Source organism: Seinonella peptonophila, assembly GCF_900129355.1.
GTDB classification, from domain to species: domain Bacteria; phylum Bacillota; class Bacilli; order Thermoactinomycetales; family Thermoactinomycetaceae; genus Seinonella; species Seinonella peptonophila.
Genome location: NZ_FQVL01000008.1, coordinates 1 through 57,671 on the forward strand (window position 1 = coordinate 1; position 57,671 = coordinate 57,671).

The 57,671-nt window shown below is 41.7% G+C and carries 52 protein-coding genes, 1 pseudogene and 1 riboswitch (1 of these 54 running past the window's edge); of the genes and pseudogenes, 17 read left to right on the top strand and 36 right to left on the bottom strand.

Features of this window, described 5'->3' with window-relative positions; genetic code table 11:
- The coding region (locus BUB71_RS19625; protein ID WP_175552363.1) for a hypothetical protein at window positions 1-264 on the top strand (264 nt) is incomplete at its 5' end.
- Window positions 265-619: 355 nt separating this feature from the next.
- Here BUB71_RS19625 and BUB71_RS12815 read toward each other — a convergent pair.
- The 9 genes from BUB71_RS12815 to pruA form a co-directional block, all read right to left on the bottom strand.
- On the bottom strand, window positions 620-1,519 hold the full coding sequence (locus BUB71_RS12815; protein WP_073155239.1) for a YegS/Rv2252/BmrU family lipid kinase: 900 nt from the start codon (window positions 1,517-1,519) through the stop codon (window positions 620-622).
- 13 nt (window positions 1,520-1,532) lie between these two features.
- Window positions 1,533-2,273 carry a sirohydrochlorin chelatase gene (locus tag BUB71_RS12820; RefSeq protein ID WP_073155240.1) on the bottom strand — a complete coding sequence of 247 codons (741 nt, stop codon included), beginning with the start codon at window positions 2,271-2,273 and terminating at the stop codon, window positions 1,533-1,535.
- Between the two features lie 46 nt (window positions 2,274-2,319).
- On the bottom strand, window positions 2,320-3,753 hold the full coding sequence (gatB, locus tag BUB71_RS12825) for an Asp-tRNA(Asn)/Glu-tRNA(Gln) amidotransferase subunit GatB (RefSeq protein ID WP_073155241.1): 1,434 nt from the start codon (window positions 3,751-3,753) through the stop codon (window positions 2,320-2,322).
- Window positions 3,750-5,216 (bottom strand): Asp-tRNA(Asn)/Glu-tRNA(Gln) amidotransferase subunit GatA, encoded by a 1,467-nt coding sequence (gene gatA / locus BUB71_RS12830; RefSeq protein ID WP_073155242.1) that lies wholly within the window; start codon window positions 5,214-5,216, stop codon window positions 3,750-3,752. The genes gatB and gatA overlap by 4 nt, the downstream gene beginning before the upstream one ends.
- An 11-nt stretch (window positions 5,217-5,227) precedes the next feature.
- On the bottom strand, window positions 5,228-5,518 hold the full coding sequence (gene gatC, locus BUB71_RS12835) for an Asp-tRNA(Asn)/Glu-tRNA(Gln) amidotransferase subunit GatC (protein WP_073155243.1): 291 nt from the start codon (window positions 5,516-5,518) through the stop codon (window positions 5,228-5,230).
- Between the two features lie 109 nt (window positions 5,519-5,627).
- Window positions 5,628-5,816, bottom strand: a complete 189-nt coding sequence (locus BUB71_RS12840; protein ID WP_175552364.1) for a twin-arginine translocase TatA/TatE family subunit — start codon at window positions 5,814-5,816, stop codon at window positions 5,628-5,630.
- Window positions 5,817-5,896: 80 nt separating this feature from the next.
- The gene (gene uptA, locus BUB71_RS12845) at window positions 5,897-6,499 is read right to left on the bottom strand and encodes an undecaprenyl phosphate transporter UptA (RefSeq protein ID WP_073155244.1); all 603 of its coding nucleotides are present in this window, start codon (window positions 6,497-6,499) and stop codon (window positions 5,897-5,899) included.
- Between the two features lie 95 nt (window positions 6,500-6,594).
- Window positions 6,595-7,344 carry an IucA/IucC family C-terminal-domain containing protein gene (locus BUB71_RS12850; RefSeq protein WP_073155245.1) on the bottom strand — a complete coding sequence of 250 codons (750 nt, stop codon included), beginning with the start codon at window positions 7,342-7,344 and terminating at the stop codon, window positions 6,595-6,597.
- A 521-nt stretch (window positions 7,345-7,865) separates the two neighbouring features.
- Window positions 7,866-9,410, bottom strand: coding sequence for an L-glutamate gamma-semialdehyde dehydrogenase (gene pruA, locus BUB71_RS12855; RefSeq protein WP_073155246.1), 1,545 nt, complete (start codon window positions 9,408-9,410; stop codon window positions 7,866-7,868).
- A 196-nt stretch (window positions 9,411-9,606) separates the two neighbouring features.
- On the opposite strand from pruA, the gene BUB71_RS12860 reads away from it, so the two are divergent.
- Window positions 9,607-10,104, top strand: a complete 498-nt coding sequence (locus BUB71_RS12860; protein ID WP_073155247.1) for an Lrp/AsnC family transcriptional regulator — start codon at window positions 9,607-9,609, stop codon at window positions 10,102-10,104.
- Window positions 10,101-11,303, top strand: a complete 1,203-nt coding sequence (locus BUB71_RS12865; RefSeq protein WP_073155248.1) for an aminotransferase class I/II-fold pyridoxal phosphate-dependent enzyme — start codon at window positions 10,101-10,103, stop codon at window positions 11,301-11,303. Before BUB71_RS12860 ends, BUB71_RS12865 begins: the two co-directional genes overlap by 4 nt.
- A gap of 42 nt (window positions 11,304-11,345) precedes the next feature.
- Here the strand turns inward: BUB71_RS12865 and BUB71_RS12870 are convergent, their stop codons facing one another.
- The 6 genes from BUB71_RS12870 to BUB71_RS12890 form a co-directional block, all read right to left on the bottom strand.
- Window positions 11,346-12,440, bottom strand: coding sequence for an MrcB family domain-containing protein (locus BUB71_RS12870; protein WP_073155249.1), 1,095 nt, complete (start codon window positions 12,438-12,440; stop codon window positions 11,346-11,348).
- Window positions 12,441-12,865: 425 nt separating this feature from the next.
- Complete coding sequence (locus BUB71_RS12875; RefSeq protein ID WP_073155250.1) at window positions 12,866-14,854, bottom strand: ATP-binding cassette domain-containing protein; 1,989 nt, start codon at window positions 14,852-14,854, stop codon at window positions 12,866-12,868.
- Window positions 14,855-14,899: 45 nt separating this feature from the next.
- A complete protein-coding gene (locus tag BUB71_RS19630; protein ID WP_175552365.1) occupies window positions 14,900-15,058 on the bottom strand; it encodes a hypothetical protein in 159 nt (52 codons plus the stop codon).
- A 220-nt stretch (window positions 15,059-15,278) separates the two neighbouring features.
- The gene (locus tag BUB71_RS12880; protein ID WP_073155251.1) at window positions 15,279-17,054 is read right to left on the bottom strand and encodes an acyl-CoA dehydrogenase family protein; all 1,776 of its coding nucleotides are present in this window, start codon (window positions 17,052-17,054) and stop codon (window positions 15,279-15,281) included.
- Between the two features lie 16 nt (window positions 17,055-17,070).
- A complete protein-coding gene (locus tag BUB71_RS12885) occupies window positions 17,071-18,252 on the bottom strand; it encodes an acetyl-CoA C-acyltransferase (RefSeq protein ID WP_073155252.1) in 1,182 nt (393 codons plus the stop codon).
- Between the two features lie 110 nt (window positions 18,253-18,362).
- Window positions 18,363-20,732 carry a 3-hydroxyacyl-CoA dehydrogenase/enoyl-CoA hydratase family protein gene (locus tag BUB71_RS12890; protein WP_073155253.1) on the bottom strand — a complete coding sequence of 790 codons (2,370 nt, stop codon included), beginning with the start codon at window positions 20,730-20,732 and terminating at the stop codon, window positions 18,363-18,365.
- A 479-nt stretch (window positions 20,733-21,211) separates the two neighbouring features.
- A riboswitch (FMN riboswitch) is annotated at window positions 21,212-21,352 on the top strand.
- A gap of 156 nt (window positions 21,353-21,508) precedes the next feature.
- Between BUB71_RS12890 and ribD the strand changes: the two genes are divergently transcribed.
- From ribD to BUB71_RS12920, 6 genes are all read left to right on the top strand, one after another.
- The gene (gene ribD / locus BUB71_RS12895; protein ID WP_073155470.1) at window positions 21,509-22,621 is read left to right on the top strand and encodes a bifunctional diaminohydroxyphosphoribosylaminopyrimidine deaminase/5-amino-6-(5-phosphoribosylamino)uracil reductase RibD; all 1,113 of its coding nucleotides are present in this window, start codon (window positions 21,509-21,511) and stop codon (window positions 22,619-22,621) included.
- 42 nt (window positions 22,622-22,663) lie between these two features.
- Window positions 22,664-23,293, top strand: a complete 630-nt coding sequence (ribE, locus tag BUB71_RS12900; protein ID WP_073155254.1) for a riboflavin synthase — start codon at window positions 22,664-22,666, stop codon at window positions 23,291-23,293.
- A gap of 30 nt (window positions 23,294-23,323) precedes the next feature.
- On the top strand, window positions 23,324-24,517 hold the full coding sequence (locus tag BUB71_RS12905) for a bifunctional 3,4-dihydroxy-2-butanone-4-phosphate synthase/GTP cyclohydrolase II (RefSeq protein WP_073155255.1): 1,194 nt from the start codon (window positions 23,324-23,326) through the stop codon (window positions 24,515-24,517).
- A 35-nt stretch (window positions 24,518-24,552) separates the two neighbouring features.
- Window positions 24,553-25,023 carry a 6,7-dimethyl-8-ribityllumazine synthase gene (gene ribH, locus BUB71_RS12910; protein WP_073155256.1) on the top strand — a complete coding sequence of 157 codons (471 nt, stop codon included), beginning with the start codon at window positions 24,553-24,555 and terminating at the stop codon, window positions 25,021-25,023.
- Between the two features lie 57 nt (window positions 25,024-25,080).
- Window positions 25,081-25,980: a DMT family transporter gene (locus BUB71_RS12915; RefSeq protein WP_073155257.1), complete on the top strand. Its 900-nt coding sequence runs from the start codon at window positions 25,081-25,083 to the stop codon at window positions 25,978-25,980.
- Window positions 25,981-26,391: 411 nt separating this feature from the next.
- On the top strand, window positions 26,392-26,973 hold the full coding sequence (locus tag BUB71_RS12920) for a phospholipase A2 family protein (protein WP_073155258.1): 582 nt from the start codon (window positions 26,392-26,394) through the stop codon (window positions 26,971-26,973).
- Window positions 26,974-27,019: 46 nt separating this feature from the next.
- Here BUB71_RS12920 and BUB71_RS12925 read toward each other — a convergent pair whose 3' ends face one another.
- From BUB71_RS12925 to BUB71_RS12945, 5 genes are all read right to left on the bottom strand, one after another.
- Window positions 27,020-28,045: a hypothetical protein gene (locus BUB71_RS12925; RefSeq protein WP_073155259.1), complete on the bottom strand. Its 1,026-nt coding sequence runs from the start codon at window positions 28,043-28,045 to the stop codon at window positions 27,020-27,022.
- 85 nt (window positions 28,046-28,130) lie between these two features.
- Window positions 28,131-28,901, bottom strand: a complete 771-nt coding sequence (locus BUB71_RS12930) for a sporulation protein (RefSeq protein ID WP_175552366.1) — start codon at window positions 28,899-28,901, stop codon at window positions 28,131-28,133.
- A gap of 223 nt (window positions 28,902-29,124) precedes the next feature.
- On the bottom strand, window positions 29,125-29,955 hold the full coding sequence (locus BUB71_RS12935; RefSeq protein WP_073155261.1) for a methyltransferase domain-containing protein: 831 nt from the start codon (window positions 29,953-29,955) through the stop codon (window positions 29,125-29,127).
- Between the two features lie 74 nt (window positions 29,956-30,029).
- Complete coding sequence (locus BUB71_RS12940) at window positions 30,030-30,908, bottom strand: hypothetical protein (RefSeq protein ID WP_139279095.1); 879 nt, start codon at window positions 30,906-30,908, stop codon at window positions 30,030-30,032.
- A 94-nt stretch (window positions 30,909-31,002) separates the two neighbouring features.
- Window positions 31,003-32,493, bottom strand: a complete 1,491-nt coding sequence (locus BUB71_RS12945; protein WP_073155263.1) for a carboxypeptidase M32 — start codon at window positions 32,491-32,493, stop codon at window positions 31,003-31,005.
- A 292-nt stretch (window positions 32,494-32,785) separates the two neighbouring features.
- Here BUB71_RS12945 and BUB71_RS12950 point away from each other — a divergent pair, with 292 nt between their 5' ends.
- Together BUB71_RS12950 and ptsP are read left to right on the top strand one after the other, a co-directional pair.
- Window positions 32,786-33,046, top strand: coding sequence for an HPr family phosphocarrier protein (locus tag BUB71_RS12950; RefSeq protein ID WP_073155264.1), 261 nt, complete (start codon window positions 32,786-32,788; stop codon window positions 33,044-33,046).
- Window positions 33,047-33,056: 10 nt separating this feature from the next.
- Window positions 33,057-34,763: a phosphoenolpyruvate--protein phosphotransferase gene (gene ptsP, locus BUB71_RS12955; protein WP_073155265.1), complete on the top strand. Its 1,707-nt coding sequence runs from the start codon at window positions 33,057-33,059 to the stop codon at window positions 34,761-34,763.
- Between the two features lie 135 nt (window positions 34,764-34,898).
- Here the strand turns inward: ptsP and BUB71_RS12960 are convergent, their stop codons facing one another.
- From BUB71_RS12960 to speD, 3 genes are all read right to left on the bottom strand, one after another.
- A complete protein-coding gene (locus BUB71_RS12960; RefSeq protein ID WP_073155266.1) occupies window positions 34,899-36,446 on the bottom strand; it encodes a solute symporter family protein in 1,548 nt (515 codons plus the stop codon).
- On the bottom strand, window positions 36,443-36,781 hold the full coding sequence (locus tag BUB71_RS12965; RefSeq protein WP_073155267.1) for a DUF485 domain-containing protein: 339 nt from the start codon (window positions 36,779-36,781) through the stop codon (window positions 36,443-36,445). Before BUB71_RS12965 ends, BUB71_RS12960 begins: the two co-directional genes overlap by 4 nt.
- A gap of 195 nt (window positions 36,782-36,976) precedes the next feature.
- Window positions 36,977-37,372, bottom strand: coding sequence for an adenosylmethionine decarboxylase (gene speD, locus BUB71_RS12970; RefSeq protein WP_073155474.1), 396 nt, complete (start codon window positions 37,370-37,372; stop codon window positions 36,977-36,979).
- Between the two features lie 310 nt (window positions 37,373-37,682).
- On the opposite strand from speD, the gene BUB71_RS12975 reads away from it, so the two are divergent.
- Window positions 37,683-37,871 (top strand): hypothetical protein, encoded by a 189-nt coding sequence (locus BUB71_RS12975; RefSeq protein ID WP_139279096.1) that lies wholly within the window; start codon window positions 37,683-37,685, stop codon window positions 37,869-37,871.
- A gap of 118 nt (window positions 37,872-37,989) precedes the next feature.
- Here the strand turns inward: BUB71_RS12975 and BUB71_RS12980 are convergent, their stop codons facing one another.
- The 3 genes from BUB71_RS12980 to BUB71_RS12990 form a co-directional block, all read right to left on the bottom strand.
- Complete coding sequence (locus tag BUB71_RS12980; protein WP_073155269.1) at window positions 37,990-38,922, bottom strand: diacylglycerol kinase catalytic domain-containing protein; 933 nt, start codon at window positions 38,920-38,922, stop codon at window positions 37,990-37,992.
- A complete protein-coding gene (locus BUB71_RS12985) occupies window positions 38,922-39,944 on the bottom strand; it encodes an SPFH domain-containing protein (RefSeq protein ID WP_073155270.1) in 1,023 nt (340 codons plus the stop codon). Before BUB71_RS12985 ends, BUB71_RS12980 begins: the two co-directional genes overlap by 1 nt.
- A 157-nt stretch (window positions 39,945-40,101) precedes the next feature.
- Entirely contained in the window at window positions 40,102-40,515 is a 414-nt protein-coding gene (locus tag BUB71_RS12990) for a hypothetical protein (protein WP_175552367.1), read from the bottom strand.
- 278 nt (window positions 40,516-40,793) lie between these two features.
- Here BUB71_RS12990 and BUB71_RS12995 point away from each other — a divergent pair, with 278 nt between their 5' ends.
- Entirely contained in the window at window positions 40,794-42,008 is a 1,215-nt protein-coding gene (locus BUB71_RS12995; RefSeq protein WP_073155272.1) for a class I adenylate-forming enzyme family protein, read from the top strand.
- Window positions 42,009-42,193: 185 nt separating this feature from the next.
- Window positions 42,194-42,490: a DUF1811 family protein gene (locus tag BUB71_RS13000; RefSeq protein WP_073155273.1), complete on the top strand. Its 297-nt coding sequence runs from the start codon at window positions 42,194-42,196 to the stop codon at window positions 42,488-42,490.
- Window positions 42,491-42,915: 425 nt separating this feature from the next.
- Here the strand turns inward: BUB71_RS13000 and BUB71_RS13005 are convergent, their stop codons facing one another.
- Complete coding sequence (locus BUB71_RS13005) at window positions 42,916-43,863, bottom strand: 4-hydroxy-3-methylbut-2-enyl diphosphate reductase (RefSeq protein WP_073155274.1); 948 nt, start codon at window positions 43,861-43,863, stop codon at window positions 42,916-42,918.
- A gap of 610 nt (window positions 43,864-44,473) precedes the next feature.
- Here BUB71_RS13005 and BUB71_RS20010 point away from each other — a divergent pair.
- Both BUB71_RS20010 and BUB71_RS13020 read left to right on the top strand, forming a co-directional pair.
- Window positions 44,474-45,892 carry a 3D domain-containing protein gene (locus tag BUB71_RS20010; protein WP_073155276.1) on the top strand — a complete coding sequence of 473 codons (1,419 nt, stop codon included), beginning with the start codon at window positions 44,474-44,476 and terminating at the stop codon, window positions 45,890-45,892.
- Window positions 45,893-46,076: 184 nt separating this feature from the next.
- The gene (locus BUB71_RS13020) at window positions 46,077-47,153 is read left to right on the top strand and encodes a winged helix DNA-binding domain-containing protein (protein WP_073155277.1); all 1,077 of its coding nucleotides are present in this window, start codon (window positions 46,077-46,079) and stop codon (window positions 47,151-47,153) included.
- A gap of 164 nt (window positions 47,154-47,317) precedes the next feature.
- On the opposite strand, the gene BUB71_RS13025 is transcribed toward BUB71_RS13020, so the two are convergent.
- The 3 genes from BUB71_RS13025 to BUB71_RS13035 all read right to left on the bottom strand — a co-directional run bounded on the left by BUB71_RS13025 (window position 47,318) and on the right by BUB71_RS13035 (window position 50,940).
- Window positions 47,318-48,604, bottom strand: coding sequence for a cation:dicarboxylate symporter family transporter (locus BUB71_RS13025; RefSeq protein WP_073155278.1), 1,287 nt, complete (start codon window positions 48,602-48,604; stop codon window positions 47,318-47,320).
- Between the two features lie 134 nt (window positions 48,605-48,738).
- Entirely contained in the window at window positions 48,739-49,659 is a 921-nt protein-coding gene (locus tag BUB71_RS13030) for a response regulator (RefSeq protein ID WP_073155279.1), read from the bottom strand.
- A gap of 6 nt (window positions 49,660-49,665) precedes the next feature.
- Entirely contained in the window at window positions 49,666-50,940 is a 1,275-nt protein-coding gene (locus tag BUB71_RS13035; protein ID WP_073155280.1) for an ATP-binding protein, read from the bottom strand.
- Between the two features lie 231 nt (window positions 50,941-51,171).
- On the opposite strand from BUB71_RS13035, the gene BUB71_RS13040 reads away from it, so the two are divergent.
- Window positions 51,172-51,549: a hypothetical protein gene (locus tag BUB71_RS13040; protein ID WP_073155281.1), complete on the top strand. Its 378-nt coding sequence runs from the start codon at window positions 51,172-51,174 to the stop codon at window positions 51,547-51,549.
- Window position 51,550: 1 nt separating this feature from the next.
- Here the strand turns inward: BUB71_RS13040 and BUB71_RS13045 are convergent, their stop codons facing one another.
- The 6 genes and pseudogenes from BUB71_RS13045 to BUB71_RS13070 all read right to left on the bottom strand — a co-directional run.
- Window positions 51,551-52,099, bottom strand: coding sequence for an NUDIX hydrolase (locus BUB71_RS13045; RefSeq protein ID WP_073155282.1), 549 nt, complete (start codon window positions 52,097-52,099; stop codon window positions 51,551-51,553).
- Between the two features lie 197 nt (window positions 52,100-52,296).
- Window positions 52,297-52,485 (bottom strand): zinc ribbon domain-containing protein, encoded by a 189-nt coding sequence (locus BUB71_RS13050; RefSeq protein ID WP_422785143.1) that lies wholly within the window; start codon window positions 52,483-52,485, stop codon window positions 52,297-52,299.
- A pseudogene (locus tag BUB71_RS20015) lies at window positions 52,454-52,597 on the bottom strand (helix-turn-helix domain-containing protein); the annotation flags it as partial. The gene BUB71_RS13050 and the pseudogene BUB71_RS20015, both read right to left, overlap by 32 nt.
- Before the next feature lie 13 nt (window positions 52,598-52,610).
- Window positions 52,611-53,006 carry an IS200/IS605 family transposase gene (gene tnpA, locus BUB71_RS13060; RefSeq protein WP_073155283.1) on the bottom strand — a complete coding sequence of 132 codons (396 nt, stop codon included), beginning with the start codon at window positions 53,004-53,006 and terminating at the stop codon, window positions 52,611-52,613.
- Window positions 53,007-53,417: 411 nt separating this feature from the next.
- Window positions 53,418-55,310, bottom strand: a complete 1,893-nt coding sequence (locus tag BUB71_RS13065; RefSeq protein WP_073155284.1) for an ATP-binding cassette domain-containing protein — start codon at window positions 55,308-55,310, stop codon at window positions 53,418-53,420.
- 564 nt (window positions 55,311-55,874) lie between these two features.
- Window positions 55,875-57,671, bottom strand: the 3' portion of a protein-coding gene (locus BUB71_RS13070; RefSeq protein WP_422785144.1) for a bifunctional homocysteine S-methyltransferase/methylenetetrahydrofolate reductase. 69 nt of this gene lie beyond the right edge of the window; the window shows 1,797 of its 1,866 coding nt (coding positions 70-1,866); the start codon falls outside the window, past its right edge; its stop codon occupies window positions 55,875-55,877.

Sequence of the window (57,671 nt, forward strand, 5' to 3'; positions counted from 1 at the left end):
ACCTCACCCACGCTCTGGTCGCGCATCCGCAAGAATTGGAAGCTGTATGTCACTTTGATGACCATCCCCATGATGGCTGCTGGAGTGTCGACCAACCTGCTTTCCGACCTTGTGAAGCTCATTGGTGGTAAGTTATACGATTGGATGCTCGCCCCTCTTTTTGGGCATGAAAAAACGGCTACCCTGGTGGCAGCCGCTTTCCACGACTACATGGCTAACGTCTCGCCAGACCTCCATGTAGTCATCATCCAGTCTCTGTTATAGAGACAACGAGGGGAAACCCTCGTCTTTTTTATTGTACTCGAAAGCAGACTCTTCTGTCAAAGATGGAGCAAATGCCTAACGAAACACCGTGGCTTGAAAGATCGTGTAACAGCCAAGAGTATACGAAGACTGATAAGAAAGTGGAGTCAATATTTTCTCAAGCAGTTAACACTACAGCTTCACTATGACGCATACGGAGTTGATATCGCTCAGAACAAGCAGTCGGTGCGCCTTGCATACTTACATACAGCCAGAACCAGCGTCAAAGCGTGAAATATGGATGGAATTAACTACCTTTGTCTCCATCTGGACAATATATTGTACATGTTTTTATATAGAGACAGATGTTCGTCATTTAAGGGCAATAAATCTCAATTTGCTTTGGCATGACTAAAAACTGCCCTTGTAAATCGCCTCCCCACTCCCCATCGAGATTTAATTTAATCGTATGAGGAGTTGAGATTTCAATACTTGATGTTTGAAAATAACTAACGCGATCATCACCTAGATGCTCGCCCCGGTATGCGAGCGCAGCAATCTGAAGTAAATCAGAGGCTGGCAATGAGCCATTGCCTTTTCGAATTAACACAACATCAAATAAACCATCTGTTAAACTTGCATCTGGAATTAACTTATCAAATCCAGCAATGATCACGCTATTCGCAATGACTAGTAAAAGCAGTTCTTCTTCCCACGTTTTCTCTGGTGTTTTCAGTGTTACGGGGAATGCTTGGTTTAATTTGCCGACTTTTTCGAGTGCTTTTGCATAGTAGGCAAGTGGCCCTACCATCGTCTTTAATTTGATTGGTGCTTCATAGCTAATTTCGGTCAACGTGCCTGCCGCAGCTACATTACAAAAATACCGACTTTCCCACTTACCTAAGTCAACCTTTTTGCTCTTCCCTTGCGCAATAACCTCACATGCTTGTAGAAGATCACGAGGCAACTGAAGTGCATGAGCAAAATCATTCGTCGTGCCTGCTGGAATAATCCCTAACTTGGGAGGTGAAGGATGTGTTAGCAATCCATTGATCACTTCATGAATGGTTCCATCCCCACCTGCTGCAACCACTAAATCAAATTTTAGCTGTGCAGACAACTCCGCTTCTTTCGCCGCATCCCAATGCCCAACAGTTGCTTTACATGAAGTTTCATAACCCGCATCTTCTAAACACATCAATAATTTACCAAGCAACTTCTCAACCTGTTCCCTACCTGCTGTTGGGTTATAGATGAGTCTGGCACGTTGTCGCACAATTACTCACATCCTAGCTTGAAACATTCGCTACCGCTTCTAACCATAGAGAAACATTACGATGGGGCAAATAAGTCTTACCATCATAAATAACAGATGAATCTGATAGTTTCTGTGGGATTACATGACGGGTAAAATAACCCTCACTTAAAAATAATGGTAATCCGATTATACGACGACCTGCATACTCTTTTGCCTTGCTTGCTAGCGTATCAGGATGCATAAAACCACTTATTACTTCTGAAAACGGCAACTTCTCACAAATTCTATGTCCTAATCCTTGAACAACGGAATGCCAGCGCTCCCGATACCCAGCATATTCACTTCCATGTCCAATTAACATTAAAACCTCTTCAGATGGATGTTGACTCAGCCGCTCCGCCCGTTCAATTAAAATTTCAGCAATCAAAGGATGATCATCCATTGGCTCTAAATAGTGAATTTTCGCATGATGGGGATAAGGTTCTTCATCAACTTCAATTGGTAAGTGTGGAGACTCGCCCAGTAGATGAGCGATTTCGGCAATATGTGTACTCCCTGATGATACAAACAATGGGAGTGCAAAAATTTCATTTACTCCCATCTCTTCTAGTTCTCGAAGACCATCAGGGATCAAACGCCCTGTAACAATCTCAAGAAAACTTACGACAACAGGGCATTCTATCTTTGCCTGGTTTACTGCATCATCAACCAAACGAATCCAATCTGGATCACGTGACCCATGGGCGATAACCAAAACACCTCGTCGCATCATGTACCTCCAATCTAGAGGGCTATCGCTAGGAAGAAGTGAATGTGCCTCACGATTGTACTTGCTTCCGAATTAATTGATTGACCAATTGTGGATTTGCTTTCCCACGTGTTGCTTTCATCACTTGACCAACCAAGAATCCGAGCGCACGATCTTTTCCACCTTGTAGATCCAAAACGGATTGCGGATGATCAGCGATCACTTGCTCGACAATCGCTTGAAGTTGGCTTTCGTCGCTAATTTGCACCCAGCCTTTCTCCTCCACGATCTGTTGTGGTAAACCACCGTTGATCAGCATCTCTTTAAAAACTTTCTTGGCAATTTTACTACTGATCGTTCCTTTTTCAATCAGTTGGATCATTTGGGCTAACCCCTCAGAACTTAAAGGTGTTTGAGCAAGTTCAACACTTTCTGTATTTAAATAGCCTAACAAGTCACTAATGATCCAATTGGCAGCTTGTTTTGAGTCTGCCTTTTGGGCAACCACTTGATCAAAGAAATCGGAAATCTCTTTTTGGGCAACCAAAATTTGCGCATCATAATCGGATAATCCATAAGAAGTCACATACCGATGCAATCGTTGATCGGGAAGTTCGGGGATGGTAGCTAAAATTTCCGCTTTCCACGCTTCATCAAGATGCAGCTCGACCAAATCGGGTTCAGGGAAGTAACGATAGTCATGTGCCTCTTCCTTGCTGCGCATCACTTTGGTTTTATTTTGATCTTCTAACCAACGCAATGTTTGCTGGACAACTTCTCCTCCCTCATCTAGCAAGTCGGTTTGACGTTCTACTTCATATTCAAGCGCCCGCTCGACATTGCGAAATGAGTTTAAATTTTTCAATTCAGTCTTTGTGCCAAATTCCTTTCTTCCTACAGGTCGCAGACTAATATTCGCATCACAGCGTAATGACCCTTCTTCCATCTTCACATCAGAGACACCTGTATATTGAATGACTGATTTTAGTTTTTCTAGATAAGCTCGTGCTTCAGCAGGCGAACGAAGATCAGGCTCTGATACGATTTCAATCAATGGAACACCCACACGGTTAAAATCTACAAGTGATCCTTCACCATTCTCCATATGATTTAACTTCCCTGCATCCTCTTCTAAATGAAGCCTTGTAATGCCAATCCGCTTTTTCTCCCCATTTACCTCAATCTCTAACCAGCCATGCTCTCCGATGGGTCGATCAAATTGGGAAATTTGGTATGCTTTTGGTGAATCAGGGTAAAAATAGTTTTTTCGATCAAATTTGCTATACTCTGCAATCTCACAATTTAGAGCCAGGGCTGCTTTCATCGCAAAGACCACAGCTTCACGATTCAGTGCTGGCAATACACCAGGGTGCCCCAAGCAAACGGGACAAGTGTGCGTATTAGGTGGAGCGCCAAATTGAGTGGAACATCCACAGAAAATCTTGCTCTTTGTCGATAATTCAACGTGTACTTCCAATCCGATCACTGTCTCATACTGACTCATGCGGACACCCCTCCAATCACAGGTTTTCCAATTGATGCGCTCTCCTGTTCATAAGCGTGAGCTACCCGTAAAATGGTTGCTTCATCAAATGCTTTCCCAATAATTTGTAGACCAACAGGCAAACCATTTGCCATGCCACATGGCAGACTAATGGCTGGTAACCCTGCTAGATTTACCGGAATGGTACAAACATCGTTAATATACATTGTCAGTGGGTCATCAATCTGCTCGCCTAATGCAAAAGCGGTGGTTGGAGCTGTTGGTCCAATTACAACGTCATAATCAGCAAAGATTGCTTCGAAGTCTTGGCTGATCAGGGTACGTGCCTGCTGAGCTTTCCGATAATAAGCATCATAATAACCCGAACTCAAAGCATAAGTTCCTAGCATCACTCTACGTTTTACCTCATCACCAAATCCTTGGCTTCTTGTTTCATGATAGAGATCGATCAGGTCAATCCCTTCACGCCGCACGCCATACCGAACTCCATCAAAACGCGCTAAGTTCGAAGAAGCCTCCGCCGGGGCAATCAGGTAGTAAGTTGCGACTGCATACTGAGAATGGGGCAAGGATACTTCATCAATTACTGCACCCATTTTTTCCAATTGGGTTAATGCTCCTTTAATCTGCTCACGGACTGTTTCATCGATTCCTGAGCCCATCATTTCTTTCGGCACTCCTACACGAAGCCCTTTTATGTCGCCAGTCAGTGAGTCTCTATATGATGTAGGGGCTATTGTGGCTGACGTATTATCTCGATCATCATAACCTTGAATCGCCTCTAATATTACAGCTGCATCATCAACTGTGTTTGTCAAAGGACCAATTTGATCCAGAGAAGAAGCAAAAGCTACTAATCCAAAACGAGAAACCCGTCCATAAGTCGGCTTTAAACCAACTACTCCACAAAAAGAGGCAGGTTGACGAATGGATCCCCCCGTATCAGAGCCCAAAGCAAAACACACTTCACCCGCTGCTACTGCCGCAGCAGAACCGCCACTCGAACCACCTGGTACCCTTTTTAAATCCCAAGGGTTTTTTGTAGGGAAAAAGCTTGAGTTCTCAGTGGAAGAGCCCATCGCAAATTCATCCATATTCGTCTTACCAATCAGATTTGCTCCTACTTTATCTAGCTTTTCGATTACAGTAGCATTATAGATTGCTTTATAGTTCGCTAAAATTTGACTTCCACAGGTCGTGAATAAATCTTTGGTACAGATATTATCCTTAATCCCCATCGGTATAGCTGTAAGCATTGAGAGCTGCTTGCCTGCTGCAATTTGTTTGTCAATCTCTTCCGCTCTTTGAACAGCTCCTTCTTCATCAAGGTGTAAAAAGGCTTGTACCTCTTGATCCACTGCTTGAATTCGATCAATCGATGCCTGTGTTAGTTCTCTTGCCGAAAATTCGCCCTTCTTTAATCCATTATGTATCTCATGCACAGACTTGCTGAGTAATGACATCTCCATCCTCCTTAGCCTTTAAATACAGGGGGAACTTTAAACATTCCCTCTTCTTGTTCAGGTGCATTTGCTAAAGCTAGCTCACGTTCAATCGATGGAATCACTTGATCCTCTCGCATCCGATTATGCTCAGGCATCGGATGACTCATCGGCTTTACACCATCTGTATCCAATTCTTTTAACGCTTCAGCATAATCTAGAATTTGGTTTAACTGCTGCGTAAATGATGTGGTCTCTTCAGGTGTTAGCGTTAAACGAGCCAATTTGGCAACATGTTGAACCTCTTCTTTTGAAATAGACATAAAAAAACCTCCATTCTTCACGTTCTCTTAGGTCTCAACCTTTTCACAGTATAGCACAGGAAAGCAATCTAGATAATCGACAAAAAAGCCCACGATTGGTTATCGCGAGCTAGCGAGCACTTTTATCTGGTATTTCTGAAGAACTCTCTTCTTCCTTCAATACTCCGCTGGTCGCCTGCCGAAACTCACGTAAAGATTTGCCGAGGGCTCGACCTAGTTCAGGGAGTTTCTTGGGACCAAACAGGATGAGAGCTGCTACAAAAATAATCACCCACTCGATTCCATTAATACTCATCATTGATCGTCCCTTTCCAATCTCTTCTTTTGATATTATACACCAATATCAATAGATTCTAGACGAAAAGATTGGAGGTTTCGTTACGCTGATTGATCTGCTGAATCCCGTCGACGACGATACCAGTTAAAAAATAGATATAAGGCAAGTAAACATCCTGCAATAATCCCTACAGGGGTTACATATGGTGCTGAGTACTCTTTGATTTGGTCAAAATTCTTTCCTAACTGTAACCCTAGAAACAGAAAAAAGATTGTCCAAGGTATAACTGCTAATGTGGTCAAAATGGTAAAGCGCCAAAATGACATCCGTGAGATACCAGCAGGAATTGAGATAGCATGTCGAACCACTGGAATAAAGCGTGCACCAAAAATCACGCCTGCTCCATAGCGTTCAAACCATTTTGTTGAAAGATCAAGATGACTTTTCTTAATCAGTACATATTTTCCATATCGCTCAATAAGTGGACGACCGCCATAATAGCCAGCCCAATAGAGGAATATCTGTGCCAAGACACCACCGACTGTACCTGCGATCACTGCGCCGACAAAAGTAACTTTCTCTAGTCCAATGAGAAAACCACCATAAGCAAGAACGATCTCACTGGGGATCACTTCGATCATGAGACCCAGCGCTATACCAAAATAGCCAAAATTCCCTAGCCATTCTAAAAGAGACATGATCATACGTATAGTTGACCTACCTTTATTTAGAAGTAATAACAACTATTTAATCATAACGAAATGAAATCCCAAACGTCTACCTATTTTTTGAACTATAACTATTTTGAAAGGATAGCTTTTGACTTGCTTCGACGGCGAGGACAAGTGGCACAACTTTCCAGACCACCACATGAGAGATAGCTTAGACAACAAGTTTTTCGTTTCCGCTGTTCATTGGTTACGCTGGCCAAAAGCCTTCTCATTGGTTGAATACGTTCACCAAAATGATACGCATCCAAGTCAAATAAAATCGCTTTATAATCTTCTTCTGATTGAGCATACTGATTAACTGATAAATGAGCATCCTGTAACTTTGATTGATATAGCCAATAAATGTAGATCGCTGTATTTTCCCATAATACTAACTTTGCAATCCCTGTTATTTGATGTAACTGCTCCCAAATAGGAGTCAAATGATCTGCAAATAATTGGATGAGTAACTGATTGCGCCAGGCGACTCGATCTTCCCCTGGTTCTGTCGCCTGCCAGTCGACAATTCGTAGGCGTGGAAGCCATTTTCCATGATCATAATCTGATTCGAGGTAGCAATTATCAACTTGAATTGGAAGCCCTCGATTTAGAATGCTCATCGACCAAAGTGTTGAAACAACCAGTGAGTATGCATAGCGTTTTGAAAATATAGAGGCAGTAACAAGTGGACTAGGCGTCTGCAATTGCTCAGATATTTTGCGGAGAAAATGCTGACATCGATCCGAGTCTAACAAGTCTCGAACCGCTAGAGAGTCCATCGGAGAAGGTGTATCCGTCAGGCGCAGGTCATCCTTCCATACAACCAACTCTTCAAGCATGCCCATTCCTCCCCTCTACAAACTACGATGTATTTTTTATTTTAAACATCAAGTATTATCCAAATTTGGTATAAACAAGATAATGATATTCATTATCAATTATATGAGATTGGTTCTCATTATAACCCAACTTGAAAAAATTGCAATAAAAAATTAGATTATCCTTTTTTTCATAATAAAAAAAGCCACTCATAAAACGAGTGGCTCAGATTGTAGACAAAGTAATCAACTTCTCTTTTTCTAGAGTCATGGTTACGCATTTCGCCTCCAGTTCAGGCTACGAAGGTGTATTCAAGGCGCCACGACTGCTCGCTCAGGGTGTATCAACTCGGCTATGCCTCAGACAGTACTACCGCCTATTCTTCGCTACACAGTCGCGGCTTTGTAGCGCCTGAAAGTCGGCTACATTGCGAACCATTTCCTCATGGGAATGATACATCTACTTTGTCTAATTCGCTTTCTCAACTTAGGGTTTTTCGTCAGTCTCGGCCACTCATAAAACGAATGGCTTCTAAACAAAGCTACAATTGTTCTGAAATGCTTTTCGCTTGTAGGAAAAGGAGTAGGTATTCGCGTCCTCCTGCTTTTGAATCTGTACCTGACATGTTAAACCCTCCAAAAGGATGAACGCCAACCAAAGCGCCTGTACATTTTCGATTGAAATAAAGGTTTCCTACATGAAATTCTTCTCTAGCTCTTTCAATTTTGTATCGATCCCGACAAATCAGTGAGCCGGTTAAGCCAAAATCCGTATTATTTGCAATCGCTAGCGCCTCATCAAAATCTTTTGCCTTGATAAAAGCGACGACGGGGCCAAATATTTCTTCTTGGGCAATCCGCGCATCAGGACTCACATCGGCGATCACGGTCGGTTGGATAAAGTAGCCATTACCTTCAGCCTTCTCTCCTCCCGCGACGATCCGCCCTTCTTGTCTGCCAATCTTGATATATTCAAGGATTTTCTGATATGCATTTTCATCAATAACAGGCCCTAAATCAATGCCTAGCTGATCGGTTTCACTTACCTTTAATTTTTTGGTCTTCTCGGCAACTCGTTCCAATACTTCATCATAAACGGCTTGATGAACAATGGCTCTGGAGCAAGCTGAACACTTCTGCCCAGAAAAGCCAAATGCAGATTTCACTATAGCATCAACTGCAATTGATAAATCTGCATCTTCATCTACAACAATCGAGTCTTTGCCACCCATCTCAGCCACAACTCGCTTGATCCACTTCTGTTTGGGTACCGTTTTGGCAGCCAATTCATTGATTCGTAATCCTACTTCGCGTGAACCTGTAAAAGAGATAAAACGGGTCTGCGGGTGCTTAACTAGATACTCACCAACTGTACGACCAGGAGCAGGCAAATAGTTTACTACTCCAGCCGGCAATCCTGCCTCTTCCAATATCTTTATAAACTGATAAGCGATCACATTAGTAGGACTCGCAGGCTTTAGAACAACTGTATTCCCAGCTACAATAGCTGCTGTTGTCATGCCTACCATAATCGCAAGCGGAAAATTCCAGGGAGGGATGATCACACCCACACCTAATGGAATATAGACCAATTGATTATCTTCACCTGGAATAGAGGTAACAGGCTGCGGCTCTCCCAAGCGCAACATTTCGCGACCGTAAAATTCAATAAAATCAATTGCTTCTGCTGTATCCGCATCTGCCTCAACCCAGCTTTTCCCTGCCTCTAACACCATCCAAGCGGAAAATTCATGCCGACGACGGCGCAATATGGCTGCTGCTTTAAATAAAACTCTAGCTCTAGCCGCAGGTGAAAATCGCTTCCATGATGACCACGCCAAACCCGCTGCCTCCATCGCACGCTCGGCTAACTGCTCATCAGCTTCAGACACAATTCCGACTACTTCATCGAGTCGAGAAGGATTGATCGACTTCACTTTCTGATCCGTTTCAATCTCTTCACCGCCGATCAGTAAAGGGTACTCCTTCCCAAGTTGAGACCTGACTCGATCTAATGCACGTGCAAATGACATACGTTCCTGATCATCCGAAAAGTCGGTAAACGGCTCATTCTGAAATTCGATCATCCTAATATGCCCCCTTAAAGAGTCCTTTCAATACATATTTTATCTTATCTTCACACATATAATATTCCCTGATCTTGATATTTCATAATCTGATTCGGTTAAATCAGTGAAATCAGTGACATATTAACCCTATGATGACAAACTTAATTGTTATATAATAGCCTCTAGATTTTACATTTACTGAAGGAGTAAAAAGATGAAGCCCGAACAGCTACAAGAGGAAATCGTTACAATACTACAAGAGAACTCCCGAATTGAAGTACAGCAACTAGCAGATATGTTGGGGGTAACAGCACAAGCGGTTGAGAAACAGCTAAAGGAACTTCAAGAAAAACGGATCATTCTTCGTTTTGGCACAGTGGTTAATTGGCAGAAATTAGGGAGGCAAAAAGTATATGCCCTGATCGATGTGAAAATCACACCACAGCGAGGACATGGTTTTGATGCTTTAGCTAAGCGCATTTATCGCTTTCCAGAGGTTCATAGTGTCTACGTGATGTCTGGTACATATGACCTTTCCGTTGGTTTAGAAGTCGATTCCTTAGAAGCAGTAGGGCGTTTTGTCACAGAAAAACTCTCTCCCCTTGACTCGGTTGTAAGTACAACGACGCATTTTGTTTTAAAAAAATATAAAGAAGATGGTGTCATCTTTGATGACCCTGAAAATGATCAACGGTTGGTGATTAGTCCATGAATCTCGAAGATAAAATCTCTCCCATCGTTCGCAACATTCCTCCATCGGGCATTCGACGCTTTTTTGATCTCGCTAATTCAAAACCAAACGCTATATCGCTTGGTGTAGGTGAACCCGATTTTGTCACGCCTTGGCATGTAAGAGAGGCAAGTATTGATTCCTTAGAGAAAGGGATGACTTCTTACACATCAAATCGGGGAACGCCAGAACTTCTTGAGGCAATTTCAGTCTATCTGGAAAAAAGATTCTCCATAACGTATCAAGCAGAATCGGAAATTCTGGTTACATTTGGGGCTAGTGAAGCGATCGATCTCGCACTGCGTACCATTCTTTCACCTGGAGAAGAAGTCTTAACCCCTGAACCCTGTTATGTCTCCTATACACCCTGTATTCAACTAGCAGGCGGTGTACCTGTGCCGGTCACTACACCAGCTAATCGTGGCTTTAAGCTCCAAGCAGAAGATCTAGAGAAAGCGATCACACCTAAGACAAAAGCAATCATTCTCTGTTATCCAAACAATCCTACTGGAGCCATCATGACCAAACGTGATTGGGAGCCGATTATCCAAGTAATTAAAAAACATGATTTGCTTGTGATCTCTGATGAAATCTATGCAGAGCTAACATATGGAGGTCGGGATCATTATTCGATTGCGAGTTTCCCTGAGATGAAAGAACGCACCATTCTCATCAATGGTTTCTCCAAAGCATTTGCTATGACAGGCTGGAGAATCGGTTATGTAGCCGCACCTGTACCATTATTGAACGGCATGTTAAAAATCCATCAATATACAGCACTCTGTGCTTCGATTACTAGCCAAGCAGCCGCTCTTGAAGCTTTAACGAATGGGATGAATGAATGCCGATCGATGGTAGCACAATATGATCGCCGCCGACGTCTTGTCGTAAAAGCTTTTCAAGATATGGGACTCACATGCCACGACCCACATGGCGCCTTTTATGTCTTTCCATCGATCCAAGCAACAGGTCTGGATTCACAAACATTTGCCGAACAACTGTTGATGGAAGAAGAAGTAGCTGTTGTACCTGGAGATGTTTTTGGTCCTAGTGGAGCTGGTCATATTCGTTGCTCCTATGCTACATCAATTGAACGGCTTGGTGAAGCATTACAAAGGATTGAACGTTTTGTAAAGCGAAAGCAGAGCCAGCTGCCACTGATTAAAGCTCAGAATCAATAATTCAATTAAACCCTCTGAAGCGTGATGCAACAGAGGGTTCTGTTATATCACACCATATAAGTTATATAATTGATCAATATGAATATCCAAACCAGCTTTGCGTAATTCAGCTTTGCGCCGGTTAAATAGCTTCTCAAGTAGCTTTTTCTTATGAAACGTTGCAGAATGATGAATGGCACGGTGGCAATTCGGACAAAGTGAGATAATATTACTTGGGATGTCTAGTTGATGCACAAACTGGCTTTGGATATGGGTTGGAATCAGATGATGGGCTTCGACATAGTTTTTTCCAGTTATATTTGAGATAAAAGTAAAATGGTTTGGATCAATCTCACACTTGAAATTATTTCTTTGTAATACTTGCTTTGCCATACGAGGATTTCGAACCTCTGTATGAAATAGATCATCCTGATATGGAAACTTTGGGTACGTTTCTGTTTCAAAGTTGTCCAAACTCTCATAGATCGATAATTGATACTCTAAGTCTCTTCGATCATGAAAAGAGGAATCGCTCTCATATAATCTTTTTCCAATCAATTGATCATGAAAAGATTGGACATCCGTATCGTTCAACCGGCCTTTCAATTCGCGATATACTCCTAGTAAATTACGCAAATCATTGACAAGTTGATCGTCAGCAGGTATATTTTCCCGTTGATAAAACTTTCCACAGATATGCCCCAGCTCTAACTCTTTAGCTAATGGATCATCACTCTTTAAATCAATCGAATGGGTGAAATCAGCTAATGGCGAATAGAGTATCCCCTGCCAGGCTGTTGATATTTTTTGGATCATTTCTAGGTAGTTACCCTGACCTTGATCACGATAAAAGCTCCATCCTTGATTGAAAGATATATAAAACCCACTGAAGTCAGAACAGAAAAGATAAGCGATGTAATATCCTTGCCCATCGGATGAAGTAATGGATCGATCAGATATAGTGATTTTGGGGATATATGATCTCCCTTGTTCATCTTCCACGATGAACCCTTTATAAAAATACTGTTCACGATTTACAAACGCATTGGAAGTCAGTATGTCAGATACATATGTTTGTACAAAATCTTCAAACCAATTATCGGCAGATTTACCATGAGTTAAAAAACGATCAAATATTCTCTCAAAAATCTCCCTCATATGAACCCCCGAATTTTGATTAACACATTTCATAGCCCAAACTATATAGATGTAAACGACAAAAAACATATTTTTCTTTATTTTATTTTACAATAAATGTTCTGTAATCTCAATTTTCTACTAAAATATATCGATATTGTGAAAAATCCACCAAAAAACACCAATCCATATGAATGATTTCTCCCTTTGAATCAAGAACAAAGAATTCTTATTTATATCTAGCCACACCATACTTCTACTTGCTTTCCTGAAAAAGTAGTTCCGAGCTTTAAACTTTTACGGTGGGGTATGGAATTGAGATTGAGTTAGAAGAATAAATGATAAAGGAGTGGAATCTCGGATGAGGCGAGATTTATAACCAGAATATTCGGGTAATTTATACTCTACTCCCCCTCGCAATGGAGGGGGAAGTTGTGAGCCCAAGCTCACGAAATGTCATAGATATTACGGTAAGTTTCGTCCATCCTCCTGAGGACGTTGACGGGGCCCACCGCGACGATGGCGAAAGTGCCTTCATCAACACTTCCCAGGACAATGCCAGTGGCAGTGCCAGGAATGACTTTCTCGTCATGCGTCGTGATGACGAATGTGACGCCTAGCCGATCAGTCTCCTGATCCAATCCTTCCATCATCTCCCTTTTGCTCTTGGGATCTAGATTGGAAGTGATTTCGTCAGCTACCATGATGGGTCGATGCTTTTCTACAGCGATCACCAGGTACATCCTCACAACTGCACGGGCGACTACCGTACGTGTCCGTTCTCCACCACTAGCCCCTTTCTGATGGAGTTTCGTTTCAGAGAGTCGAACCACCTGTAGAGCCTTCTGGACGATCGCTTGCTTTGCGGACTCTATATCCGCTTCATCTGGTAGTCCTGCTACTCGCAAAGCTGCGCGAATGATGCGCTCGCTCTTCTCAGGAGGAAACTGCTTGAGCCACAGAAACGGCAGCATGAGGTTGTCCTCAACGGTACCTGTGACCCAAAATTCATTAGCCTCCTGAGGAATTGGGATGATCGAGTCATTGGGACATTTGATCTCAGACCTATTCACCCACCGGTTGTCAGATGTACGATATTGAACCTCGCCTCCCAGCAGCTCTTCTGGAGTCAGGTTGCCAGTGATGGCATCGAGGAGTGTTGTCTTGCCACTCCCAGACTCTCCGATTATGACAAGTGTCGCCCCTGACCGAACAAGCAGCCCTACTGTAGGGTCGATCCGCACTTCAGGCGGGAGAGAACGGTACCTCTTCAGATTCTCGGCCATAAGTCCCCGAGAAAAGAAGATAGTGGAAGTTGGCGATTGCCTTTCCTCCGCGTCATGCTCAGTAGAACGCTCCACTCGGAAGGGGGCAGGAACTCGAAAATCGGTAGACTCTGCTATCACCTCCATACCCGTTGGTGTGCTCGGTAGGCTCCTTGCTGTTCCGAAGTGCGTTAGCTGTCCCCAGAGATTTCCTTTCAAGTTACGGAAGACCTGAAGAGAAGTGTAGGTGACTAACATACTGGTGTACAGGAGTCCGTAAAGCATAACCAGCATGCCTGGGTGCAGGTTATCCCGCAATACTTCGAGCAAACTCCAAGACACGGTAATGAATACAGGCAAAAGCCGGCCGACTCCTGTGCAGAGAATACTGGGCAGGAGATACTTAAACTGAAGCCTGATCGCCTTTTGATGAAGCTGTTCCTGCTCGTTTCGCTTTACCTTAAGTGTGCCCATCGTTTGATGGACTTTGATCGATTTTACGATTTCGTTGAAGTGACTGTTTTTCTCGTTTTCGATCCTTTTCTGTTCGTTAGCCAGTTTTCGATCCACCCACACCTGGATCGGTGTGAGAGCGAATATGGAGACGACCCCTAGCACCGCAATGCATAGGTACTTTAGCCCAAACGCCCAACCGATCACCACCATCTGTCCGAGGATGATGATGGCTCCGTTGAAAATGTTGGGGTAATCGGTTGCATAGGCTCTAGTAAGGGAAGACACCATGTTGTGAGTCGTGGGACCAAAACGCTCATGGAATCTTGCCAGGCTGTTACGAGTGGCAGCAGAGATGGAATCAAACACCCGAATGAACAGGTACTGATCCATGTGTGCAGCCAGAGGCTTCAGCGTTGCATAGAACGCAAGCATCAGCCAGTTTTGAGTCAGGACGACTCCCGTGATCGCAAGCACTGCAGTGGAAGTCTGGTTTTTGACCAGCTGTCCACGAGAGACTTCAATCAGTGCAGCAGCCACAGCTTCGATCACAGTCATCATCAACACTGTGATAAAAAGCCTTTTATTTGCATTGATGGAGCTTTTTACCTCTTTAGTTGCACTGGTGACGGCCTGCTCGTCGTCTCTCTCGTCTACTTTGTTGTTTTTCAGGACTGTTTCTTTGATTTTATGAAACAGTCCAAACAATCGTGGCACGAACGTTCCTTTCTGATTGATCCTCGTTGGGTTCCTCACCTCGTACTAGGCGCGGCGGCTCCACATGGGAGTCATATTGATGACTAAGACAGTGATTATTTTTATATTACATGATATTTTCTGTTTATAGTGCTCTAATACATGATATGTAAGATCATTTATACAACCATTTGAAACATCGACTACAAATAAACAAGTATTCATCTAACCCACCTTTTTTATAAGAATTTTCTATTTATGATATAATAGCGACTCCAATGGAGCCGCTCAGACCAAAGATTAACCTAGTGAACAAGGAGAGAAGTTATCAGCAAAGCTCCATTTTATACACCACTTAGTGAAATAGTAACTGGATAGCATTTTTCTATCAGGCAAATTGTGTTGGAGCGATGCAGTGAAGCACGACTACGACCGGAATAAATAATTATGATCTGCTTTGCACAATATATTTTTTTGCCTTTAGAAGCTGCTTGACGATGTTACGTTTCAATTGAAGTTCGTTTTTGGGCTCAATTCGGGTGAGTTTGCGAAGGATGGCGAGTTGGACTCGAAGTGTGTCACCTGTAAAGAGAGCAGTTAACGTATGCCGAGCGATTTGTTCTAGTTTTTGCATTCGGTTATAGATCAATGCTTCAGCAAATTGGAGGTGAGAAGTTGCATTTGGCTTGCTCTGATTTTGTTGCTTGGCAGCGCGGAGTAATGTACTTTCCATTGTGTAGATAGAAAGAGCAATATCTGAAATATCTCGAATCATTTCCTGTTGCTCTGTCAATTTTGTTCCATATCGTTCAATTGCTTGACCTGCGACAAATAAAAAGAGTAGTTTTGCATGATTGATCTGCTCTTGTTCGAGTGTGAGGGGCGCTGCTTGTGGATCAGGAAGTGTAGGCATAAGGTTCATCAATTCACTTTGCAGTCCTTGTGCCCTTGCAAAGAAGGGAAGTTCTCCTTTATTCGCTTTTCGAATCAATGCAGCAGGGATGAGTAAGCGATTAATCTCGTTCGTTCCTTCAAAGATTCGATTAATTCGTGAATCACGGTAATGGGTCTCTACTTCGTATTCACTCATAAAACCATAGCCACCATGAATCTGTACAGCTTCATCAACCACATAATCAAGCATTTCAGAGCCGACTACTTTGGCAATCGAACATTCGATGGCATATTCACCAATCGCTTTGGCAACTTCTTGCCCTTGCTTCTGCTCCACTCCAGATAGTCCCTGATCTAGCACGCCCGCAGTCCGATAGACGAGGCTTTCTGTCGCATAAAGCTCAATTGCCATTGTGGCGATTTTTTCTTGAATTAATGGAAAAGAAGCGATAGGCTGTTTAAATTGTTTCCGTTCCAACGCATATTTGATCGCCAGCTCAAGTACACGCTTTGCTGTTCCTACTGTTCCAGCAGCTAATTTAAATCGTCCCATATTTAATATATTAAACGCGATCAAATGCCCTTTTCCCACTTCACCGAGCAAATTTTCTGCAGGCACTTGCGCTTCTTGCAAGATGAGTGTTCTTGTTGAAGAGCCTTTGATCCCCATTTTGTGCTCTTCAGGCCCTGTACTTACACCGGGGAAATCCTTTTCAACAATAAATGCGGAGAACTTTTCTCCATCCACTTTTGCATAGACAATAAAGAGATCGGCAAAAGCGGAGTTGGTAATCCATTGTTTTTCACCATTTAATAGATAATGTTTACCATCTTCTTGTAAAACTGCTGTTGTTTTCGCTCCTAATGCATCTGAACCGGAGCCAGGCTCTGTTAACGCATATGCAGCCAGCTTCTTTCCATTAGCAAGCGCTGGTAGGTATCGCTTTTTTTGTTGTTCAGTACCAAAGAAGACGATTGGTAAAGTGCCGATTCCTACATGGGCACCATGTGAAAGTGCAAACGAACGACCTTGCGCCATTTTTTCTGTAATCAGCGTGGAACTCACTTTATCTAATCCAATCCCCCCATACGCTTCGGGCACGTCGGCTGCTAGCAAGCCAAGTTCACCAGCCTCTTGTAATAAACGAACGGTATGTGAAAAATTTTGTTGTTCAATCTGTTCAAGCAAGGGAAAAACTTGCTCACGGATAAATTCATCTGTCGTTTTGGCAATCAATTTTTGTTCTTCATTTAAATCTTCTGGTGTAAAAACATCCTCCGGTTGACAAGACTCTAACAAGAAAGCTCCGCCCTTCATTCGCTTCATTGGTTCATCCTCCTGATTATGACATCATTTCAAATAAACCTGCGGCGCCCATTCCACCACCGATACACATGGTAACAATTCCATAACGTTGACTTCTTCTTTGCAACTCATTTAACAAAGAGACCGTTAATTTAGTCCCTGTACAACCGAGCGGATGCCCAAGCGCGATGGCTCCACCGTTTACATTTACTTTTTGCTCATCCAGATTTAGCTCACGCATAATCGCTAAAGTCTGGGCGGCAAATGCTTCATTGAGTTCAATTAAATCAATCTGATCAAGTGTTAACCCCGTGTAGCTTAATAACTTTGGAATCGCTGCAACGGGACCGATTCCCATCACTTCTGGATCAACACCACCTGTCATAAAGCCGCGAAACTTTGCGATTGGATTACATCCAAGTGATTTTGCCCGCTCTGCTGACATGATCATTACTGCGGCTGCACCATCACTTGTTTGCGATGTATTACCAGCCGTTACTGTACCATCCACACGAAATGCAGGTGGAAGCTGGCTTAAACGCTCCCAGTTTGTATCTGAACGTACCCCTTCATCTACTTGCACAATCGATTCCTTTTCCTGCACCTTTCCTGATGAGTCAAAATACTTCTCTTTTACATGAATAGGAGTAATTTCAACCTCAAAGCGCTTTTGTTCAAGCGCTTGAGTAGCACGTCGATGACTCTCTACAGCAAAGTGATCCTGATCAGCTCGTGAAATTTGATAACGTTTTGCCACTTCTTCTGCTGTGTGACCCATCGACATATATACTTGTGGATAGTGATCCATCAAATGTGGATTGGGCGCAATGCGAAATCCACCCATCGGAATCATACTCATACTCTCGACCCCTCCTGCGATGATCACATCAGCAAATCCACACATAATTCTTTCCGCTGCCATCGCGATACTTTGCAAGCCAGATGAGCAGTATCGGTTTACAGTAATGCCAGGCACTGTAGTCGGCAGACCTGAACGCAAACCCATAATCCGTGCTACATTCATTCCCTGCTCACCTTCCGGAAACGCACACCCGATCACCAGGTCGTCAATCATATGAGGCTCCACTTGTGGCACGCGTGTTAACAAATCCTGGATCACGGCAGCCCCTAGCTCATCTGGTCTTGTATGACGAAATGCTCCTTTTTTCGCTTTGCCAACAGCTGTGCGACAACCCGCTACAATTACAGCTTCTTTCATTCCATATCACTCCTTGTTCCTGACTCGCTTTACGAATCGGACAAACAGTTGCTCATCATCCAACTACAGTCTGTTATAAGTGCATATGGTGCTTAGCTTGTGATTAACTTCTAGTTACGTAACGGTTTTCCTGTGCGTAACATATATTGCATTCTCGCTTGAGTTTTGGGTTGATCAATCAGATGAAGAAAAGCCTCCCTTTCCAAATCAAGTAGATACTCTTCGGTCACTTCTGTTCCCTCTGGAAGATCTCCACCAGCTAAGACATATGCCAATTTCTCTGCAATTGTCACATCATGATCGGTTAACTTACCTGCTAATTGAAAATCGTAAATTGCCATCTTTAATGTGCTATAGCCTGTGTTACCTACTACAGCCAGTTTTCCAATGCTTGATGCACGATATCCAGTCTCTGCTAAAGCGGTTACTTGCTGCTTTGCATCAAATAGGAGCTGATCATTTCGAATCGTTGTACGATCTATAGAACGAAGATAGCCCAAACGTCTCGCTTCTTCAGCGCTTGTAGAGACAGTAGCCAATGCTATCTGCTGAAAGAGCTGATTGACAGCTTCTTGACGTGCAACTGGATGCTTCGCATTTTTTGTCATTCGAACCAGCATTTCTTTACAACCACCTCCAGCCGGAATCAAGCCAACAGCCGTTTCGACGAGACCCATATAAGTTTCAGTACTTGCTTGTACTTGATCCGCTGGCAGACAAAGTTCTACCCCACCTCCTAATGTCCGACCATATGGGGCAACAACAACTGGTTTTTCAACTGTTCGAATCGAAGCAAGAGTCTGTTGAAAGCTGCGAATAATCCCCTCTATCTCATCCCAATTTTGCTCCTGTGCTTCTAGTAGCATCAGCATTAAATTTGCACCTACGCAAAAGTGTGGCGCTACACTCCCGATCACAAGTCCCCGAAATCGTCGATCTACCTCATCGATAGAGCGTTGCAGAATATTGATAAAATCAGGACCAATCGCACCTTTTGGAGCATGGAAATCTAGACAAGCGATGCCATCACCGAGATCGAGCAGTGTTCCTCCCTGATTTTGTGTGATGACATGAGAACTTTTTCGCCAATTTTTTAATGGAATTGCCTTATCATGGATGGGGTAATCAATCAAAGCACCAGAAGGATGAGCTATTTTTATTGATCCTTCTACTTGAGGATAGAAGCTAGGATGTTCTTTTCTGAGTAAAGACTCTATCCATGCGGGCAATTTGTCTCCCTCTTGCTTCATTCGTTCCGCCACTTTTTCTACTCCAAGTGCCTCCCATACTTCAAATGGACCCAACTCCCAATGAAATCCCCAACGCATTGCTTGATCAATCTGTAATGGATGATCAGCGATATCACTTATTTGTCTGGCTGAATAAAGTAAAATTTTCTTGGTAATCTCCCAAGCAAATTTCCCTGCTGGATCATCTGCAAAGAGTAATAATTGCAATCTTTTCGGCAAAGAGCCTATTTGCTTTGCCTGCATCATTGCTGGTGTGATGTAATTTTCTCTTTTCACATATTGAAAACTTGTTGTGTCAAGTACTTTGATCCCACTTCCGTCTTTTAAATAAAATCCCTGACCACTCTTTTGCCCAAGCCATCCTTTTTGTACCAACTGATCAATCGATGATGATAATTGAAAAACACTTTGATCTTCTTCATCCGAGCTCCTGTCTAAAACATTGCGAACAACGTGGCAATAGGTATCAAGTCCAACTAGATCAAGCGTTCGAAATGTGGCACTTTTCGGTCGCCCCATCAGACGCCCTGTAATTGCATCAACAGCATCAAAGCGCAATGCAAACCGCTCCATCGCTTGTAGGGTTACTTGAATTCCATAGGTGCCGATTCGATTGGCAATAAAATTAGGTGTATCCTTACAGATCACTACACCTTTTCCTAAGCGCTCTTCTGCCCAATCTTGTACTTGATTTACCACTTTTTTCTTTGTCCACTCAGTAGGAATCAGTTCAAGTAACTTCATATAACGCGGAGGGTTAAAGAAGTGTGTGCCAAGAAAATGGGCACGAAAAGCAGCCGTTCGCTCTCTGACCATTTCATGAAGTGAAATTCCTGACGTGTTAGAACTAACAATTGTACCTGGTTGCCAATATTGTTCAATCTGGGCAAAAAGTTGCTGTTTAATCGGCAACTGCTCCACTACAACCTCAATAATCCAGTCAACTTCAGCTAGCCGTGATAAGTGATCGGTCATGTTTCCTATTTCAATGTTGGACAGCACCTCTGGGGAATAGATTGGCGAAGGTCGCTCTTTCGATAAGCGATTCAATCCTTGCTGAGCGAAGCGATTTCTTACTCTTGAATCTGATAATGTAAGACCTAGTCGCATTTCCTCCTCATTTAATGCAGTTGGCAAGATGTCAAGTAAAAGGGTCTTGATTCCTACATTTGCACAATGAGCAGCAATAGCAGCCCCCATCACACCTGCGCCCAGTACAGCCACCTTCATTTCATTGCCCCCTATCAATTCAGTGATTCATCATCCATCTAATCGACCTGATATTTTCCTATATATTCTATCTATATAGAATTAATCAATTCATCTGAACTAATTTTATTATACCAATCAATTCCTAGTGACGTTAAGTATTGTTGAGGGAATGGGTTCATCTTGTAGACAAATCCTAGTGATCGGCGGCTCGTGCTCGTGGTTCTCGGCGACGCTCCGAACTGGGCTAGCTAGGATGTGGGTCTGTTCGCGTTCTGTCAACCTTCGCGGTCGGGCAAAACTTCGGCATCCGCCTGCGGAGACTCGAACAGTTTGCCCGAAAAGAAAATACCGCTTCAGCTACCATTCCGCTAAGTTGCGCGGGATCACCTCTCCACTCGCTCATTCGGTTTTGCTTCAGTCTAATTCACTTACTTTTTTTAAGTATCTCTAGACTTTTATCCTATAATTGGGTATACTCTTCTTGTAACAATTGCATAAGCATCCTTCGGGGCAGGGTGAAACTCCCGACCGGCGGTGATGGTGATGGATCAATCACCTCAGTCCGTGACCCGCTAATCGCGGTGGATTCGGTGCAACTCCGAAGCCGACAGTAATAGTCTGGATGGGAGAAGGATGGTGGATCGTAGACTCGCATAGAGGCGTGTTATTTTTCAATGGAGCTATATTTAATGCTGCCTTTGACACAAATGCCTCATTGCTTGAGTTTATTTGAAGATGCCAAACAATCTCTCACTGCCCTCGGTAGTGGGAGTTTTTTTATGAGGGGAGTTTTTATGAAAACAGATCAAGACTGGATGAAGCTAGCACTTACCTTAGCAGAAGCTACAACAGGGCAAACCGGTTCTAATCCAATGGTTGGAGCTGTTGTGATCAATGATGGACGCCTAGTTGGTCAAGGAGCACACCTGCGTCGAGGAGAAGCACACGCAGAAGTGCACGCACTTCAGATGGCAGGTGAACGTGCGAGAGGTGGGACAATCTATGTCACACTAGAGCCATGTAACCATCATGGACAGACACCACCTTGTACAGAAGCAATTTTAAAAACAGGCATTCAACGAGTTGTAGTCGGTTCAACAGACCCTGATTCTCGTGTGTCAGGACAGGGAATCGCTCGTTTACAACAAGCTGGTCTTGAAGTGAAGACTCATGTACTGCAAGAGGAGTGCAACCGATTAAACGAGGCTTATTTTCATCATCGATTAACTGGTTTGCCTTTCGTTACTTTAAAAATGGCGACAACACTTGATGGAAAAATCGCTTCTCATACCGGAGATAGCCGTTGGGTTACAAATGAAATATCAAGAGAGCGTGTGCATGAGCTTCGTGACCAATACCAAGCAATTTTGGTTGGCGTACAAACTGTTATTGCCGATGATCCAGAACTGACCACTCGCTTTAAAATCGGTGGAAAACATCCCATCCGCATCATAGTAGATAGTCAGCTGCGAACTCCGTTCACAGCAAAAGTGATCGATGTAAGTACTGCCCCCACCCTGATCTGTACCACCGAAGCAGCGATGAAATCAGAACATGCTGAGCAGTTTCAAGCAAAAGGAGTCCAATTGCTTGAATGCGGAGCAGGCAATCGTGTTGATCTTGGCCTCATGCTTCAACAACTTGGCAAACAAGGAATCCTCAGCCTGTTAGTCGAGGGCGGTGGAACGATCAACGGGTCTCTATTGGCTGAACATCGTGTACAAAAAGTGATTGCCTTTATTGCGCCCAAAATACTTGGTGGGAAAAGAAGCCTCTCCGCCATTGGTGATCCAAGCCCCGATCGAATGGCAGATGCAATTGAATTAGATCAAATTAGCTGGGAGCAATATGGTAACGATCTATGTGTAACAGGGTATGTGAAACCAACAACGAGTGATGAAAAATAGATCAAATCTGATAAGAAATACCATATAGAAAGGAATTTATCTATGTTTACTGGGTTGATTGAAGAAGTAGGCACTATCCTGGATCTAAAGTCAAATGGTGACTCAATGGTGCTTACAATTGGATGCAAACATGTTTTACAGGATGCTGCTGTCGGAGATAGTATCGCAATCGATGGGATTTGTCTCACTGTTACAGAGCTACACGAAAATGCTTTTGTTGCAGATGCAATCCCAGAAACTGTTGAACGAACCCATCTACCTACAATCCGTCTTGGCGCGAAGGTAAACCTTGAACGTGCCATGGCAATGGGTGATCGTCTAGGTGGTCATTTGGTGCAAGGTCATGTGGATGGAACGGCAAAATTAATTGAGAAAAAAGCAAGAGGTACAGAAGTTCTATTTCGTTTTCAAATCGAGCCATCATTTACTCGCTATATGATTGAAAAAGGGTCAATCACCATCAATGGCATTAGCCTGACGCTTGTCGAAGCCACCGAGACTACTTTTGCTGTATCGATTATTCCACACACATTGGAAGTAACCAATATGGGTCAGCTTTCGATTGGTGATTCTGTCAACATCGAATGCGATTTACTTGGGAAATATATTGCCAAACTAATCTCCAAAACCGAACCGATCCCTACATCTTTCTCAGTTGAACAAATGCAGTAAAAAACCAACTCACCTAAGGAGAGATTCGAAATGTTTGATTCAATTGAAGCTGCGATAGAAGATTTGAAACAAGGAAAAGTGATTATTGTTGTAGATGATGAAGACCGTGAAAATGAGGGTGATCTATTAGCTTTGGCTGAACACGCTACTCCCGAAGTAGTCAATTTTATGGTCACTTATGGACGTGGACTTCTTTGTGCTCCGATTACGGAAGAGAAGGCACGAGAACTGGATATTCCTTTAATGGTTGATCAGAATACAGACCGCCATGGAACTGCCTTTACAGTTTCCATCGATGGAGTTAATACAAATACTGGTATTTCTGCCCATGAACGGGCTGAGACTGTACAATTGATGATCAACCCACAAAGCCAGCCATCTGACTTTCGCAGACCTGGTCATGTTTTCCCTTTAATTGCCCAATCGGGTGGGGTTTTACGTCGTGCTGGACACACAGAAGCAGCGATCGACTTAGCTCGTCTCTCACATTCGATACCTGCTGCGATTATCTGTGAGGTATTAAACGAAGATGGAACAATGGCTCGAGTACCTGATTTAGAAAAAATGAAACAAAAACATGGGCTGAAAATGATCACCATTCAAGAATTAATTAACTATCGAAATCAAAGAGAATCATTAGTTACACGAGAAGTGACAATCAACCTTCCTACAGATTATGGTCAATTCCAAATGGTTGGTTTTTCCAATTTAATTGATCATAAAGAACATGTCGCACTTGTAAAAGGCACCATTGATCCAGACCAACCAATCATGGTACGCGTTCACTCTGAATGCCTAACAGGTGATGTCTTTGGTTCAGAGCGTTGCGATTGTGGACCTCAACTTCATGCTGCATTGCAACAAATTGAACGCGAAGGTCAAGGTGTTTTACTTTATATGCGCCAGGAAGGCCGTGGAATCGGTCTTTTGAACAAACTTCGCGCCTATAAACTACAACAAGAGGGCTATGATACAGTTGAAGCCAACTTAAAACTTGGTTTCCCTGATGATCTTCGCGATTATGGTATCGGCGCACAGATTTTACAAAACCTTGGCGTGCGCAAAATTCGTCTCTTAACCAATAATCCGCGTAAAATCAAGGGCTTAAAAGGCTATGGGCTTGAAGTGGTTGAAACACTTCCTATCGAATTACCTTCTAATGAAAATAACTATAAATACTTACAAACAAAGAAAGAAAAACTAGGACATTTGCTCCATTTATAAAATAAGATATCGATATATTCGAGAGGATGTTACCAATGGGAAATTTATTTGAGGGAAGTTTGATAGGCACTGATCTACGGGTTGCTATTGTTGTAAGTCGTTTTAACGATTTTATCACCAAAGAATTATTAAGCGGAGCGGAAAATGCCTTACTCCGCCATGGAGTTGCAAAAGAGCAGATTGACATTGCCTGGGTGCCGGGCGCCTTTGAACTTCCTCTTATCGCTGACCAACTCGCAGCCACAGGAAATTATGATGCGATTATCGCTTTAGGCGCCGTGATTCGAGGCGCTACTACACATTATGACTATGTCTGTAGCGAAGCTGCTAAAGGGATTGCCGCAGCTAGCATGCGTCATCGTTTACCTGTCCTCTTTGGCGTACTCACCACTGAAAACATTGAACAAGCAATTGAACGATCAGGTACCAAAGCTGGTAATAAAGGTTGGGAAATCGCTGTCAATGCAATTGAAATGGCTAATCTACAAAAACAGATCCAGTCATAAATCAAGCAAGTCAAATAAATAACGATTCATTAGTCTGTCATGAGAGAAGGAGAATCGATGAAGTTGAAAGAATTAGGGGCTCTCTTTTTATTGGCATCCATGTGGGGAGCCTCTTTTTTATTTATCCGGGTCGCCGCTCCAGCGTTTGGTCCGTTTTTACTTGTAGATCTGCGTGTACTTATCGCTGGACTTGCACTACTTATCTATGCTTTTCTGATTAAACAACGACCTGACTTTCGAACGAAATGGAAAGAATATTTGATTCTAGGCGGTCTTAATGCAGCGATCCCATTCACTTTTATCGCCGCGGCAACATTGCATCTCACCGCTTCGATGGCAGCTATTTTAAATGCGACTACCCCTTTATTTGGCGCAATTATTGCTCGAATTTGGTTAAAAGAATCACTTACTTTTAAAAAGCTAATCGGCATTCCTCTTGGGCTAATTGGTGTTGTGATCCTAGTGGGTTGGAATACAGTTCCCTTAACGGGAACCGTTTTTCTTTCTGTTCTCTTTTCTCTCCTAGGTGCAGCAACTTATGGACTGGGGGGCGCATATGCGAATCGTACCTTTAAACAAGAGACACCGCTCACTTTATCAATTGGACAACAACTTGCAGCAGGGATTCTCTTAATTCCGTTCCTCTTTACAAATGCAGCACCTGGGCCATTTTCCTCTACTGTTATCTTGAATCTACTCGCTTTAGCTATTATCTGTACCGCAATTGGTTATTTAATCTACTTCTACTTAATTGCACATGTAGGTTCAACTAAAACCCTTACAGTTACCTTTTTGGTACCTTTCTTTGGTGTCATCTGGGGAGCCATTTTCTTACATGAGGCAATCACTTGGGGTACAGTGCTTGGCCTAATCACTATTTTAGGTAGTACTTTCTTGATCACAGATGTCAAATGGAAACATTCCAAACAAATGAAACGCTCCAAACATCAACAGTGATTGATTCACATCCATAACAGTCAATGTTAAAATAAGTGTTGAATGAGGGTATCTCGATACCTCAACTCGTGTCGAACCCGTATTGGGTGCACCAATCCTAGGAGAATTGATGGGGAAGCCTAAGGGCAAGGACAGCCCGGATCAAGGTCCCTCTCTCGATGGAGACAAGGTTACAGAGGGTGTCAGAAAAGCCCTCGGCACAAAGCACTGCGATCGGCATGGAACCACCTTCCAGTCAAACCAAAAGTGCCCCAAGTGCTAAACAAGAGCCGTCCTAACTCAAGGGCGGCTCCTGCTGATGAAAAACTTAATTGATGAATAGAAACATGAAATATACGGAACCACTACTTTGTCGTTTTTAATCGACAAATCATTTATAATAGAAATAAAAATAGCAAAGGAGTAAATTGATTGATCAAGAGAGTCTCTTTACTTGTTTGTTCGCTTATGCTTGTCGTCTTTGGAACCGCTTTCGATTTTCACTTTCCATCTTCCTTTTGGAGCAATCTAAATCTATCTATCCCTTTTTCGATTCACATCAACCAAGAAGCAGTAGATCAAGAAGTACAACAATTATTAAAATATGTATCATATGATCCAAATGAGACTCCATCTATCCATTTTGATGAAAAAGCAGCAAAAGAAGATCATGCTTCGATTAAAGTCATGCTAATGGGCAATATCATGGAAAATGCAGCACGCATCCATCAAACCAAAAACATCAAAGATATCCATCTCTACCTACCGATTTATGGAAATTGGTGTGGGCCTGGTCATGGCTCTGGAGAGACAAAAGGAGCCCTTGATGCGCAATGTAAGACACATGACTTATGTTATAAATACGATACTGCATCAGAAGCAACCTGTGATCAAAACTTAATTGATGGAATTCGTAAGCACTATACAGAAATGAAGCCTGATGAACAACAAGTCGCCACTGTCATTGCTTCTTTCTTCATGCTGAAAAGTAATGCCCTGAAGAAACAGTCTTAGAGCATGTAAGAGGTGGAGCATTACCCCACCTCTTTTATCATAGCACTCACATGGCACGTTCTTGATCTTTGCGCAGTGGATTGACTCGTCCAATCGTACTTTTGCTTTTCTCTAACATACCTCTCAGTTTTGAACCTCGTTCTTGTTTTATGCTTTTACGCTCAGCTCTTCGCTCTTTGATCCCATCAATCATACTGCGAATTTTTCCTTTTGATTGACTTGGTTCGAAATCAAGGTCTAACTCTTGTTGTGCTATTTGCTGTTCTCGCCTTTGATCGCTCGATCGCTGACGATTCTGTTGTTGAGACTGTTGAATTTGTTGTGGTCGATTTTGATCGCGGCTTGCCGTCTTTTGGTTTTGCTTATATATCACATATGCTGCTAAAAGCGTGCCAGGCGTCCCTAACAATAAAGTGCCAGCAGTTAGTAGAAGCGCATTTTTAACCATCTGTCCTTTTTTCTTCCCACGTTGCTGCCTTGCAGGTGTAGATTGACCCTGCATAGGTTCTTCTTGTGTTCTTGGCTGCTGTCTTGTCATCTGTCCCTGCGTAGTCGGTTGCTGTCTAGAAACTGGTTGAGAATCCCTTGTGGCAGCATTGGGTTGACGGGTTTGTGGCTGAGTCTTTGCTTGAGATTGCTGATTTGTTTGAGCACGCTGCTGCATTTGCAGGCGCTCGAGCATTGCTTGTTGTAAACGCAACATTGCTTGCTGCATCGTGATTGTAGCTGTTGCTACTTTCATCAATGCTGCATATTGCTGCGTTAGCGGTATCGAATCCTTTTTTTGTTGATTTACTTTTTCTGATTGTACTCGTCCTGCTTGATATTCTTGTACTACTTGTTGTAACTGCGCCTTTGCTTGATATACTGCTAAATGTGCATCCAACACTTTCAAATCAGCACGCAATGCTTGGATGGACGCATATTGTTGTGCTAGTGGTGTTGGAGTCATTTTTGATTGAGTAGGTTGGGTTCTATTTTGTTGTGGAGTGGATTGACGCTGCACAGGTCGATTTTGAACGACTCGGGGCGCTACTTTTGTATCTGATCTTTCTAAAAGTGTACTTGCCATTATGGCTATTCACACCCCTTCTATCTTCAATCCCTTTAACTAAATATAGGCATAAATTCATTCAAATCAAGTCGACTTTAGATGATTATTTTCCAATCAGTCCCTTAGCGTAAGTCATGATAAATTGGCGAATTGTTTGTTCAGCTTTTTCGGGTGTAGCTAATTGCTGTGGTGAAAAATGATAACGTCCCTTTGCTTCATCCAAATCGAGATGATCAGCTAAAGCTCCCATCACACCTGATGTCTTTTTATCTAGTTCATAGAAGCCACCAATCCCGTTAACAGTATAACTAGGCTGATAATCAAAAACAATTTCGTCAAATTCTCCACTTAACCAATCAGTCGGCTGAAATTGAATAATTTGTTTTCCGCCTCTCCCTGTATATCCTTCAGCATAATGAATCAAGCCTAACCGGTGAAAACCACGCATAAAATTGTCCAACAATCCCACTGGGTAAACTTCAACATAATCACGATCCTTCGAATCAATTCCTTGTTTGATCTCTAAGTTTGTTTGGAAATAATAGCGTGTAGAAACTGAAGAAACAGGTAAATCAAGAGGACAAGTAAAAGAGAAAGGGAATTCCTCTGTCTGTTTTGGTTCAATTGTAAATTCATCTTTAAAAATCGGAATTCGCTGAATGACTTCATGTACTTTTCGAACAGTATCATGATCTGTATAGCGGGATTCCAAATTAAAATCGACATAGAGCCCTTCGATTACTTGTTCCACATCTCCACCCATTAATACAATTTTCCCTTTTATCTCATCGCCCATATTCACACAATCACCAAAAAGGATGAGATCAATTCTCGCAGCTCCAACACCAAGTGAGGCCAAAAGTGATTTAAACATGGAGTACGCTCCTCTCCGATGTGATTTTATCCATTTTCTCACAATCGTACGATTTGTGCCCAGTGTCATTTCATTTACCCGAGTATTTGCTTGAACAATAGTTTTTCGTGTTTCCGCACTAGACAGAAACATTATATAGTTGTTCTAAGCATCCTCACAAGAGGAAGTCCCCTTCACAGGCACCTTCCTCATACGACCTTAATCTTATAAACTTCCTGTTTTCTCAAACAACAGCGGTAGGGCTTTTTGGTTTGTAACCTACGAGTAAAATAATTTGTAATGTTGTATAAACACCATCCCTAAATCGATATGTTTTCGAATACCTTTCTAGGACGCTTGTTAAGGCACGATGGGAGGTATATAGGCTTTGATTGTGACAAGAACCGCTCTCCCCTATACCTTTTATTGTTCGTAGAATCTCTTTGCCACTTGCCGCTTCATGACGAATCCAGTGCTCCATCGTGGTCGTAGTTTCGATTCCCACAGATTGCAACAGCTCTTTCCATTCAGTAGCACTTTGAAAGGACAAAAAATGCTCTGCTTGAGGAACACCTAACTGATCTTCAACTTGTTGAAACAGGAAGCGAAATTCCTGAAAAGTTTCGGGGCCAAAAGTACTAAGAACAAGATATCCACCAGGACGCAATAAATCAAACCATTCTCGGAAAACCCGAGAAGGAAAATCCAACCAATGGATTAATGCATTTGAAATCAATAAGTCATACTGATTTGCTTCTAATTCCACTATGATTTTTTCCAAATCACAATGAATCCAATTAATTTGTTCGTAATTCGGTATCTTTTCATGTGCAATCTGCATCATTCGCTTTGATAGATCTATCGCCGTGATTGAAGATGCTTGCATATGATCCAATAACAATTGGGTTAAATATCCTGTTCGACATCCGATCTCCAAGATTTCATTCGCTTCCATCCCAATTTGCTTCATTAATTCTAACATGCGGTATGCCATTTTTTGATGAACTGTTGAAAACTGGTCATACAGCTCAGCATTTTGATCAAACTGTTGAACTAACCTTTGGTTTTTATACACCACCCAATCTCCTTTTATAAAAATAAAAAGACCTCAGGAAAAGATGAGGCCTTGACAACCTTTATTGACGAAACTTATCCATTTTCGACAATAATTCGATGAACCTCACGTGTTGTGCGGACTGCATCGACCAATTCTCCATCCATATAGATATCCAGCCAAAGCGGACCCTCCCCGTCATCTCTCCTTCCCTTCACCTCTACAATCACATCATGATTATAAATCCCCCATTTCCAACCATCCTCAAAAAAATCAAAAGGATAGACTTCCCAAGAACCAACCGGGCGATTATTCATCATTTTTATGTATGGAGCATCTTGATCTGCTGCCTCAAAATATCCCTTATTTACTTGTACCCAACCATCTCCACGCTTTTCCCATGGAACTAGATAATATTTCCCTTCGATCACTTCAAAACCATATAATTCTTCATCTGTAAAATAATCAGCAGGAAAACAACGATATTTCCCTGTTTTTGGGTCTTTTATTAATTTCGCTGGGTCACCTTCTTCTAATCCTTTTTTCCTCAATTTTTCAAGCTCAACTCTTTTACATGCTTCCTCAAGAGCAAATAAAATAAATTCATTTCTCTTCATATTTTTTTCTTTTACAACAGAATCAATTCGTTGCGCCAATTCTGGTGGGATTGCCGTTACGACATATCGTTCGGGATTCATTCTCCATCGCTCTAACCAAGCATCTGTCTCCCACTCTTGCTCTAGATCAATCTGAACTTCAGCATTGATTGGAGATTTTGCGTTGGTCCAATTGTGGAGGCTGATATTATCCGAAACGGTTTCTCGTATGTCTTCAAGCGGCGAACGCTCTTCATCCTCGGCAAAAAAATCAACCACATTTGTCTTCAATTTTGGCTCTTCTTTAAATTCGTTCCCCTCCTCTTCGATCAAATACTCCATATCTCCATCCGCATTAGAAAAGCTATTTTTTGACACCAAGTAAAATCTGTCCTTTCTACGATGCAAAATCTTCTTGTTCTTTTAACTATACTTTAGGAAGGAACTTTTTCCAATCATTTCAAACATTTTTTTAGTTTATTGCATATAAACTAACATATTTCCCCTGCAAATAATCAAGGAATGGTTGTACTTGGATAGGTGTTCCCGTCGCTCGTTCCACGATTTGATCTGGTGTAAATTGGTGCGCATGTCGATGTACATGTTCAGTTAACCAATGAATCAATGGTTGGAAGTTACCTTCTTGGATTTGATTGAGGATTTGGGGAGAAGATTTGACTGCGGCTTGGTAAAACTGTGCGCTTAATAAGTTACCTAAGGTATAGCCATGAAACATGCCACCTAGAAAATCACAGTACCAGTGAATATCTTGCATTACCCCTTCCCGATCCGATGAAACATAAACGCCTAAATTTCGTTGATATGCTTCGTTCCACGCTGTAGGAAGTTCATCAACTGTCAAATCATTCTCTAACAGAGCCATTTCCAATTCAAATCGGATCATAACATGTAGGTTATAAGTAACTTCATCTGCCTCTGTTCGGATTAGTGAGGGTTTTACACGATTAATCGCTTGATAAAACTGTTTAAGTGAGACATTGCCTAATTGTGATGGAAATTGTTCTTGCAAAGCAGGATAATAACGTTCCCAAAATGGTAAACTGCGCCCAACCAGGTTTTCCAGAAGTCGTGATTGGCTTTCATGCACGCCAAACGATGCACCTTCGTGCAAAGGAGTACCTTCAAAAGTTGGAGAAAAATTTAATTCATATAGCCCATGACCTAATTCATGAATACTACTAAAAAGCCCATCGACAAGATCATATTCATTGACCCTGGTTGTGATCCGCACATCATCATGTGCAATCTTTGTCATAAAAGGGTGTGCTGCAAAATCTTGACTCATTCGCTGAGAATCGTATCCGAGATCAGGTAATATTTTGCTTATGATTTCCAATTGCTTCTCACGTGGATAATGAAGATGCAAAAAAGCATCCTCCAGTTGTGGTCGATTGGTTATTTCTCGGACAAAAGGAACCAGTTGATCCTTTAATTCTTGAAAAAGCTTTCTCACTCTCGAAACAGTCATGCCTTCGTCACCTTCATCAATTAATGGATCAGCAATATGTTCGGTTCGAGAAAAGTATTGTAGATATTCCTTTGTATAAGACAGTGTATCCTTCATCGCTGGAGCAACAATAGAAAAATCATTTGCTTCTTTCGCTTTCAACCATTGCTGATAGCTATATGCCTTATGTTCAGAAAAAGCTGTTACAAATGATTCAGGCAAGCGAATAGCTCGATCTCGTTCTCTTTTTAACACGCGGTACATGGATTGGTCGATTTCTGATAATGTTTGATCTTGCGCCATTTCTTCTAGATACTCATCTAACTCTGGTGCAATCAAACGTTGATGATAAAGACGTTCTAGTAATGAAAGCTGCTTTCCTCTTGCATCAGCTCCCTTTGCAGGCATATATGTAAGTTGATCCCATTCAGCTAAACGAATAACCGATTGTAGATGAAAAAGCTCTTGTAAATACGCTTGTAATTTTTTCTTCATTTTCTCATCTCCTTGGAAATATATCCCATCACTTGATCTAGGCTCGTTACTTTTCTTTGTTTTGCTTTATATTTCAAGTCATTTCTAGCTTGATCTATCCCTTGAGCTGTTTGATTGCTTCATTTAGCTAAATTCTTTATAATCATACGCATGACTGTTAAAATCCGATAGTGTTATTTTGTCGCATGTTTCTGAGCAATGCAATCCCCATCTCCCTGACCTCACTTTTACATGGAACGATTTAAATCAGGTAACAATGAAATGAAACGAGCATATAGAGGAGGCAGTATTCATGGCTGAAAAACAAGTTACTGTAACGAACCCTAGCGGACTGCATGCCCGTCCTGCTGCTGTCTTTATTCAAACCGCTTCGCGATTTGAAAGTAGTATCAAAATCGAGAAAAATGGTAAAGAAGTGGATGCGAAAAGTTTACTCGGTGTCATGTCTCTAGCTGTAAAACCAAACGAAACCATTACGATTCGTGCTGAAGGGGAAGACGCAGAAACGGCTGTCGAGCAACTCTGTCAACTTGTAGAAAGCTACACAGAATAGAGGGGATCACATGAATCAATTACAAGGAATAGGGGCCGCTGCTGGACTCTCCATTGGTCGTGCCATCTGGTGGCGCACTCATCAGCCCATCGTAACGGATCATTCTGTCCAAAATGTGGATCAAGAACTGATTCACTTTGCAAACGCCATCAATCAAGCACGAGATGAAATTGGACAATTACGGAAGCAAGCAGCTCAGCGTATGGGAGAGAGTGAAGCAGCCGTCTTTGACGCACATCTTGTATTCCTTGATGACCCAGCATTTACAGGTGAAATGGAGCAAAGGATCAAGACCTTACAAAAAAATGCGGCATGGGTTTGTCAAGAAGTTACAAAAGAGACCAAACAATTATTGAGCTCCCTTGATGATGAATATATGCGTGCGCGCGCTGATGATGTCGGCGATGTTGGAGGAAGGCTCCTTCTTATCTTAACGGGTAGTAAACCATTTGATCCTAGCCAACTTCATGCTGGAGATGTGGTAGTTGCTGATGAATTGACACCATCTCAAACAGCACAATTTCCAGAAGGAATAGCTGGAATGGTAACAGCTCGTGGAAGTCAAACGGCGCATGCAGCAATTATGGCTCGTACATTAGGTATACCTGCTGTACTAGGATTGGGAGCATCGATTGAGCAAATTCATTCTCGAGATACCATCATCGTAAATGGCACAACAGGTGAGTGTATCCTAAAGCCAGATGCTGATACAATCGCACAGATCGAAGAACAAATCAAACAGCAGCAGGACTTACAAGAAAAAGCATTACTCGAAGCTGCAAAAGATGCTGTTACAGCTGATGGAAAACGAATTCAAGTTTTTGCCAATATCGGAGGCCCTCAAGATATCCAACCTGCTCTTGATAACAAAGCAGAAGGAGTAGGGCTATTTCGCACGGAATTTCTCTATCTGGATAACCAAGATTGGCCCAGTGAAGACGAACAATATGCAGCATACCGTCAAGTGCTGGAAGCCTTTGCCCCTCACCCTGTCATTATCCGTACGCTCGATATAGGTGGGGATAAGGAGTTACCCTATGCGCAATTACCGAAAGAAGAGAATCCTTTTCTGGGACATCGCGCTATTCGTTACTGTTTAGATCATCCTGAGATTTTCTGCACACAGTTACGCGCCTTGCTGCGTGCTAGCCAACATGGAAATCTATGGATCATGTTACCTATGATTGAAAATGTAGCCGAAATTAACAAAACCAAACAATTACTTGAGCAGTGTAAAGCTGAGTTAGATCGACGGAACCAGACTTATAACGAAGACATCCCACTAGGGATCATGATTGAAGTACCTGCTGCTGCTGTTATTGCCGATCAATTAGCAAAAGAAGTCGATTTTATGAGCATCGGAACCAATGATTTAACCCAATACACACTTGCAGCTGACCGTGGCAATGAAAAAGTGGCTCATCTATATGACGCTGCTCATCCAGCAGTCCTGCGTTTAATCCATCTCGCGTGTGATGCTGCAGCCAAACAAGGAATACCGATCGGAATGTGTGGTGAGTTAGCAGGAGATAAAGCATTAACTAAGCTATTGATCGGTCTGGGACTTGATGAATTATCGATGAGTGCAAATAGTATCCCACAAGTTAAACAGAAGGTTCGCAAAACGGATTATCAAGTTGCAAAAGAGCAAACTGAACAAATCCTTACAACAGCAATCGATGGACAACAGGTTCGGGATTCACTGACGACAAAATGAGGTGGCGTTTCAGTGCGATGGACTGATCAGCTAATCTGATCATCTGATATTGATGCTCCTACCACATTCAAATGGAAACATAGCAGAAGTGGGGTTGGTACATCAGCCCCACTTCTGCTGTTTTCTTTGAGATGTTTATACCGAACTTTCTTTTTGATCTACATTACCTAAATGGACTTGCACCAAAACCTGATTAAACTTCGGATCATCTTGCTTCGCTGAGAAAATGGTACCTAGATATGCAGCTAGGAATCCTAAAGGAATCGAAATAATACCTGGATTGGTCAGGCTAATGAGTGGTGTTCCAACTAAAATCGCTTTACCTGGTTCAGTTGACCAGATATTTGGACTCATGCAGACGAGAATAAGCGAACTAAAAAGTCCAACTAACATACCCCAGATTGCACCTGTAGTATTAAAACGACGCCATAGAATCGTATAGATAATGACAGGCAGATTACTACTTGCTGCCACGGCAAATGCTAAGCCAACTAAGAAGGCTACATTCAGCTTTTGCGCAAAGAGCGCCAAAACAACCGAGATAATGGCAACACCTACAGATGCCCACTTCGCCGCTTTCATCTGCTGCTGTTCCGTCACATTCCCCCTGCGAATGATATGGCTATAAAAATCATGGGCAAAAGCCGATGCAGCGGATAAGACTAAACCAGCTACAACTGCAAGAATGGTAGCAAAAGCAACCGCAGCAATGAATGCAAATAAGAAATCTCCACCAAGCGCCTGTGCCAAGAGAGGAGCTGCCATATTTCCAGCCTCATTTGCTTGTTTAATTGTATCCGTTCCTACAAAGGCTGCTGCTCCAAAGCCGAGAAAAATGGTCATAAGATAGAAAATTCCGATAATCCAAGTCGCATAAACAACTGAGGAACGAGCGGTTTGGGCATCACGCACTGTGAAAAATCGAATTAAAATATGCGGCAATCCTGCTGTCCCTAGGACAAGCCCAAGATTTAACGATAAAGTGTCCCAACCATTGTTAAACTTATTACCTGGGTTTAAAAATGCTTCTCCAAGCGGTGTGGCAGTCTTCATATGGGCAAACATCTTTAGAAGACTAAAGTCAAACTTAGCAAAGACGATCAAAGAAATAAGCAAAGTACCAGCCATTAAGAGAACGGCTTTGATAATCTGCACCCAACTGGTGGCTGTCATTCCACCAAACACTACATAGATAGTCATCAGAACACCAACAATGAGAACGGCTGTTGAGTATTCAAGATTGAGCAATAATTTGATCAGCGCACCAGCACCTACTAACTGTGCAATCATATAAACGATTGAGATAGCAACCGAATTCAGTGCAGCTACTCCACGAACTTTCTTCTCATCAAATCGAGCTGCGATCATATCAGCCATTGTATATTTGCCCAAGTTACGAATGGGTTCAGCGACGATATAGAGGACGACCAGATAAGCAACTAAAAAGCCAATGCTATAAAAGAAACCATCAAACCCTGTAAGTGCAATCATCCCAGCAATTCCTAAAAAAGAAGCTGCTGACATATAGTCTCCTGCGATGGCAAGTCCATTTTGCCAACCCGTTAAACTGCTACCAGCGGTATAAAACTCACTAGTCGTCTTTGTTCGACGTGCTGCATAATACGTAATAACTAAAGTTGCCAGTATAATCAGCAGAAATAGGCCAAACGCGGTGTAGTTCATGCACTTTCCTCCTCTTTATCTACTGATGAACTTTTTATCTCCGCAACAAGCTGATCAAACTGTTTTGCCTTTTTGGTATAGAGACTACATAGCACCCAAGTCATCACAAATTGGGCAAATGCAAAAACCCAAGCAAATGTAAGCGCTCCCGAGATAGAATAATTCAAATAGTCCGTAAAAGATGTCATTATTGGTAATGAGAAATAAAATACAAAAAAGAATATCGATGTAGATATAATAAAATTCTTTTTCTTTTTAATCAGTGCCTGGAATTGTTCAGTTGCAACCAACTTATCTACATCCCTTTGTTTGACTGATTGTAAAGGATCATTCACTCTTCATACCTCCTTTGTTTTCTTTAAGAATAATTGACCCTTTAAATCTTGTCTATATTTTTTATTTAAATATAAATATTTATCAACTAAACAAAAATCCCCATCTAAAGAATGGGGCAGGTTGAAAAAAACGCTTATGTTAAAAAGTGGTCATTTAATTAAACCCTTATACATAAAGGATGTTATCCATTCACTTTATACAAGTAATCCTTTTTCTTCCGTTTTCATCAATTTAATTGACCCTGTTCCGCGTTGCAATGCCTTTACCTGGGTTTGTGTCGGTTGTAATTGCTCCAGCATATACTGGATAGCAGCACTTGGGTCAACAGTATGCCCACAGGTATAACAATCAAGAGCCGCAAAGCCTTTCTCAGGATAGGTATGAATCGAGATATGGCTCTCAGAGAGCATCACAAGAACGGAGACCCCCTGTGGTTCAAAGTCTTTTGATTGCGAAGAAATAATCGTTGCTCCACTTTCCTGTGCAGCTTTTAGTAAAAGTTTTTCTAACTCTTCGCGATTATTAAGCAATTGATAGGGTATCCCCCAGGCATCGACGACTACATGTCTACCGAAAGTAGAATATTCCACTTTTCGGCCCCCCTTCCTAGCAAAAAAATGGTGTGAGCCACTTCCGCTAAGATCTACTTCCACTTTGGGGGAGGTTTCATCGAACTCAATCCAACCCTTTGAGTGAATCTGAGATCCTACTAGCTCATGAACATCTTCAAAATAACATATAAAAACTATCATGTTCTAAAAGAAATTTCAATCATCCGTTAAAATCTTTTCTTATTAAATTAACCAAAAGCAATCAACTTCATGATGATTAATCCCAATTACAATGGGTAAAGATAGCAATGACACGATTCTCGTCTACTAACTAGAGGTAGGAGGATGCATGATGTTCTTATCATCAAGTGAACGTGGTTTGGTTATTCGTGCATTGACAAAAATCCTTGAGACTGAACCGGTCTATGCACGTGCTGATGAATATCGGAAATTACTAGCTCGGCTAAAAAACGAACAGCAAACATATGAAGACTCCATCTACATTCAAACACACATTGTTGATATAGATGAGGCCTGATTTTCTTTGATCCTCAATGCAAGGCTTCATAAAAAAAGTCGGACTGATCAGAGGCGCTCCTCCTTGTCCGACAATTGCTTTTCTATACAGGTGGATATCTTAAGTTTTCCAACGCCTCTTATCCGATTACGAGGCGTGTATGTTGCTCAGAGAGGGTGATGGTAGCAATCGATCCTGCGGCAAAAGAAAGAAAATCAGTTTCAATGCCATCACTAAAAATGACACCTGCATCATCCATTTGTGATTCAATTTGCAACGGTTGACTAGCTGTAATATAACCACTTACTAATGAAGCTGAAGTCATCTTGCTAACAAAAGGCTCTCGAACTACAAACAGGAGGCGTTCATCTTCCCACGATAGCTTAGGATAAGGCAATGGCGGCGATTGTGACTGAAACTGACTTACCCATCCATTTACCATATTGACAACGCTGCTCATCCATCCTGTAGAGCCTATCCCTGTCGAGATAATGATTCCGCTTGATGAATGATTCTCTTGATGATTTTGCCAAGAAATACGATAGCGTGCAGAAATATGTGAACGCGTTCCAATAAATAGGTCATTGAAAGCTAACAAATGTTGACCATTATTTAAGATTGCTTTTGCCATGGTAACTTGTCGATACTTTTCTTTTCCAGATAAAACGCGATCAACTGCCTGAGATGTAGTCATTGTTGTAAATGGTAATAGTGTTCCATCAATTCGCTCAGGATCTGGATTAACAGCGATTAAAGGTTGACCAGACAGGTATTTAGCCGTATTTACGACGAGTCCATCAATCCCAATCGTGATGATAATATCTTTATCTGTAAAAAGAAAATTTGGTAAAAAACTCCGATCAATCACTTGCACTTTTAAACGCCGACTCAGTTCTTTCCTGATCTGCTCTACTGCATATTGATAAGTATCATGCTCTCCAGAAAACTGCTTAAAATCAACACCTGCACGTTTCAAGTAGAAGCTAGCTTGTTGGCGTGTCTGATATTGTGATAATAGCCCTTGTAATCGAGTGGGACGTGTAACAATAACAGCCTTCTCAAAGCGATCCATTATTTCCTCTTGGTCTCCTCAAGAAGTGACTCAAGTAAGTGAGGTGATATATTGAGCTGCCCGATTTTACCGGCATTTTGCGCCAACTCTTTCATTGCCATGCTAACCATTAACTTTGGCTCACCCGATTGTATGGCAAGTGCCTGAATCAATGCAGGATCGAGCTCTGTTAACGGACGCAATGAAGCTTCTATGGCATATGCTTGAGCATCTGCCTCAACACGCGCATTTTTAGCTCGTGCCTTCACTAATTTTTCTCGCTCTTCCTCTAAACGAATGTTCCCCTGTAAATTCGTTTCACGAAGCTGCTGCTCTTTGCCTTCAACTGCTAGATTTGCATCAGCTTTTGCTTCTCGAATCTGCCGTTTCTTCTCCTCAACTTTAATCTCAGTTTCTAGCTCATTTTCTTTAATCATCCGTTCTTGTTCAACAGCAGCATTTCTACGTTCATAAATTGATTCATCAGCAAGTAGATATAGCTTTTCACGTGCTTCAGCTTCTAAAGCTCGTCCCATCTCTGGAGTTGGCCTGATTGCAGAAATATTTAACGAGAGTAATTCTATGCCTAAGGATTCTAACACTTTATTCTTTTGAAGGCTTGCTAACACATTTTGGCTGATTTGATCAGAGATTTTGATCGCTGTTCTAATTTCGTGTTGTTGAATCTCTGATCGGGTATGTACTTGGACGAGATTAACCAGCCGTTCTCCAAGTTTCTCTGGGTCCTCAGAAGCATACTGATCAGGATGATCACGAATTGTATAATCCAAGGATGACGCCACCAGTTCGGGATCAGAGACTCGATAAACCAACTGACCTTGAACGGTTACCTCTTGGAAGTCTGCTGCGATTTCCTTAAATATAAAAGGCGTATCCTGACTACCAATCGGAACAACTGAAATAGAGGAAGAACGCTTTAGGTAATAGAACGATAAACCCTTGCCACTTCGTTTTAGTCGCCCATTTTTGTAATGCAGGACATATTGCGTAGGACCTGTTTTTAAATATCGAATTCCAAACAAAATATGTGTACCGCCTTTCTGCCGAAATTGTATGAAATCCTATCTATTTTATTGTAACGGATGAGTATTTTTTTACAAGAAGTAGACTATGGACAGTCGCCTTTTCTCAGACTCCTGTCTCTTCAACTAGAAGAGGACAAAAAAATGACCCCTCCATTTACCACCCAGCCTTTGGATGCCTCCGTAAATGTAATTCTTTAAAGTAAAGACATGGTGTCTCTTCATCAGCATCTTCTAAACCTTCATGCGTAATTAAAATAGAAAATTCCCCTTCCGCTCGTTCATCTTTCAAGAGTACACCTGCATGATCTTTCGCAAAAGCGATGGCTCTCTCCACTTGCTCATTTAATTTAAAACAGAATATATATGCATCTTCGATCCGATCATACATCCAAACCGACTGATACTCTTCCGTTGATTGATTCATGATTGACTCCCACTCTGGAATGGATAAAACCAAGACGGGCTCATCCATGATCTCAGCCCAGCCTCCATTTTCTGGAATAGCAGCTTCATTGATCTTAGGTATGTACCGATTCTTCATCATGTCATTTCGTTCCCTTCTATTCAAATTGCTTGGAGACTCCCTCATTAGGTTTTTCATCAGTCTAAGAGTGAGAGTCGTTTAAAAACAATTTTCTTTTGATTATATACTTTTTACCAATGAAAACCCTATGTTGTTCTTAAACAAAAAGGATAGAATTCCCTTTGTTTTAATGATCTGCTATAATACAGATAGCAATAGAGGAAATATTTCGAGAAGCAGACCCTTTTATATTTCCATCATCCATCTAGGCAATCTATCACTTGAACTTTATTGGCTGGTCCAATAGGAGGGATACATCAAGAATGAACATCAACATGGGACAGCTTCTTACATATCGGGCAACACTTTATCCTGAACACGAACTGATTGTCGACGGTTTAGGGCGCTATTTACAAAAAGATATCAATCGATTTGTTAACCAATTGGCAAACTGGTTACAAAAGCAGAATATAGAGCCAGGAGATCGTATTGCTGTTTTAGCCCGAAACTCGGCATCCGTATTTCTCATTTACCTTTCCTTAGCTAAAATAGGCTCCATTATTGTTCCATTGTCTCCTCAACTTCCTCCAAGGGAGTTACATGATATTTTCTTAAATTCTAAAGCTAAGATCTTATTTTACGAGAATATTTTCTCTGAAATAGCTAGAGATTTAATTGATAAACAAGAATCCCTAAAGAAAATCATACCTATTTCAAATAAAAACAATCAAGTTACGGACTTTATAACATTAATTTCACAGGAATCATCAGAAGAGCCTGAAATTTTAACCGGCGGAAACGAGCCTCTATTTCTATTTTATCGTCAAAATAAAGGAGTCATTATCACACACCGTCATTTATGGCAAGCGATTCAATCACAAGGACATCATCTTGATTGGCGATCTGGTGATCGAACACTTGTGATTATGCCTTTATACCATATTAGCGGGGTCTGGATGAGCTTCCTCAATCTACTAAAAGGAGGGACAAATGTTTATTTAACAGAGGTTCAATCAAGTTATATTTGGCAGATGATCGAGGATGAGCAAATCACCCAGTTCATGGCAGAACCTCCTATATTAAAACAAATGATCGGAACTCCCAATTGGGTAAATTACACCATTGATCACTTGCGTTATATTATTTGTGGTGGTAAACCACTTGATTCTTCGGTTGTTGAACAATATATTTCATATGGAATCGAACTATATAAAGCCTATGAGTGTACTGAATTTGCGGGAATCGTCAGTCTATGGACATCACACATGGGCATGAGTAAATTGACTACAGTTGGGCGTCCCTTATTTCAAGTGTCATGGCAAATAGCTGATTTAGTAACAGGCAAAAGGCTTCCTGAAGAAACGATAGGCGAAATTTTACTACAAGGTCCTCAACAGTTTTATGGGTATTGGAACCAACCGCAAGAGACTGAAAAAGCATTTTCAGGTGGCTGGTTTCACACTGGAGATATCGGCAAACTGGACCAAGATGGCTTCTTAACGATTGTGAAATCAAAGGAATCACCCCATTCTTTTTAAGATCATCAAATGAAAATGAGGAGCAGCCGGAAAACTCCCCCTCTTGAGAGGTTCTTCAAAACAACTATATAATGAGTTTATCAGTTCAAAAATATACCTTAGATATATGAAAGCATATGATTTCACTAACAAGCAGTTCATACAAGTCAATTTCTAACACACTTGTTACTAGGAGTGTATCAATTTTGCTCTACAGTCAAATGAACAAAAAAGAACTAGAAAATGAAGTAGAACGACTCAAAAAACAATTACAGTCCAGCCATTCACATGAACAAGAAACTCTTAAACAGCAATATGACTTTGCCCGTTCCTATCTGATAAAACCTGAAACTATTGAACCACTCGTTTGGTATCAAGTTGAAAATGAATCTCAACAGTTTTTTGTCCAGTATTTGAACGGTATTATGGCTTGGGGAAATTGGATGGGAGAAACTCAGCTAATCGCGCTTCCCATTGCAAAACTTGAGCGAAACAACGAATAAGCACACCCCTCTTTTTTGAGGGGTTTTTTATAACAAATGAATGATTCGTACTATTTTTGCTCATAATACAAATAGGAGGTGTTCCCATTTGTATTATGTGGTTCGCGATTCAGAAAAGTCGCCACCCTCAATTGTAAGTGAGGATAATTATTATTCATGGTACAATCCCATGAAAAAAGATCACCAGATTGAATTTAAAGGTTCAATAAACGAATGCTATGATTATTTACAGGAACATTATCCAAAAAGGCAGAACCGAAAGTAAAAGAACGCGTTCAAGAGAATTACACTCTTGAACGCGTCTTTTTGAAAAAGCATGAGGAGTACAGCACAGCTTCGTAAAAACTTGGAAACTGATTGTGCAAATAGTACTCCCATTGATCTTTGCTACAGTTATGCTTTAGTACCTAGATGCACCTGATTGCTTACGCTCTTTTTTTACGTACAGGTGGTAAGATTTTCTTCGGATTAACAGTGCGTTTTATTTCCCAAGTCGCTGGATCATTGTCATCAAATTGCTCCAGAAACTGAATCACTTCACGTGTAATTGGTGTTGGTGTGGAAGCACCTGCCGTAACGCCCACTTTACTAATCCCTTTTAACCACTCAACATCAATCTCCGTTACATCTGCAATTCGATAAGAGTCTACCCCAGCAATCTCTTTTGCCACTTGCGCTAGACGGTTTGAATTATTACTGCGAGGATCACCAACCACAATCAGGAGGTCTGTTCCTTTTGCCTGTTCTGCAACAGCTTCCTGCCTTTCTTGCGTTGCAAGGCATATTTCATTATGAATCTCTACACTTGGAAAACGTTCTCTCACTTTATTCATCATGTGTGAAGTATCCCACTGACTCATCGTTGTTTGATTGGTTACTAATAAACGATCCGTTGTAAAGGACAGATTTTTAATGTCCTCTTCATTTTCAACAAGATGCACATGATCTGGTGCGACGCCCAGCGCGCCTTCTGGTTCTGGATGACCACTCTTACCTACATAAATGATTTCATAACCCTCGGCTATTTTTTCTCGAATCAGGTCATGGGTACGAGTTACATCAGGACAAGTGGCATCAACAATGGTGAGTCCTTTTTCTCGCGCTCTTTTTCTCACTTCTGGCGAAACACCATGCGCTGTGAAAATGACGGTACCCTTCTCCACTTTCTCCAATAATTCCAATCGATTTTCCCCATCTAACGTAATAATCTCCTCATCAGTAAAGGCATCAACTACGTGTTTATTATGAACAATCATCCCCAATATATAAATCGGTCGTGGTAGATCGAGATTAGCTGCAGCAGTTCTTGCCAACACCATCGCGTCAACTACACCATAACAATAGCCACGAGGTGTTATTTTGAGTACTTCCATCGAAATTCCTCCAATGTCATTTCTCTCTGTCCCATTATAACGTAAGGAAGGGTTCTCACCAAGGAAAAGAATTGGGTGAGTCATTCAGGTACAAACAAATACATCATGACATAGGATAGGGTGTAAAAGTTAAATAGGAAGGAAGTGACATCACATGGAAGAAAAACCATATAAACCAATGCCATATCCGAAAAAGACCTATCAACGTCCCTATAAACCCCACTATCCACATCATCATTACCCACATCACCCACATATGGACTATTGTAGTATGATGTTTAGACAAATGTACGAACAACTCAAAATGTGCCAACGGTATGAGAGAAAAATGTTCAAGAAATGCTTTAAGCATTGTATGGGTCATGACCATCGTCACTATGATGATTGTGACTACTCATCCTCTTCATCTTCCTCATGCCACTATGGTGATGCACCAAGACATTGGGCAGTCGAAGAAAGCACACAATCCTAAGTATAAAACCCCATCTTATATTGGAGATGGGGTTATTTCTATTTTGCATTTTATATAGTAAAATCCTATTATTTCCGATATATTAATAAATTAAATTGTGCTATCATTAACTAAATATAGAGGAGAGGAGATTATGTGTTGTTAAAAAGTATTGGGAAATTTTCATTGATTACTACTATTTTCCTTTCAACTAGCCTTTATTCCTTACCAACACATATTTCAGCCGAATCAAATAATCAAGGACCCATTCCAATCAATAGCAAATATCCAGGTGAAACCGTATTTCAAGGTGAAAACCCTTCCAACGACTCTGTCAAACAACTAGAGTGGTTATTATATGAAGCTGGATACCTTAAAAAACGCGATGGAATCTTTAAAAAAGATGAAGATGGAAAAGCAGTTGAAACATTTCAACGTTCCGAAAATATGATCGATAAAGAAGTAATTGGTGTCCCTGGGGAAGTAACATGGAAAAAGCTCGTCTCGATTAGTAATGGGGAATATCCTACCGAAAATTCCTATGTAAAATGGCAATCCCAAATCCCCATTCGCCGGTTAGAAGCATTATTGGTGCACACAAAGTTCTTAGACAAAGAATTTGCAGATGGCCGAATAAGTAAAGAGGATATCGAAGCTTGTAAAAAATTCCAAATCCAAAGCGGTAAATGGAATAAAAATACCGCATGGGGAGTCCCAGGGCCTGTCACTTGGAATCTTTTAATTCAAGATTATATGAAAGATCATACTTTGCCTAAATTTGAAGAAGGAAAAAAAGAACCTGCTGTAAACAATCTGAGAACCTTTTTAAAGCTAGCTGGCTATCCGACAACAAGTACAGGGGATACATTTACCCCTGAAGATCGAGAAATCGTGAAAAAGTTTCAACTTGCCCAAGGTTACTCTGAATATCAAGCAACAGGAATTCCTGATCAAACAAACTGGCAATCATTACAAATTGGCTCTCTTGGACTAGACGAAGAATTCTCTGCTGAAAAGTCGCCACAACCAAATCCATCCAACCAAGATACACCAAATGAAACGACCGCCTCTAATGATCCTTATACAGTGAAGACTGAACAGCTTAAAGTAGAACAACCCAAGCAGAAAGAGGAGAAAAAGTCAGACAAAAAATCTGACCAAGAAAAACCTAAAAAAGATCTTCCAAACCCAAAAAAATCAGCTCAGGCGTATTGTAGCGCGAAATTTGGTGATCGGCTAGATAAAGCTTACTCCATGACCGCTTCAGCTTATGGTAAGGGAGTTGTAGAGAATGGTCCATGGGGTAATGTGGATTCATTAGGTAATCCTTTAAAGCAGGGAACAATCGCAGTAGATAAAAATCTGATCCCACTTGGAACAAAAGTACATGTAGCTGGTTACGACAATATGGGAATCAAAGAAAAATATCTGCCCAAGAAAAATTTTGATGGCAAAGCGACTGATGTTGGGGGCGCCATTACAGGGAAACGAATCGATATCTTTGTCCCACTAAGTGCCAATGGTGTTTCACCATTTGGCATGCAAGAAAAAGTAGCTGTCTGCACGCTGAAAAAGTAGATGATCTCTTCTTTGATCATACTGTTGAGTCATATCCATCTACAGCGCGCTCAGCGAACATCAAAGAAGCATCTAGCTATTTGTGGCTATTGGAGAAAGTGAGTGAGTCGAATCAGAATATCGACTCACTTTCTTTTGCTTATAATAGGGATGTAGAAAAATTCAATATGAAAGTGGCGAAATCATGCAAATTAGTCAGTTACGGTTATCACATCAAAAAATCGTAGGAGAACCCATAGCACAAGTCGAAGAAGTTGTCCGCTGGCATGGCGCTATGCAAGCTCAACTTTATCACTCAGCCCTATGGGCGATTGGGCTACGCACACTCCAAAAGAAGATGATCGATGTCGAGCAAGCCATTACAGAACGCAAAATTGTGCGGACATGGCCAATGCGCGGAACCATTCATTTTATCCCAGCTACAGATATTAAATGGATGCTTTCTCTGACCGCATCAAGAGAATTATCCAAATTTGCCCGCCGCTTTACGAGGCTTGAATTGGACGAGCAGACGCTTGCTCGATGCGAGCAAATACTGATGAAGATATTAAATCAAACATGCGTCTCCCGTCCCAACATACTGGAGGCTCTAGAATCCGAAGGCATCCAAACCAAGCAACAGCGCGGCTATACGATACTCTCCTATTTCTCACATATTGGACTTATCTGTCAGGGTCCTGTTGACGGAAATCAACCAACCTTTACCCTCTTAGATCAGTGGATTCCCCATGCAATCGAGAAGAGCCGTGAAGAGGCATTGATCACACTGGTAGAACGCTATTTTCAAAGTCATGGTCCTGCTACGATCAAAGACTTTGTCTGGTGGTCTGGATTAACAGTAAAAGATACTCGAAATGCGATTGATCAATTGGGATCAACATTAATATCTGAGAAGTTCAGTGGTATTGAATATTGGGGAACGTCTACCGATCAGGAGATAGCAGAAAAATCCTTAGCCCGAGTACAGCTTCTCCCTGCATTTGATGAATACCTACTCGGTTATAAAGAACGAAGCGCCGTGATTACAAAAGAAAATGCCGCTAAAGTCGTACCCGGTAATAATGGCATGTTTTTGCCAACTTTGGTTATCGATGGACAAATATCGGGAATCTGGAAGCCAATCAAACGAAAACAATCGATCGAAATTCAAATCATTCCTTTTGTGCCAATCAATTCATATTGGACAGAGATCGAATATGCTGCAAATGAATATTGTCAGTTTATCCAATCTAATTTATCATCCATTGAAATTCAATATTAAAAAGCGTTTTACCATATGAAATGCGAAAAAAATGGAGCTGTCCATACTCCGGATGGAAAAAGTAAAAGCGGCTGCTTCATCGCAACCGCTCTTATCACTGACTACTATTTCAGTCATTATAGATGCATTCGGATTAAGCTTTGCTGGCACTTTGGGATCAACATTTAAGCAGCCACATTCTCTACTGACTCTCCTTTGAGCTCTTTTAGATATGCCTGACCTTTCTTTTGATCATATTGTTTCTCCCATTTTGAGACAACAACTGCGGCTAATGAATTTCCTACTACGTTTACAGCGGTTCTCGCCATATCTAAAATGCGGTCAACACCTGCAATAAATGCTAATCCTTCTACTGGGATGCCCACCGATCCAAGTGTTGCTAGTAAGACCACAAAGGAGACCCCTGGGACACCAGCAATTCCTTTGGATGTGACCATTAATACAAGCAATAATGTGACCTGTTGAGTAATCGACAAATGAATTCCATACATTTGCGCGATAAACAAAGCCGCTAATGCTTGATATAAGGTGGAACCATCTAAGTTAAATGAGTAACCTGTCGGAATTACAAAAGAAGCAATCGATTTTGGACAGCCGAATTTCTCCATTTTCTCCATGATTTTAGGCAAGACTGCCTCTGAGCTTGCTGTAGAGTAAGCAAGCAATAATTCATCTTTTAAAATACGGAATAAGGAAAAGATGTTAACCTTGGCAATAAACTGAGCAACCAACCCGAGAATAACAAGAACGAAGAATATCATAGCTCCATATACCGATAAGACCAACTTGCCAAGCGGAATCAGTGAATCAAGACCAAACTTAGAAATCGTAATTCCAATTAAAGCAAAGACACCAAACGGGGCAAATAGCATCACTTTATTTGTAATCCAAAACATTGCGGTAGATAATCCTTGGAAAAATTGAAGCACTGGTTTCCCTTTTTCTCCAATGGCTGCAACAGCCAGTCCTAACATAACCGCGAAGAAAATAATGGCAAGCATATCTCCTTCAGCAAATGCTTTAAACACATTTTGTGGAACAATATTGACAAAGGTCTCAGCAATCCCGTGACTCTTCTCACTCTTTGCTGTGTCTACATACTTTTGAATATCGCTCTTCTCCAATTGCTTCATATCGACACCAGCACCTGGTTGAACCACATTGGCTATGAAAAGACCGACGATAATCGCAACTGTAGTAATAATTTCAAAATATATAATCGCCTTACCACCCAATTTGCCTAACTTTTTGAAATCTCCAGTTCCAGCAACCCCTACAACTAATGTTGCAATCACGATGGGTGCAACAATCATTTTAATTAAATTTAAAAATATATCTCCAATTGGTTTTAAATACGTTTCAACATGTGGGTTCCCATAAAAAATAGCTCCTACAATAATTCCCAATATTAAACCAAATAGGATTCGATAAGCTAATCCAAAGCGTTTCATCTTAATCCCTCCTCATGTAGAGCGCTTCCAATTTTCCTTTAGGGTAGACAATTTCAATATATATGAGGACATACAGAAAACTACAAAAATCTACATGTATGAAGGGGGAAATGTTCAAAAAAAGTTCAATTCCGCTATCCAATCGCTCGCTTTGCTTCAAAATAAAGGATCTGTATAAATTTCTTCATGTTGATTCGGATTTTTTCCTTCCCAAACACTTGTGGTTTTTGAATCTGGATCATCTTCTTACGAATTTCTGTAAAATCAAAGAAGCGTGAAGCATACTTTTCAAATTTTGGATGTGCATAATCAGTTAGTCCGATTGAGGCAAGATGGGCTAAGGATTGTTCAATCGCTCGTCGAATTCGTTGTTCCATCGCTTTCACTTCTCTTTTCAATTTCGCTTCTGTCACATCTGAGCCTAATTGATGTCGAGCGACTTGATCAAATAGATTCTTTAGTAGCGGAAAATCGTTTTCAAATGATCCATTTCTCTCTAATTGAAAAAGATGACGTAAAATAGCCAATAAATCTTTTTCCCCACTCTCTCCCTCAATCCCTAATTCACCCAATAAAAATCGACCAGCCGTTGTAATGCTTTTCTCTGTAAAAGGATTTTCTACTCTTGTTTGATCAGGCACTAGATCGAGCAAACGAAGAGACTTCTTAATATCTGAAATCGATTGTTCCAACTTCATCCTCTCTTGAACACGGCGAATCACCGTACAAACTTCAACACGATTAATCGGCTTTGTAATATAATATTCAACGCCTAGCGTATAAGCTTCTTCTACCATCTCTTTACTTTCAACCTGTGAAATCATAATCACTTTTCCTTGATATGTTTCTAATGTTCTTACCGTTGCTAAACCATCTTTGACTGGCATCATCAAATCAATGATCAAGATATCGATATGATTCATCTGTAATAACTCATCTGTGACAGTAGAGCCATCTAAAGCTGTTTGAATTACTTCACCCAATCCCTCTTCTTCGATAATTTCCGTGAGCATCATTCGCACCACATCATCATCATCCACTAAGAAAAAACGCAATTCTATTCACCCTCCCCGGCTTATTTTTTTAATAGGCAATCGAATACGAAACAAGGTCTCTCCTTCTTGACTGGTAAAGGAAACATCTCCTTCTAATTTCCATGTCATCTCCTGTACATAGGATAAACCAATCCCAGTAGAAGGCTTTCCAGATCGATCATATTTCGTTGTAAAACCAGCCTTAAATATCATCTCTTGGTGCTTTGTGGCAATCCCTGGACCATCATTGGTTACAATCATTTCAACCCATTGGCGAACTTTTTTAATCTCAAGTTTGATCATTCCTTGATGTTTTATCGCCTCTACAGCATTGACCACTAGATTATTGATTAACGAAAGCATGTGATATACATGATAAAAAGGGTGATTTCCTTTGATTTGAAGCGAAAATTGAATCTCCTTCCCGAGTAACTTCGCTAAACGTTGATGTGTAGAGATGACCAATTCTCCAATCTCCTCCACAGACATATAGTCAGTTTTGCTCTCATCGGAAATCATTTTGGCTAATCCCGCATAGATTCGTTGATTATCTTTTTTTATTTCATGTACTTGTCCAGCAACCTGTAGTAAACTTTGAGTTAATTCTTCTTTTGAAAGCTGATCTTCCTGATCATTCATACTCTTATATAACTGGTAACAATCCTTTGTAATCTCTTCAGCATTTTGAATCGACTTTTTTAAGTGAACGGTCTCTTCATATAAATTGGAGATTAAAAACAATACATGCTCGTTTCTTTTTCGCTCTCCTTCTTTTTCCAATTTCGCTTGTCGAAGCTGGACGATATTAAAAAAACCTACGACAAAGAAACTCCGAATAACAGCAACCATTAGAAAATAATCGATAATGAAAAATGTGATCGGCTTCCCTGAAAAAGAGTAGCGTACAGCTATCTCTGTAAGCCCTGTTAAGGTCTCAATGACAACGCCTAATAGCCCCACCAACGCGGGTTTCCGAATTAATTTTTTCATCCCTGTCAATTGAAATAGAATAGAAAATGTAAAATAATATATAAATGCAGGAGCATGCGTGATAAAAGACTGAGAAAATGGAACAGTCGGAGAAAAAAAGAGGTCAAGCACGAGTCGAAAGATTAGAACAAATAAACCGACGATAAACCCTGATAGAATAACGGGCACTTCCCTTACCCAGAGCAAAAAAAAGAAAAAAATTGCCGTACCAAGGCTAATGCGAAAGCTATCACCAAAGGGATAAAATTTTAACTCACCTGCCAACGCAACCGTTAACAACATCCACACAAGGATAAATCTATTCTCTTTCAAACCATCCCTCTTTTCTTCACTCACCTTTTAACTATTATAGCGCTGATTTCATACAAGAGTTGCTAGCAGCATCAACCAAATGGATTATTTATAATATTCTGTTATATATTGGCACATCTGCAAACGATTGATTATCATGATCTACATCATTCATTATAGCCAATACACCTCTCTCTTTTGCTATAATGGGTAAATACAGAATAATTTTTAAAGAATGTAGGAGAAATTTATATGAATCGTATAGCAAGCGCAGGAGTGATCGCAGGCGCTAGAGTGGGTCAATTTGCCACAAGAGGGCTGATCGCAGGGATGTCTATGGCTACGCAAATGGCTCTTCAGTTTGCCGGACAAGGAATACGGTCTTTTGCCGCAGGGATGGATAGAGCAATGGGCTATACAAACGGTAATGGCTTTTATTCATTACTAGCCTCTCCTGCAACAGGGCTTGTGCAAGGGTTAAATCAAGGACAACGCTCGCTATCTCAAGCTGCTCAAAAGGGCACAGATCGGGCAACCACTGCATTTATCCGTTCTACAGTCAACCGAACACAATCACAACAGCCCACAGCACAGACTCCTGCACCACCAAACCCAGATCGAACCAGATAGATTACAAAATCAACTGATATTTTAATAGCTTTTTAACGAATTCTTTCGGTCGATGCTGTTGAACTGACTCATACTTGATCCAGGCCCATTGATGTTCACCATCAACTATTGTTTCTATGAATGGGTCTATCGTTAGTAAATAACGAAAATCATAGTGTAGATGTTCTGGCTCCTGTTTATCCTGATTGGTGGGTACTTGATGAATATCTATATCAATCGGAATACTATTTTTACAATGCCATTCGTGAAGCTGACATCTAAAGCCAGTCTCTTCTTTTACTTCGCGAATGGCTGCTTCAAACGGCACTTCTCCCACTTCCACATGTCCCCCTGGTTGCAACCACTTTTTTAAAATCGGATGATAAATCATTAATATTCGATCGCCTTTTAGAATAATGCCACTTGCAGTAATGTGCCCTGGTAGACTTTTCCGATGATAGAGTTGGTTTGGCTGATCAACTTGGTTTAGAAGGGGTGTAAGACTAGACTTTTCATCGGGAAATCGGTTTAAATATGTATTGATTTGCTGTTGAATTGATTTGATTATCATCACATCCTAAAAATAAATAGATATTGAAAGACTTCCCTGTTTTGTTCCTAGTGAAAACATCACTGTACAATCTTTTGCGCATAGGAACCTCTCCCAATATAATCAGTTAGAGGATTGAACACTCCCGCCACCTACGCTAATGCTAAGAGGTGGGGGATTCTTGGGAACTCCCATCTACTGACGGGATATGAACCAAGCTATACCGCCATTCCAGCGGCAATGAGTCTTATACCTTCTTGCAAGATGTTCGTAGCGGCGTTCATATCCCTGTCGTGTTCTGTACCACAATCAGGACATGTCCACTTTCTAAGGTTGAGGCTTTTTACTTCCTTATTTCTGTAACCACAGTTGGAACAAAGCTGACTGGATGGATTTGTATGTTTCATTCCATTTTGCTAAGAAGTGGTTAAATACAAATCGACTACATCCAATGGACTTATTCATAAGGGTTGCTTGTTCCTTTGTCGGGTACAACCGAAACTTATATGCTTTGTGCATTTTCTTTTCAACCTCACTTTCCCTGTTTTTCAATATATTTTCTAACTACATCAATGGGTGTACTGCCTGTAGTTAGAAGACAAAAACTTCTAGACCAGAAGTACTCCTTCCACAATTGCTTTTTGATATGGGGAAATTCTTTTTTGATGATGCGAGAACTGGCACTTTTGTAAGCATTTATAAACTTTGAAAGTTCAGTTTTAGGATGTGCCTTAAACAACACATGAACATGGTCTTGATCGTGGTTCCACTCTAGCAATGTTATATGATACTTACTTCCAATGTCGATAAACATTTGTTTTGCTTTTTCAGATACCTCATGATTGATTACTTTTCGACGATATTTGATAACTAAAACTAAATGATAACTTAAACTGAACACCGAATGATTATTACTATCTATTTTCATATACAAAACAACCTTTCAACTAATTAAGACTGATTATATCATATAAAAATAAAAAGAGTAAATGTTCTAAAAACAAATGCCTCTAGGCTATCGCCTAACTGAAATTCACCACCCACTTAGCAACTTGAAGTGGGAGTACTCTTTCAGAAAAACTGATAGAATTACTGCTCTAGATCAAAAGTACCAGCTTGTAGACAAATAAAGGTTCCGTCAATATTTCACGCTTCGCTTCCATTTTAGGCTCCATAGCAAAATATTAACTCTACAATTTCTCCTACTTCTACCCAATTGTACACCTCTTCTTTTAATCAATTAGGTTTTTCTTCAGTCTGAAGTACTATTTGTTTAATTCATTGAATATTCAATCAATAAACAAGGCAGCCTCACTCCAACAGAAGTAAGGCCACGCCTTTAACAGGCTCGAAGCACCTTGTTGTACTCCGAAGACTCTCGTTTACTCAGTTCGGCGACACGTCCTGTTTCGATGATGCCCCGACCATTCGATCCGAACACCAAGACGATTGCATCAGCCGGGTTCAACTCGTGACTATGGCTCACCATGATCACGCATCCCCCACCTAGACGCATCAGAATGCGTAGCCGTTTGAGAATCCGCAGAGCAGTCCCCGAATCAAGCTGAGAGAATGTCTCGTCGAGAATGAGCACCGGTCGATCGACCAGCATCGCTCCTACCAGCGCTCGCCCCAACATACAGCGGATAGCCTCACCACCAGAGAGCGTTCCCACCTCTTGGTCGAGATGGTCAAGCTCTACGATCCAGGCAATGAGATGAACCAGTCGCTCCTTCCACTCCGCCTGCTTTGAATCATTTGCAAGCGGTTTAACGGTTTCTTTCAGCGTACTGGTGACTTGATCCAGCACCTGGTTCATTCGCTCGGACGAGCAATCAGCGCTCTCCAGGTGTAGTCCGATGTTGTCCCGGACCGTCCCAGGTTGCCACGCTTCAGATTCATCAGCTCGCACACCATCCACGTAACTTGCCCGCTGCGAGCAGTAGAAGATGTACTTGCAGAAGGAACTGAGAGTCGTACTGAACAGGCTCATCCAGCTGCCGCTGCTTTTGATCCGATAGGTTCCTGACCACTTGATCCCTTCGTCCGCCACATTTTCACTGCGGCGGGCAACGATTTCGACGAGTCTTGTCTTGCCTGACCCGGAAGGCCCTACGAGAATGTAGAACTGACCGGCTTTAAAAATCAGCTCCTTTACCCTCGGATGATTCGGAAAGAGCCCGTCTAGGAAAAGCTTTCTTCCTGAGGGCAGTGTGACGCACAGATCCTGGGAAAGAGAAAGGGCGTCAATAGGACCAACTACATCACTTCCTTCAGGTCGCTTAGGTGAATTGAGCGCCTCTTCCAGATGCCGCAAATTCCCCTGGCTATCCGCCATATTGAGAAACAGCAGCATACAGGAGTAGGAAACGACGAGAGTCGTCTCCATAAACCCAGAGATCATCGACAGTTGAGGCAGCGAATGACCTTCGGAAACTGCCAGCATCAGCACGCTCCAGACACTGACCAGCGTCGGCAACGTCCGTGGTGCTACGACCAGCAAGAAACGTTTCCATGCTGTTTCCAGGAAGAGTTGGACGATCTTGCCGGTCACTCTCCTGACATGATCACGCTTCAAGCCAGTCGTTCTGGTCTCCTGAAAGACCACAAGCTGCTCGGTCATGCTGTCGATGTGGTTGTTGAGAGCGCCATCCAGCTTCTTTTGACGCTCACTGAAGCGCTTCTTTTCACGAACTGCCAGGTAAACAAAGCAGCTCATGATCAGCAGGCCCAGCGCCGAGATCAGAAGGTACTTGACCCCAAACGCCAAACAAATCCCCACCTGCTGAAACATCACGATCCAGGCATCTTTGATCATGATGGGGAGATCACGACCAAAGTTATCGACCAGCTTCTGCACGAGACTACTATGCACCTGACCGAAACGCCGACGCAGTCCCGAGAGAGGTTCTAGTGCTGCATCCTCCAGCTGACGAGCCAAGCGTTCCATCAGATACTGGCCCATGACCACCTGGAACGTTCTTGCATACTCAAAGAACATCACCAGCAATCCGACCTGAACCGCGAGGGAACTCGCGTACCCCAGGATGGTCCACTTCCCAGGGTTCTCCAGCATCTGCTTGAGTGCCAGAGGAATCAGAGCAGATGACACAGCCTCCAGCAAGGCGAGGAGCAACACTTTTGCCAGAAGGCTCTTACTACTGCTGGTTGAACGAAAGAGCTCCCTTTTTCCAGAAACTCTTGCTTTCTCTTTTTTCTTGCCTGTATCCACGTTGATCCTTTCGGACTCCTACTTACGGTTGCCTCTTTTTTGAGTGCCACCTCCATCTAGGGTAGCAAATGTTCAAACTGTTCTCTGCTATATCATAACAAATGATAAGTCTATAACTAAATCAATCTTTTTGAATCCACACCCAGTTAACGTATGTCAATAAACATCAGTGCAGTCCATGAGTTTGGGTCTCCATAATCACAGAGAAACCGTTCCACATCGGTGAAAGATCAAGATACGAATGTAAACAAAAAGCCTCAAACCCCGATCCATCAAGGGTTTAAGGCTTTCCAACAGCAGAGGGTGATTAACCGTTATTTTTTATCCGTTCTCTAACATACAAACTAGCTAAGACAATGGAAATAACAAGGAAAAAAATTACAAAAAATGACGAGTCTAATAAACTTTCGTTCATGCAGTAAGTACCCTCCCGTAAATAATTCCTGTACGCTCAATTTATACTATAAAACTGGCAATTTGTACAGAACTCTGATACTTTTTACAAAGCAAAATAGGCTTTCTTCTGCTGGTTTACAAATACTTATTGCGAAAACCATTTATTCATTACTTAAAATCATGAGCAACATTTTGTTTTCGATCTTGTTCTCTGATATATGATGTTAGATCAAGGCTCATTTTCCAATAAGAAAATGGTGTGATTAAATAAATCCCTAAAAAAGTTTCCATCGCTGCATCAAGTACTTCTTTTGTAATCTCCACTCCAAGCCTTCTCGCGGCTGCTGGTTCGGTCGTTTGTTCCATTTGTGCCAGCACATGATCTGCAATCTTAATTCCTGGAACTTCATTATGCAGAAAAAGAGCATTCCGATAACTTGTTAAGGGCATAATTCCTACAAAAATCGGGACGGATAGATGCTGAGTTGCTTCATATAGCAATTGAATCCCTGCTGTATCATAAATTGGCTGTGTCATTACAAAATCTGCGCCCATTTCAATCTTCTTTTCCAGCCGTTCAACTGCTTTTTCGATCTTGCGAACATGTGGATTAAATGCTGTTCCAACAACAAACTGAGCCCGTTGTTTTAATGGCTTTCCAGAGAAAGAGGTACCTTGATTTAGTTGTTTGACCATTCGAATCAATTCAAATGAAGTTACATCATAAATGGAGCTTGCTCCTGGCAAATCTCCAATTCGAGTTGGATCGCCTGTAATGACTAAAATCTGATCAATCCCTAAAGCATGCAGTCCCATCAGATGCGATTGTTGCCCCAACAGATTTCGGTCCCGGCAGGCAACATGCAATAGTGGATCGATGCCCCACTTTGTCTTTAGCAAGGCGCCCAATGCCAGATTGCTCATTCGAGTGGTCGCTAACGCATTATCTGCCATCGTAATGGCGTCAATGCCCGCTTCATGTAAACGACGAGCCCCTAAGAGAAAATCCTGCACATCAAGATCCCGCGGTGTATCAAATTCACAAATAATGGTGCGCTGTGTGGCCACTTTTTCTACTACAGTTGGTCGGCTACGCTTTGGAAGCTTGATCACAGGTTGAGGCGATTCTTCTACTACTTTTACTGGCTTTGGATTAATCCGTTTTACAGGACGATACTGCTCCACAACTCTGCGCATCTCTGAAATATGCTCAGGAGTCGTTCCGCAGCAACCGCCAATCAAGTTGACACCTTGCTTAATCAATAGCTCGGCTGTCTTGGCAAAGTAATCAGGATGCGACTTATATTTATAGTGTCCGTCATCAATACCAAGTCGCCCTGCATTTGGAAATACGGACAATTGAAGTTCTGCTGGAATCGGTGTTTTTTCCAAACATCGTAAAATTTCAACAGGTCCTAATCGGCAATTAAGACCAACTCCATCAACTTGTTCAGCCACCTCTAAAAACGCTTCAGAAAGCGGATAGGCATCCCGAGTCTGCCCCACATCTAAAAGTGAGAACTGTGCAAATAGGGGAAGATCGGTTAAGCCTCGTACTGCTTGCACGGCTAATTTCAATTCATGTACATCGAGGAATGTTTCAAGTAGAATCCCATCGACACCACCATATAACAGAGCAGTCGCCTGTTCCTCATATAAATCTAGGTATTCTTCCGGGTCATACTCCATCATCCGTCCGGCAAGAATGGAGCCAATTGTACCAAAAACATAAGCATCTTTACCAGCAGCTTGACGAGCAATTTTTACCGCTTCTCGATTCATTTTGACGACTTTATTTTCCAATCCATAACGTTTCAAGCGGTCGCGGTTTGCTCCATAAGTGTTCGTCTCGATCATTTTTGCGCCTGCACGCAGATAATCCCGATGGACGGTTTCGATGACAGATGGTTCTGTCAAATTGAGCTCTTCATAACAGATCTGCACTGGAATTCCTTGTTGGTATAA

Bases quoted from the DNA above. Each gene is read 5' to 3' on its own strand.
- BUB71_RS12820 (WP_073155240.1), bottom strand. From the start codon at position 2,273: ATGATGCGACGAGGTGTTTTGGTTATCGCCCATGGGTCACGTGATCCA.
- gatB (WP_073155241.1), bottom strand. From the start codon at position 3,753: ATGAGTCAGTATGAGACAGTGATCGGATTGGAAGTACACGTTGAATTA.
- gatA (WP_073155242.1), bottom strand. From the start codon at position 5,216: ATGTCATTACTCAGCAAGTCTGTGCATGAGATACATAATGGATTAAAG.
- gatC (WP_073155243.1), bottom strand. From the start codon at position 5,518: ATGTCTATTTCAAAAGAAGAGGTTCAACATGTTGCCAAATTGGCTCGT.
- BUB71_RS12840 (WP_175552364.1), bottom strand. From the start codon at position 5,816: ATGATGAGTATTAATGGAATCGAGTGGGTGATTATTTTTGTAGCAGCT.
- uptA (WP_073155244.1), bottom strand. From the start codon at position 6,499: ATGATCATGTCTCTTTTAGAATGGCTAGGGAATTTTGGCTATTTTGGT.
- BUB71_RS12850 (WP_073155245.1), bottom strand. From the start codon at position 7,344: ATGCTTGAAGAGTTGGTTGTATGGAAGGATGACCTGCGCCTGACGGAT.
- pruA (WP_073155246.1), bottom strand. From the start codon at position 9,410: ATGATCGAATTTCAGAATGAGCCGTTTACCGACTTTTCGGATGATCAG.
- BUB71_RS12860 (WP_073155247.1), top strand. From the start codon at position 9,607: ATGAAGCCCGAACAGCTACAAGAGGAAATCGTTACAATACTACAAGAG.
- BUB71_RS12865 (WP_073155248.1), top strand. From the start codon at position 10,101: ATGAATCTCGAAGATAAAATCTCTCCCATCGTTCGCAACATTCCTCCA.
- BUB71_RS12870 (WP_073155249.1), bottom strand. From the start codon at position 12,440: ATGAGGGAGATTTTTGAGAGAATATTTGATCGTTTTTTAACTCATGGT.
- BUB71_RS19630 (WP_175552365.1), bottom strand. From the start codon at position 15,058: ATGAATACTTGTTTATTTGTAGTCGATGTTTCAAATGGTTGTATAAAT.
- BUB71_RS12880 (WP_073155251.1), bottom strand. From the start codon at position 17,054: ATGAAGCGAATGAAGGGCGGAGCTTTCTTGTTAGAGTCTTGTCAACCG.
- BUB71_RS12885 (WP_073155252.1), bottom strand. From the start codon at position 18,252: ATGAAAGAAGCTGTAATTGTAGCGGGTTGTCGCACAGCTGTTGGCAAA.
- BUB71_RS12890 (WP_073155253.1), bottom strand. From the start codon at position 20,732: ATGAAGGTGGCTGTACTGGGCGCAGGTGTGATGGGGGCTGCTATTGCT.
- ribD (WP_073155470.1), top strand. From the start codon at position 21,509: ATGAAAACAGATCAAGACTGGATGAAGCTAGCACTTACCTTAGCAGAA.
- ribE (WP_073155254.1), top strand. From the start codon at position 22,664: ATGTTTACTGGGTTGATTGAAGAAGTAGGCACTATCCTGGATCTAAAG.
- BUB71_RS12905 (WP_073155255.1), top strand. From the start codon at position 23,324: ATGTTTGATTCAATTGAAGCTGCGATAGAAGATTTGAAACAAGGAAAA.
- ribH (WP_073155256.1), top strand. From the start codon at position 24,553: ATGGGAAATTTATTTGAGGGAAGTTTGATAGGCACTGATCTACGGGTT.
- BUB71_RS12915 (WP_073155257.1), top strand. From the start codon at position 25,081: ATGAAGTTGAAAGAATTAGGGGCTCTCTTTTTATTGGCATCCATGTGG.
- BUB71_RS12925 (WP_073155259.1), bottom strand. From the start codon at position 28,045: ATGGCAAGTACACTTTTAGAAAGATCAGATACAAAAGTAGCGCCCCGA.
- BUB71_RS12930 (WP_175552366.1), bottom strand. From the start codon at position 28,901: ATGTTTAAATCACTTTTGGCCTCACTTGGTGTTGGAGCTGCGAGAATT.
- BUB71_RS12945 (WP_073155263.1), bottom strand. From the start codon at position 32,493: ATGAAGAAAAAATTACAAGCGTATTTACAAGAGCTTTTTCATCTACAA.
- BUB71_RS12950 (WP_073155264.1), top strand. From the start codon at position 32,786: ATGGCTGAAAAACAAGTTACTGTAACGAACCCTAGCGGACTGCATGCC.
- ptsP (WP_073155265.1), top strand. From the start codon at position 33,057: ATGAATCAATTACAAGGAATAGGGGCCGCTGCTGGACTCTCCATTGGT.
- BUB71_RS12960 (WP_073155266.1), bottom strand. From the start codon at position 36,446: ATGAACTACACCGCGTTTGGCCTATTTCTGCTGATTATACTGGCAACT.
- BUB71_RS12975 (WP_139279096.1), top strand. From the start codon at position 37,683: ATGATGTTCTTATCATCAAGTGAACGTGGTTTGGTTATTCGTGCATTG.
- BUB71_RS12980 (WP_073155269.1), bottom strand. From the start codon at position 38,922: ATGGATCGCTTTGAGAAGGCTGTTATTGTTACACGTCCCACTCGATTA.
- BUB71_RS12995 (WP_073155272.1), top strand. From the start codon at position 40,794: ATGAACATCAACATGGGACAGCTTCTTACATATCGGGCAACACTTTAT.
- BUB71_RS13005 (WP_073155274.1), bottom strand. From the start codon at position 43,863: ATGGAAGTACTCAAAATAACACCTCGTGGCTATTGTTATGGTGTAGTT.
- BUB71_RS13020 (WP_073155277.1), top strand. From the start codon at position 46,077: ATGCAAATTAGTCAGTTACGGTTATCACATCAAAAAATCGTAGGAGAA.
- BUB71_RS13025 (WP_073155278.1), bottom strand. From the start codon at position 48,604: ATGAAACGCTTTGGATTAGCTTATCGAATCCTATTTGGTTTAATATTG.
- BUB71_RS13040 (WP_073155281.1), top strand. From the start codon at position 51,172: ATGAATCGTATAGCAAGCGCAGGAGTGATCGCAGGCGCTAGAGTGGGT.
- BUB71_RS13045 (WP_073155282.1), bottom strand. From the start codon at position 52,099: ATGATAATCAAATCAATTCAACAGCAAATCAATACATATTTAAACCGA.
- BUB71_RS13050 (WP_422785143.1), bottom strand. From the start codon at position 52,485: ATGAAACATACAAATCCATCCAGTCAGCTTTGTTCCAACTGTGGTTAC.
- tnpA (WP_073155283.1), bottom strand. From the start codon at position 53,006: ATGAAAATAGATAGTAATAATCATTCGGTGTTCAGTTTAAGTTATCAT.